Source organism: Mesorhizobium sp. Primo-A (assembly GCF_003997175.1).
GTDB classification, from domain to species: Bacteria; Pseudomonadota; Alphaproteobacteria; order Rhizobiales; family Rhizobiaceae; genus Mesorhizobium; species Mesorhizobium ciceri.
Genome location: NZ_RZTG01000009.1, coordinates 66,135 through 123,805, shown reverse-complemented (window position 1 = coordinate 123,805; position 57,671 = coordinate 66,135). Strand labels below are relative to the sequence as shown.

Sequence of the window (57,671 nt, the reverse complement as noted above, 5' to 3'; positions counted from 1 at the left end):
CCATATGCAGGCGCGGGTCGAGGATGGTGCGGTTGGCACCAAAACCTTCCATGGTCAGAGCCCCGGCATGCTGTTGCTGGGCCAGGGCAGTGAGGGCATCCGTCACCGCAAGTGCGCCGCTGCCGGCGGAAACCGCCGATGCGTTGATCAGCGATAGCCCGTCCTTGGGCGCCAGGCTGATCGGGGCGAGGCGCGCCATCATCAGCGCCTTGGCCGCCGGTATGCGACGGCCCTGATAGTCGGCTTCGCCTTCGCCGGTGAGCATGCGGGCGAGTGCCGTCATCAGCACCAGGTCGCCGGCTCCGATCGAACCGAGCGAGGGCATGACGGGATGGACGCCGGCATTGAGCGCGTCGAGCAAAGCAACGAAGACGGAAGACGAAAGGCCGGATCCGCCAACCGACAGCATCGCTGCACGCGCGGCCATGCTTGCCCGCACGGCATCGACCGGCAATCCTTCGCCGACGGCGCCGCTGCGTCCCTCCAGCAACTGGCGCTGGAAGGCTCCGGCATCGCCCTCTACAGCAGTGCCGAGATTGGCGCCGAGCCCGGTGTTCAAGCCATAGATCTGCTGGCTGGACGCTGCAGCCTGGTCGAGCACTTTTCGTGCCTTCTCCAGCCTGCCGATGACATCGGGTCCGATCTCCACCTTGCGCCCATCGCGGGCGACCGCAGCGACATCGCCAACGCCGACGCCGGTTCCGGTGAGGACGAGCGCGCTCATGCGAAGCGCAGTCTCTGGCCGATGCCTTGCGCCTGCGCCTTGGCCAGCATCGCCTTGCCCAATGCGATATCAGACAGCGACAGGCCACGATGCCAGAACAGGATCGTTTCGTCGTCGCTTTCGCGCCCAACTTTCAGGCCGGCGGCGATCTGGCCGAGCTCGGCATGCAGCGTCTGCTCGCTCAGCCGCCCGGTCTCGACATGGGCGCGTAGCGAGCCGAACTTGCCGCCCTTGCACTGGCCCCAATCGTCGACGACCATTTTCTGCATGATGTCGGTCAACGACAGTTCGACCGCGCTCATCGTGCCATAGGGCACGACCAGTGCGCCCCGTTTGATCCATTCGGTCCTCAGCAGCGGCTGCGGCTCCGGCAGCCGCGAGGCCTCGACGACGATGTCGGCGCCCTCGATGCAGCTTTTCCAGTCGGCCACCGCTGTGACCGTCTTGCCGAGATCGGCGGAGAGTTCGGCGGCAAAACCGTCGCGGCTTTCCGGGCGGCGCGAATGGACGCGAATCTCGTCGAAGTCGAAGAGATGGTCGAGCAGGCGCACATTCCAGTAGGCGGTGCCGCGCGCGCCGATATGGGCCAGCACCTTGGAATTCTTGCGCGCCAGATGCCTGGCGCCGATGGCGGTGACGGCGCCGGTTCGCATGTCGGTGATGACGGTGGCGTCGAGGATGGCGCGCGGCGCGCCGGTGCGCGGGTCGAACAGGTTGAGGATGCCGAATTCGGAAGGCAGGCCATGCAGGTAATTGTCGACATAGTCGCCGACGATCTTGACGCCGGCCGTGTCGAGCGGCGCGACGTAGCCGCGCAACACATTGAAATGGCCGTGGAAGGACGGGTCCGGCTCGAGATGGACGCGCGGTTCGATCACCGTCTGGCCCTTGCCTTGCGCCACCAGGCCAGCCTCGACGGCGGCGATGATTTCGCCATCGGTCATGGCAAGGGCATCGATGTCGAGGGCATTGAGGTAGTCGATGTAGATGGGCTTCATGTTACGCGTATACTCTCCTCGACGGCCCCATCCATTCCATAGCAGGCCATGGCGGCACACGAAAGTTTGTTGCGACGTCTCTGGACGCCGCCGGGGAGATGCTGTTCAAACCGGTTCCGTCATGACTGCCATTCCCGAGACCGCAACCTTGTCCGAAACGGCCATCCATGCGCGGCGCGTGGCGCTGATCGTCGCCATCGCCTTCTTCATGCAGTTGCTGGATTCGACGATCATCTCGACATCGCTGCCGCAGATGGGCGCCTCCTTCGGCGTGTCGCCGGTGGCGATGAGCATCGGCATCACCGTCTACATGCTGACCATGGCGGTGTTCGTGCCGCTGTCGGGCTGGCTCGCCGACCGGTTCGGGGCGCGCAACATCTTCCTGCTGGCGATCGTCCTGTTCACCCTGGCTTCGCTCGCCTGCGGCCTCTCGCAAACCCTGACCCAGTTCGTCGCCGCACGTGTCGTGCAAGGGCTCGGCAGCGCGCTGATGACGCCGGTTGGGCGCATTCTCGTCCTGCGCAATGCGCCGAAATCCGAACTGCTCAACGCCACGGCGCTGATCACCTGGCCAGCACTGTTTGCGCCGGTGGTCGGGCCGGTGCTCGGCGGCTTCATCACCACCTATCTGTCCTGGCACTGGAATTTCTTCATCAACATCCCGCTCGGCGTGATCGGGCTGGCGCTGGTCGCCCGTTTCATCCCAGGCGACCGCGAGGCCGACCCCAAGCCGCTCGACTGGCCCGGTTTTTTCCTGACATCGGCGGGACTTGCCTTGCTGCTCTACGGTCTCGAGCGTATCGCGCATCCCGAGGACGGCGTGCTGCCGACAGCGCTGCTGATCGTAGCCGGCATCGTCCTCGGCTGGCTGGCGGTGCGCCATCTCAGGCGCGCGCCGCATCCGCTGCTCGATCTCTCCTCGTTCAAGGTGCTGACCTTCGCCATCTCGACGCTTGCCGCCGGCACCATTTTCCGGGTGGCGATCAACGCCACGCCGTTCCTGCTGCCGCTGCTGTTCCAGGTTGGCTTCGGCCTTTCGCCTGTCGATGCCGGCTTGATGATCCTGGCCTATTTCCTTGGCAATCTCGGCATGAAGACGGTGACCACGCCGACGCTGCGCCGTTTCGGTTTCCGCTCAGTGATGGTCGTCAACGGCATCATCGCCTCGGCCTCGATCATGGCTTGCGGAGCGATCTCGCCGCAGACGCCGCAAGCGCTGGTGGTGGCGCTGATGCTGATTGCCGGCCTGTCGCGCTCGATGCAGTTCACCGCCCTTAACACGCTGGCCTTCGCCGACATCGATGCGTCGCAACGAAGCTCGGCGGCGACGCTGTCCTCGATGCTGCAGCAGGTGGCGATGCTGTTTGGCGTCGCGGTGGCGGCGGCGATCCTTAATCTGTCGCAGATCGTCAGGGATCGCCCCGCTCTCGATCTTGTGGATTTTCGAGTAGCCTTTCTGGTGATCGGCGCCATCGGGCTGGTGGCGGCGCTGCGTTTTCTCGTGCTCCCGCCAGGTGCGGGCGCGGAGGTTTCCGGGCACTCGCCGGGAAATTCAGATCGATTTTTCCGCCTGATGCGGAGATAAATTCCGTCCTGTCCCTTTGCCTTGGTGCAGCGCTTTCGCGTGCGGCCGCAATGGCGCAACCAATTGCCAAAAGCGCAGAGTTTTCCGCGCATTGCGCCAGCTTCGGCAATCGATCGTCCACTCGATAAATATCGCAGCCGGCCTGGGTTCCGGGCGCGGATTCATTTGACGAACCGGCGTTGGGCCGATTAGCGTTCTTTCCCAGGGATGGCAGCGCTGCCATCGGGGCAAACGCAGACATGAACACCATCGGCTGGCCAAATTTCAGGAGCCTGAACCAGGAAGGCATTGTCTTTGCCATCGCCGTGGTGCTGTTCGTTGCAGCGGCTATAGGCCTGCCAGGTTTCATCGACCCCAACAATCTCGTCGCCATCGTCCGCTCCGTGTCGGTGCTGGGCATCCTTGCGCTCGGCATGGCCGTGGTCATCATCGGCCGCGGCATCGACCTCTCTGCCGTCGCGATCATGGCGATGTCGGTCGCCTGGTACCTGCAACTGCTGAATTCGGGGACGCCGGACGGGCTTGCCTTCGCCTATGTGCTGGCCGGTGTGCTGGCCATCGGCCTGCTCAATGGTTTTCTCGTCGCCTATGCCGACGTGCCGGCGATCTTCGTGACGCTGGCGACAGGCTCCTTCGTCTTCGGCTATGTACGCTCGCAACTGATCACGCAGGATGCCGTGCCGGTGCCGCAGGGCCATTGGGTCGAGTTGCTCGGCGGCCTGCGCTTCCTCGACATTCCCATCGAGGTTTTCGTCTTCGCAGGGCTGGCCTTCCTGTTCTTCCTGTTCCTTCGCTACACCAAATGGGGCCGCTATATCTATTTCGCCGGCGATAATCCGGTGGCCGCCCGCAACATCGGCATGCCGGTGCGGCCGATGCTGGTGCTGCGCTATGTGCTTTCCGCCTTCGTCGCACTGGTCGCCGGCCTGCTGACGGCGGCCAGCCTGCATTCGATCAATACCCGCGTCGTCAATTCGACGCTGCTCTACGATATCGTGCTGGTGGCGGTTATCGGCGGCATCGGCCTGTCCGGCGGGCGCGGCGGGGTGCGCAACGTGCTGGTCGGTGCGGCACTGATCGGCATCCTGCTCAACGCCATGACCATCATCGACATTCCGCTGCTCTACCAGAACCTGATCAAGGCAGCGATCCTGCTCGGCGCCATCATCGTCGACGGCATCATCAATCCACGTGACGAGCAGACCGCCCAGCAGGGCGACATTTAGACCTGAACTGCGGCGGACGGTTGGGGCCGGCCGCTGATAACAACGACCAAAGCAAAAGGATCCGACATGAAACTGATCAAGACACTCATGGCCGCCGCCACGGCGCTCGCCGTCACCGCCTTCGTGGCGCCAACCTTCGCCGCCGACGATCCGGGGCCGACTGCGTACGCGCAGGCGCTCAAGGGCAAGCGCGTCATGCTGGTGCCGCTGGCAATGGGCTTCGACCTGGCGCAGGGCTGGGCGCACTATCTGAAGACCGAAGTCGAGGCCTGGGGCGGCGTGTTCGAGACGCGCGACCCGAACTGGGTCGTCGATGCCGGCGCGCAGGCGATCACGGACGCCATCTCCTCGGACACCAGGCCGGATGTGCTGATCATCCACGCGCCGGACCTCAACTCCTATTCCAAGCTGATGAAGAAGGCACAGGCCGCCGGCACCTATGTCATCCTGGTCGACAATCCCGCCAACTTCCCGGCCGACGCCTTTATCGGCAGTGACTGGGACCGGCTTGGCCAGCTCGAGGCCGAAGCGGCGATCAAGGGCTGCGGCCCGAACTCGTCGAAGAAGATCGGCCTTGTGCAGGGTGACCAGGCGAACTCCTCCAGCCTCTATCAGTATGCCGGCATCATGAAGGTGCTGGACAAGAATCCCGACTTCAAGGTGGTGGCCAAGCCCGATTCCAACTGGGATGCGACGACCTCGCGCAACGTGACGACGACGATGCTGCAGCAGAACCCGGATATCTGCTCGATCATCGATTTCTGGGATGGCGACGCCACCGGCGCGTCCGCCGCGATCCGCGATGCCAAACTCGACGGCAAGGTGTTCCTGGTCACCACCGGCGGCGGCGAAAAGGCGGCCGATTGCGACAAGCTGGTCGACGGCACCTATGGCGCTGTGGTGATGACCGATCTTGCTCGCCAGTCGGGCGACATGAACGCCATCATCAAGTTCCTGCTGCAGAGCGGCCAGCCGGCCGGCACCTCGCACACCTACATCTACACGCTGGAGAAGGCGACGACCAAGGCCGACCTCAAGCCCGACAGCTGCTGGGACCTGAAGGCGCTGCAGGCACAAGCGGCGGCGGCAAAGTAAGCCGCACCTTTTCGACTGAAGTACAAGCGAGGTGACCGGAAGGATCCGGTCACCTCGTCCCCTCATGGAATAGCAGCAGCCGATGTCCTTTCGCGAACGCCTCCAGTCCTGGCGCTACAATCTCGTGCCCGACCATGTCGTCGGCGAGATACTGACCAAACGCTGGACCGACAACGCCATTCCGTTCCTGGCGCTGGTGGCGACATTGGCGACCTTCGGCTCGGTCATTCCCGGCTTCTTCAAGCTGACCGCTTTGCAGGAATCGACCCGCCAGCTCGGCGAGTTCTCGATGGTCGTCACCGGCATGACGGTGGTGATGCTGGGTGGCGGCATCGATCTGTCGGTCGGCTCGATCTTCGCGCTGTCGTGCTTTTCCGCCGTCTATGTCTTCTTCATCCTCGAACAGTCGATCTGGCTGGCGCTGGCCGCATCGCTCGCCACCGGCCTCATCTTCGGCGCCATCAACGGCTACCTTGTCGGCTATCTCAGGCTGCGCGCCTTTCTCACCACGCTGGTGACCTTCATCTTCGGCCGGGCGCTGTTCGACATCCTGGTCACCACCTATGCCGCCGATGTGCAGCTCTCGACCGCGACATCGGATGTGCTCGACTTCATCGGCGACAGCACCTTCTGGGGGCTGTCCGTCTCGGTGTGGCTGGCGATCATCCTGGCCATCGTCACCCATATCGCGCTGACGCGTTCGCGGCCGGGCTGGCACGTGCTGGCGGTCGGCGGCTCCAGGCGCTCGGCGCACAATGCCGGCATCCGCGTGCGCCGCACCGTGTTCATGACCTATGTCTTTTCCGGCTTCTGCGCCTCGATCGGCGGCTTCCTCATTGCTTGCCGGCTGAGCGGGGCAGGGCCGGGAACCGGCCTCAACCTCGAGATCATGGCGCTGACGGCGGCGGTGGTCGGCGGCGTCAGCCTCGGCGGCGGGCGCGGCTCGGTGATCAAGGGGCTGATGGGCGCAATCATCGTGCTGACCATGACCAACGGTCTGATCCGCTTGGGCTACGGCACCGGCACCAACCAGATGGTGCTCGGCATCATGTTGGCGGTGGCGGTGACCATCGACATCCGCTGGCTGAAGAACCGGCACAAGGTGCTGAATGAGGTCTATGTCGCGCCGGTCTATCTCAAGATGGGCGAGACACAGTCGGCCGCACCCGGCTCGGGCACGCCATACGAACTCGACAACAGGCTGTCGGCCGCAGAGCATATCGGGCTTGGCGAGCTGGAGGGGCCGGAAGACGTCATCCTCGACCGCGACGACAATCTCTATTGCGGCACGCGTCATGGCGAGATCGTCCGCTTCTTCGCGCCGGACTATGTCAGGTCGGAGGTGTTTGCCCACATCGGCGGTTTCCCGCTGGGGCTGGCCTTCGACAAATCAGGCAATCTGATCAGCTGCGTCGGCGCGATGGGTCTCTATTCGGTCTCGCCGGATCGGGAGGTCAAACGCCTCTCGGCGGAGACGTCGCGCTCGTGGACCTCGATCGTCGACGATGCACGGCTGCGTGACCCCAACGACTGCGATATCGCACCGGACGGCCGCATCTATTTCACAGATTCAACTAAGCGATATGACGCCCACGATTGGGCGCTGGATTCGATCGAGAACCGTGCCACCGGCCGGCTGCTGGTCTACGACCCGAAGGACGGCTCGACGAAGACGCTGCTCGACGGCTATCGCTACACCAACGGTGTGTGCATGGCGCATGACGGCAAGTCGCTGTTCTTCGCCGAAAGCTGGGCCTGCCGCGTGCACCGCTACTGGCTGGAAGGGCCGAAGGCCGGCACCGCCGAATGCGTCATCCGCGACATGCCGGGCTATCCCGACAACATCAACCGCGCCTCCGACGGCAATTACTGGATGGCGTGGCTCGGCATGCGCACGCCGAGCTTCGACCTGTCGCTGCGCCATCCCGACATGCGCAAGCGCATGACGCGCCGGCTGCCGCAGGACGAATGGCTGTTCCCCAACATCAACACCGGCGGTGTGGTGAAATTCACAGAGAAGGGCGGCATCGTCGAGGCGATGGGCGACCTCACCGGCGGCGCGCACCCGATGGTCACCTCGATGCGCGAGCACAAGGGGTATCTGTTCGTCGGCGGCATCCTCAACAACCGTATCGGCCGCTACAAGATTGCAGGCGCCGACCCGAACTGGACCAGCCCCGCTTCCTATTGGGGAGCAAAGCCATGATCCTCGACCCGGTGCTCGACCTGTTCCGCGGTAAGGCGGTGACCATCCCGCCGCTCGACGGCGCTTTTCGCCCCAATACGCGGCTGGATGATGCGCCGGCTTTTGCCGAGCTGACGGAACCGGATAATCTGCTGGTTACCGGTGACAGGCTGCTGGTCTCCAGCGGCAACGCCATCCATTCGATTGCTGCTGGAGCGCAACCTGTCGTGGTCGAGACCTTTCCGTCTGCCGTCACCGCGCTGGCGCTGTCGCCATTGGGCGAACTGACGGTCGGGCTGGAAAGCGGCAAGTTGCTGATTGGCGGCAGCGACGTTTCACTGCCGGCCGGGATCAGCTGCATCACCGCACTAGCCTATGCGGATGACGGCACGCTGTGGCTGGCCAACGGCTCGACCGAGCATGCGCCATCGCAATGGGCCGCCGATCTGATGAAGAAGGGCGTGTCCGGTTCGCTCTGGAAGCGAGGCGCCGCAGGCGGTGATTTCCGCAAACTCGCCGGCGACATTGCCTTTCCCTACGGGCTGCATCCTGTCGGCGAGGATCTGCTGGTTAGCGAAAGCTGGCGTCACCAGCTTGTTCGCTTCGATGGCGCTACCGGCAACCGCTCGACGGTGCTTGCACATCTGCCGGGATATCCCGCGCGGCTGTCGCCGTCCGCCGATGGTGGGGCCTGGCTGACCTTGTTTGCGCCGCGCAACCGGCTGATCGAATTCGTGCTGCAGGAAACGCATTACCGGCAGGACATGCTGAGCCAAGTGCCGCCGGCCTACTGGATCGCGCCGGCACTGGCGTCCAGCCGCAGCTTCCTCGAGCCGCTGCAATGCGGCGGCATCCGCACCATGGGCATCCACAAGCCGTGGTCGCCGAGCCGCTCCTATGGGCTGGTGGTCAGGCTCGACCAGAAGATGCAGCCGCTGTTCAGCCTGCACAGCCGCGCCAATGGAACGCGTCATGGCATCTGCAGCGTTGCGGAAAAGGATGGCCGGCTGTTTGTCGCCTCCAGAGGCGGCGACTGCGTGCTGGCGATCGATGCGGGAGGTTTTTGATGGAACCGATCGTTCGGCTGGAAAACGTCACCAAGAATTATCGTGGCGTGCCTGCGGTGAAGAACGTCAGCTTCGAATTGCGCAAGGGCGAGATCCATGCGCTGCTCGGCGAGAACGGCGCGGGCAAATCGACGCTGACCAAGATCATCGCCGGTGTGGTCGATGCCACTTCGGGCAAGATGTTCCACAATGGGCAAGAGATCGCCTACGCCTCGCCGCACGCAGCGCTTGAAGCCGGCATCGCCATGGTGTTCCAGGAGACCAGCCTGGTGCCGTCGATGACGGTGGCGCAGAACCTTTATCTCGGCACCGAAAAGTTCCTCAACCGGCTGCGCGGCACCTACATTTCAGCGCAGCAGTTCCTGCAGTCGCTGAATTTTCCGGTCGACCCCAACGCCATGGTGGCAACGTTGGGCGCCGCCAAGCGGCAGATGGTCGAGATCGCGCGCGCCGTCCACCACAATGCCGAGATCATCATCTTCGACGAGCCGACGGCGACGCTGACGCCGGAGGAGAAGCGGCACTTCTTCGCGCTGATCCGCCGGCTGAAGGCGGGCGGCGTCTCGATCGTCTTCATCAGCCATGCGCTGGAAGAGGCGCTCGATATCGCCGACCGCATCACCATCCTGCGCGACGGCGAGCTGGTCATTACCGACGACACATCCGCCTTCGACCGCGACAGGATCGTTTCCGCCATGGTCGGGCGCACGCTATCGGGACAGATCTACCGCCAGCGCGACGAAGCGAAGCTGCGCAAGGCGGGCAAGAAAGTGCTGTCGGTGCAGGACATTTCGATGAGCAATGTCGTGCGCAACACCTCTTTTTCGATCTTCGAGGGCCAGATCACCGGCGTGTTTGGGCTGATCGGCTCCGGCCGCACCGAGACATTCAAGATCGTCTCAGGCATCTACAAACGGGATTTCCTGCGCGGGGGCGCGATTGAACTCGATGACAGACCGGTGCGCTATCTCGTGCCGAGCGAAGCGGTGGCCGACGGCATCGTCTATGTCACCGAGGACCGCAAGAGCGAAGGCATCTTCGAGACGATGGGCATTGCCGAAAACCTGTTCGGCGGACTGCTGGCGGCGGGCCGCGAAAAGGCCTGGGTGATCAACACGCAGGAGATGCGCGCGCTCTCGGCCGAATGGACGAAGACGCTGAACATCAAGGCAATCAACGACAATGCGCGCGTCGTCGAGCTGTCAGGCGGCAACCAGCAGAAGGTGGTGATCGGCAAGGGGCTGGTGCAGAAGCCGCGCATCGTCATCTTCGACGAGCCGACACGTGGCGTCGATGTCGGCGCGATCGCCGAGATCCACCAGATCATCAACCGGCTGGCCGATGAGGGGCTGGCCGTCGTCGTCATCTCGTCCTACCTGCCGGAGATCATGAACCTGTCCGACCGCATCCTGGTCTGCCGCCAGGGCCGCATCGTCGAGGAGTTTTCGCCGGCGGAGGCCACGGAGGAGAAGATCATGTACGCGGCCGTGCATTAGATTCAGGTGAGGCCGGCCTGCAAATGGCGGTTTCCTGCGCTTCCGGTTCTCACGTACGAAAAGTACGCTCCGCTCCGGTTCTCGGAACCCACCATTTTCGACTCGGCCTGACCTGAATCTAGACGCCGGCGCTGGAAAAGTGAATCGGACGAGTGGATTGGCCGCAATTGCTCAAGACCTGATTCAATTCACGCAACGATCCAACGAAGGAAAAACCCCATGGCCACCACAAAACTCCTCAGCGATGCCGAGGTCGAAAAGATTCCCGCCGTGAAAGCCGTGTTCGAAGACATCCGCGCGACGCGCAAATCTGATTTCGTCAACAATTTCTGGCGCGGGCTGGCCAATGATCCTCCGGCGCTGAAGCGGATCTGGGAACAGTTGAAGGTGGTGATGGTCGCCGACAGCGCCATCGATCCGCTGACCAAGGAGATGATCTACATCGCGGTGTCGACCGCCAATGGCTGCTCCTACTGCGTCCACTCGCACACGGCGGCAGCCCGCGCCAAGGGCATGACCGATGCGCAGCATGGCGAACTGGTGTCGATCATCGGGCTCGCCGGCCAGACCAACCATCTGGTGACGGCGATGCAGATTCCAGTCGATCCGCAGTTCGAGGTGAAGTGAGGCGTCACACCGGCCGGTAAACCTTCTCCGCCGTGTTCCAGAAGATATCCGCCTCGGCCACCGCACCATGCTTGGCCACCGCGTCGCGGTGCGCCTTGATCAGCTCAGCGTGGCTGGTCCACAGCTTCTCGATCGGGAAGTTCGAGCCGAACATCAGATGGTCGGCGCCCAGGATATCGATCGCGTTGTCTACGACATAGGCGATCAGCAGGGGATCGTTGCGGTGGACGAAGGTGCCGAGGCCCGACAGCTTGGCGTAAAGATTGGGCGCCGCCGACAGCGTTTGCAGGCCTGCCTTCCAGGCCTCGGTGGTTTCCGGTTCCATGCCGGTCAGCATGCCTGCATGGGTGAGGATGAAATTCGTTTCGGGGTTCTCGCCGACCAGCGTCAGGCCGTCCTTCATCTGGGCGGGGAAGAGCTGCAGGTCGAAGGACAGGCCATAATCCTTGAGCCGCGCCACATTGGCGCGCACTTTCGGGTCGATCACCTGATCGGCGGAGGCGGCGAAGCGGAAGGCCGGGGTCTCGTGCCAGTGCAACTGCATGCGCAGGCCGCGCAGCAGCTTGTATTTCATCAAGCGATCGATCTGAGGCCTGATATCGTCGACGGTCATGTCGGTGTAGCCGACGATGGCATGCGGCCAGCCGGTTTCGTCGGACGTCTTCTGCAGGAAAGCGACTTCCTTCTCGAAATCCTCCTTGGCCCAGTTGGTCTGGACGTAGACGGCCTTCTCGACGCCTGAATCCCTCTGGTCTTCGAGAAATTCCTCGATCGGATAGTCGCGCCGGATCGGTTCGTAGGGGCCGAAGATGCGCGGCACCATCGGTCCGACCAGCCATGGCTGATCCTGTTGGCGCCAGATGTGAAAATGTGCGTCGATGGTTTTCTGCATCATGAAACCCTCTTCCAGATTGTCGCCGCCGCCGGAGCAGGGCGGGCGAGCGACAGGATGAAATCGGTGAGACCGGCAAGCGACGAGCCGTCGACGAGATCGTCGAGGTCAGGCAGGATGGCGCGAAGTGCCGCCGTTGCCGGCCGGAAGCGCGGGTCGCCGGCCAAAGGTGTGGCCAGCGACAGCCGGAAGGCGCGGGCGCTCAGCCGCCGCATGGCTGTCTCCAACTCGGCATGATCGCCGCGTTCCAGCGCGTCGGATAGGATGACGATAGCGGCACCGCGTGCAAAGGCTGAAAAGCGCGGCACCGAGAGGAAGGCGAGCAGCGTCGGCCCCATGCGGGTGCCGCCGTCCCAATCGTCGACCTGGACAGCGGCGCGGGCCAATGCCTGGTCGCCGTCGCGGATGCGCAATGCCGTGGTGATGCGGGTCAGCCGCGTGCCGAAGGTGAAAATCTCGGCACGGTCCGCGCCTTGCACGGCGGCATGCGCCAGCTTGAGATAGTCTGCGGTGTGCAGCTTCATCGAGCCGGAAACGTCGATCAGCAGCAGCAGCTTGCGCGGCACGGTCTGGCGGCGGCGCAGCAGCGGCGAGGGCACGTCGCCATCGGCGCTGACGATTTCCCGCAGCGACCGGCGCAGATCGAGCTTGCCGCGCGAATGCGTGCGCACGGTGCGGAACGAGCGGCGGGCGGGCAAGGCTGAAGCGAGCCTGCGGCGGAAAGCGGCAAGGTTGTCGTCGTCGCGCTTGAAATCGCGGGTACTCAGTTGTTCGGCGCCGGAAGAGAGTTCGCCACCTTCCTGATGGCTGATGACCTCGATCTCTTCCTGGCTCGCACCGCCATCATCCTTGATGCGGGTTTCCTCGTCGGCGTCGCCTTCGACCACGGCGGACCTGTTGCCATAGAAATGGCTCTGGAAATGCGCTTCGAATTCGTCGCGGCGGTCGGGCGGCGGCGCCAGGGTGGCGAGGGCCGCCTCGCGGATGTCGGCCATCGAGCGTGGACCGAGCAACGTCACCGCCTGCATGAAGCCGGAGACTTGCTCGGGGGCTATGGCAAAGCCGTAGCGGCGCAAGAGCCTGGCAAAACCCAGGAATGGCGAGGCGGCGCGGGGGAAGCTTGTTTCCCGCATCATTCTGTGTCGCCCCCCTCTGTCCTGCCGGACATCTCCCCCTCAAGGGGGGAGATTGGCAGCTTCGGCGCTTCGCTCTGTTCGGCGACGTCAGCGATTAGCGAAAGCGGGGATGACATCCGATCTCCCCCCTTGAGGGGGAGATGTCCGGCAGGACAGAGGGGGGCGCTGTCCCGCCAGCCTTGCGAAATGACCTCCCGCGTCACGCCAGCGCCTCCTCGACGATCCGGCCAAGCTCCGGTGCGATGTAGGAAAGGTCTTCCTCGTCCTTGATCAGCACGCCGATGGCGCGGCGGAAGGCTTCCGGCCACGGGCTGCCGCCCTTCTCCAGGATGGTGGCGGCATTGGCCCATTCGACGGCCTCGGCGATACCCGGCGGCTTGGCCAGCGGCCGGGCGCGGATGGTCTGCACGGCCGCCGCCACCGCGCGCGCCGTTACCTCGGCCACATCGCCGGCGCGCAGCATGATGATGGCGGCCTCGCGCTCGGCGTCGGGATAGCCGATCCAGTGGTAGACGCAGCGGCGGCGCAGTGCCTCGGCAAGCTCGCGGGTGCGGTTCGAGGTCAGGATGACGATCGGCTGTGCCGTGGCGCGGACGGTACCGCGTTCGGGAATGCTGATCTGGAAATCGGAGAGGAATTCCAGAAGCAGCGCCTCGAATTCATGATCCGAGCGGTCGATCTCGTCGACCAGCAGCACGCGCTGTTCCGGCGCCTTCAGCACCTGCAGCAGCGGCCGGGCGATCAGGAAACGGTCTTCGTAGATGTCGATCTCGTGCTCGCCGGCGTGGCGAATGGCGAGCAGCTGGCGTTGATAATTCCATTCGTAGAGCGCGTGCGCAGCGTCGATGCCTTCATAGCATTGCAGCCGCACCAGATCGCGGCCGAGCAGCGCGGCGATCGCCTTGGCCGCTTCCGTCTTGCCGACGCCTGGTGCGCCTTCGAGCAGCAGCGGCTTCCCCAGCCGGATCGCCAGGAAGATCGCGGTCGCAAGACTGTCGTCGGCCAGATAGCGCGAGGCGGCAAGATGCTGCGCCACCGCCTCCGGCGAGGTCGCTGATGTCTCGGCGCTTGTCCCGGTCATTTCGGCCCTCAGTTCGCCGCTTGCGCCTTCAGCGCGCGCAGGATGCGCTCCGGCGTGATCGGCAGCGTGTCGATGCGCACGCCGACGGCGTCGAAGACGGCATTGGCGACCGCCGGGATCTGCGGGTTGGCGCACATTTCGCCCGGCCCCTTGGCACCGTATGGCCCGTCCGCCGATGGACGCTCCAGCACGATGATCTCGGTCTCGGCGAGGTCGCCGGGGCCGGGCATCAGATACTGGTTGAAGTCCGTGCCGCCATGGTCGCGGTTGGGATAATAGGGCTCGGTCGTCTCGTAGAGCGCATGGCTGATGCCCATCCACGAACCGCCGACCAGTTGCTGTTCGACCATTTTCGGGTTCAGCGCGCGGCCGATCTCGAAGACGTTCTTCACAGTCAGCACGGTGACCGCGCCGGTCTCGTCGTCGACCTCGACCTCGGCCACGGTGCAGGCATGCGCGTAGCAGGTCGATGGCTTCATCGCGCCAGTCTCTTTCTCCGGATAAGAGCGCGGAATCAGGAACATGCCGCGGCCCGAGATCGAGCGACCGCGCTTGAAATGCGCCGACAGCGCGACATCGAAGATCGAGATCGATTTTTGCGGCGCGCCTTTGACCAGTATGTTGCCCTGGCCGTCGGTCTCGAGGTCGGAGGCGTTCACCTCCAGTTCCTCGGCGGCCACTTCCAGCATCACCTGCCGCGCTTCCCTTGCCGCCTGGATGACGGCGTTGCCGGCGCGGTGCGTACCGCGCGAGGCGAAGGTGCCCATGCAGTGCGGGCCGGTGTCGGTGTCGGCGGTGTCGACGACGACGCGGTCTGTCGGCACGCCGATGGTCTCGGCGCAGATCTGCGCCATGATCTGCTTCATGCCCTGGCCGAGATCGACGGAGGACAATGTCACCATGAAATTGCCTGTTGGCGTCGAGTGCACCAGTGCCTGCGTCGGGTCACCGCCGAGGTTCATACCGGTGGGATAGTTGATCGCGGCAACGCCGCGCCCACGCCTGATCGCCATCTCAAGCTCCCTTCGTATAGGAGGACATCGCCAGGTACTTTTCCGCCACCGGCCAGTTGGCGGCGCGCGAGGCTTCCTGCATGCATTCGATCAGCGCGGCGCCCTCTGTCGGCTGGCGGTGCGCTTTCATATCACCGTCGCGATAGGCGTTGATGAAGCGGAATTCGAGCGGGTCCATGCCGATCAGGCGCGCCAGCTTGTCCATCTGCACCTCCAGCGCGAAATCGCCGATGGTGACGCCGAAGCCGCGCATGGCCGACGACGGCGTGCGGTTGGTGTAGACGCAATAGGTGTCGATCCAGACGTTCGGAATAGTGTAGGGGCCGGGATAATGCCCCGCGCCCTTCTGCGCGCCGTAGGGCGAGTGGCGCGAATAGGCGCCGGCATCGGTGTATCCGGTGACCTTGCGCGCGACGATGCGGCCATCTTTCATGACGCCGTCCTTGATGACGACCTTTTCAGCGGCGCGCGGCGACGAGATCTGCATCTCCTCCTCGCGGCTGTAGATAAAACAGACTGGTCGTCCTGTTAGTTTTGCGCCGAGGATGGCGATCGGCTCGACGATGACGTCGACCTTGCCGCCAAAACCGCCACCGACTGTGCCGCCGACGAAATGCAATTTGCTGCCCGGCATCTGCAGGATGATCGAGGTGTTGTCGAGCGTGAAGAACATCGCCTGCGTGTTGGTATAGCAGGTGAAGCGGTCATTGCCCTCGGGCGCCACCACGCAGCCGGTGGTCTCGGTCGGCGCGTGCTCGATCGGCGAAGACTGGTAGCTCTGCTCCAGTATGTGGTCGGCGCCGGCGAAGCCCGCCTCGACATCGCCGAAGCGCACCTTGCGGCACTCGCCGCTATCATAGAGGTAATAATTCTGGCCGTGATATTCGTTGACCAGCGGCGCGTCGGGTTTCAGCGCCTCTTCCATGTCGAAGACGGCCGGCAGCACCTCATAGTCGACCTTGACCTTGGCTGCGGCCTCTTGTGCCGCGCGCTCGGTTTCGGCCAGCACCGCCACCACGGCCTCGCCCTTCCAGCGCACCTTGCCGTCGGCAAGCACCGTCTCGTCCTCCGGCCCGATCTGGATCAGGATCAGGATGGTGTAGACATTGTGCGGTACGTCCTTGGCGGTCAGAATTTTCACCACGCCCGGATGTTTTTCCGCCTCTGAGGTGTCGATCGAACCGATGCGGGCATGGTGATGCGGGCTGCGCACCATCTTCAGGTGCAGCATGCCGGGAAAGTTGCGGTCGGCGAAAAAGGCGGTCTTGCCGGTGACATGGCCGGGCGAATCCGAGCGCGGCCGGGGCTGGCCGATCTCGTGCAGATCGTCCTTGCGGACATCGGCGAAGTAGTTCTTGCGCAGTTCCATTGTTTTGGACCCTTCAGGCCGCGTTCTGCGAATTGGCGCGGGCGGCGGTCAGCACCGCCTGGATGATCGGCTCGTAACCGGTGCAGCGGCAGATGTTGCCCGACAGCGCCTCGACCACCTCGTCGCGGCTGGGATTGGGCGTGTGGTCGAGCAGCACCTTGGCCGCCATGATCATGCCCGGCGTGCAGAAGCCGCATTGCGTGGCGAACGTGTCGAGAAAGGCGCGCTGCAGCGGGTGCAGCACGCCGCTTTCCGAAAGCCCTGATGTCGTGCTGATGACGGCGCCATTGCAGGTCTCGGCCAACGTCAGGCAGGAGAGCCGGAGTTCGCCGTCTATGATGACAGAACAGGCGCCGCAGGTGCCCTGATGACAGCCGCCCTTCGGCGAGGTGTCGCCGATCTTGTCGCGCAGCGCCTGAAGCAGCGTCGTGCCGCTGTCGATGAATTCGGCCTTTTCCGAGCCGTTGAGCGTGAATTGAACCGGAACCTTTGCCATGTTTTCCTCCCAGCGCGCCTGCCCGAACCAGCGGACAGACGCGCGCCCCCGAACAAATATTATGCGAGCAGCAACCGCCCGAGATGAACCGGCAGGACTTCGGCGCGATACCAGGCGCTGGCGATCGGGTCGGTGATGGGCGAGGTGCCATCACCGGCCGCGGCCAAGGCCGGCGCGATGCCGTCAGCGGTTAGCGTTCGGCCGATCAGCGCTTTTTCCGCCGCCCTGGCGCGCATGGGCCGATCCGCCATGCAGCCGAGTGCGATCCGCGCCGAGGTCACCGAGCCATCCGACGACAGTTCCAGAGCACCGGCTATGCTGAGCACGGAGACGCCCTTGGGCTTGACCCTCGACACTTTCAGGAAGCGGAAACTGTCGGCCTTCGGAAGCGTGAAGCTCACGGAAGTGACGACGACGCGGCTGCCGCCCCGATTGGCCAGAAAAGTCTCGATCGGCGTTTCACCGTCATCGGTGCTGACCGTCGCATCGAGCGCCAGCAGGGCAACAGCGAAATCGCCATACGGGCTCGGGGCAAAAAGATTGCCGCCGACGGTCGCCATGTTGCGGATGGCCGGGCCTCCGACGGCACGGGCGGCCTTGGCGAGCGTGCCGAGCCCCGGATGGCCGGCGATCGCCGCCATGGTCACCGAAGCGCCGATGCAGACTTTATCGCCGGCAACGGCGATGGTGGACAGGGACGGCTCGGTCGACCTGATAAGGCCGGAAACCGAAACGTCGCCTTCATTGGCCGCGCGGACGACCAGCGTGCCGCCACCGAGATAGCGGGTGCCGGCCGCCTTCAGTGCCGCGTTCGCGTCTTTCACCGTTGCAAAAGTCTGCAGTGCCAGCGCCATGGTCTGGCTCCTGTCAGCTCTGGCCGGCGAAATGGCTTTTCAGGGCGTCGAAGCCGCCCTGAAAGACATTGGCGCCCATGCCCTCGGCCAGCTTGTCTGCCTCCTCAGGCGCGGCGTCGAAGCTAGCGGTCCATTCGGCGTAGGTGCGGTCGCCATCGGTGACGCGCCGCAGCTGCAGGGTCGCCTTGTGGTTGGTCAGCGGCTGCGGCGTCTCGAGGATGGAGTAGCTGACCAGGAAATTCTGATCGGAGAAGTCGAGCAGCTTTTCGCGTAGGCGGGCGCCGCTGGCGAGCTGGAAATTGCGCACGCAGCCGATTGTGGTGGCATCCTTGCCGTCTTCAATGTGGCTTTCCACCATGCGCGGATGCCAGCCCGGCAGCCCGTTGAAGTCGCGTATGCGCGCCCAGACCTTTTCGACCGGCGCGTCGATGACGCTGGAGATGGTGACTTTGGCCATTCAAAATGTTCCCTTGCAAAAGCGATCCGGTGCAAGGGTAGGGCGGCCATTTCAGCGACGCTTATCAATGCGTCTTGAGCGCCTATCAAGGAGTCTGAAAAAGGGCGGGGAGTCTGAAAAAGGGCGGCTGGTTCAGGCGATCGCCCGCGCGGCCTCGCGGTAGAGCGTCGGCGGCACGCCGACATGGTCGCGGAAAAAGCGCGAGAAATTGCCCTGCGTGGTGAAGCCGAGATTGCAGGCGACGGAGATCAGCGGTTCCTGCGACCATTGCAGCTGCCGCACCGCTTCCTCCATGCGCAGCGTGTTCCAGTAGACATTGGGCGTCAGATTGGTCTGTTCCTTGAACAAAGCGAAGAAATGCGGTCGCGACAGGCCGACGCTGCGCGCCACGTCGTCGAAGCAGATGCGCTCGCAGACATTGGCTCTCATCAACTGGATTGCCTTGCGGACACGAAAATCCTGCATGGTGTTGATGCGGACACGGGCCTCCTGCGGCGCCGAGGCGTCGGCGGCGTCGAGCACGCTATCGATGAAACGCTCGATCTCGTAGTTGGCGATATCGTCGACGCTCTCATTGTCGCTGAGGTGGTCGAGCAGATTGGCGGCGGCCTGATGCAGCCACGGTTCCAGCGTGATCGCGGCTTGTGAAAACAGCGGCGCCGACGAAGGCAGGTCGCGGCGGCGCCGCGCCCAGTCGGGATCGATGTAGAAGGCGAGAAACAGACCGGGCGTCCCGTTTTGCGACAGAACATGGCTGTGCGGCTGGAAGGAGTTGATGCCGGCGGCCGTTCCAGGCCCAAGCCGGACGGTCTCGCGGCCGATGGTCATTTCGCCGGCCGTACCTTCCAGCCAGATGATGAGATGGGCCTCGACATGGGCATGGGTGACGAAGTCGCTTGCGACATTCAGGATAGAAACATGTCCGAACCGGCCCCAGTAGAGCCTGATCGCTTCCGTCATGGGTATATCCTCCCGCAGGCGACTGGCCTCCCTTCGCCTGCAGTGGGGATTGTGCGGCCGAGTTCGGGGCCGCGTCAAGACGCGCGCGGGCGGCGAGGGCGAATGACGGCCAGTGAGGCCGGATTTTCAGACTGAGCGATACGCACTGGAACGAATGGCGGTCGGGAGAATTGCCAACCTCAAACCGAAGCCGTCATGCCGCCATCGACATACAGCGTATGGCCGTTGACGAAGGACGAGGCATCTGACGCCAGAAACACGGCGGCGCCGATCAACTCGTCGACATTGCCCCAGCGCCCGGCCGGCGTGCGCTTTTCCAGCCAGGCGGAAAATTCGGGATTGTCGACCAGCGCCTGGTTCATCTCGGTGCGGAAATAGCCGGGCGCGATCGCATTGATCTGCAGGCCGTGTTTGGCCCAATCGGCGCACATGCCCCTTGTCAGGTTGCGGATCGCGCCCTTGGTGGCGGTGTAGGGCGCGATGTTCGGCCTTGCCAGTTCGCTCTGCACCGAACCGACGTTGATGATCTTGCCCTTGCCGCGCGGGATCATGTGGCGGGCGACCGCCTTGGCTGCATGGAAGGCGCCCGACACATTGGTCTTGAACAGGCGCTCCCATTGCTCCTCGGGAAAGTCCTCGAGCGGGGCGCGGAATTGTATGCCGGCATTGTTGATGAGGATGTCGATGGCGCCGATCTCGGCCTCGATGCGGGCAATGTCCTCATTGACCGCCTGAAAATCGGTGACGTCGAATACCGAGGCGTGCGCCTTGAAGCCGGCGTTGCGCAGCTTTTCGACGGCGCTGTCGATCCTGGCGGCGTCGCGGCCGTTCAGCACCACGCTTGCCCCATGTTCGGCCAGGCCCCGAGCCAGCGCGAAGCCGATGCCCTGGCCGGAGCCGGTCACCAGCGCCAGCCGGCCCTCGAGGCTGAACAGGGAGTTGGCCATCAAACCGTCTTTTGTTTGACCATGATCTCCGGACAAACGGTTCCGTTTGTCCGAGAAAACCGGTTTCCACTTTTCGGGATCATGGTTCTAGTCGCTGCGGCGGAAATTGCGGATGCGGTCGAACAGCACCGCCAGCAGGATGGCGCCGCCGATGAAGACGCCTTGCCAGAAGGCATTGATGCCGAGCAGGCCGAGACTGTTGCGGATCACCTCGATCAGGGCCGCGCCGACGATGGCGCCGAAGGCGGTGCCGACGCCGCCGGCCAGATTGGCGCCGCCGATGACGGTGGCGGCGATTACCTGCAGCTCCATGCCGGTGCCGAGATTGGTGGTGACGGCACCCAGCCAGCCGGTCTGGATGATGCCCGCAATGCCCGCCGACAGCGCCGAGATCATGTAGACGGCAACCTTGATCTGGCGCACCGGAACGCCGGTCAGCGTTGCCGCGTGCTCATTGCCGCCGATGGCGAAGATATGGCGGCCGAACTTGGTCCAGCGCAGGATGAAGCCGGTGATCAGCGCCAGAAGGATCATGTAAAGCACCGGGTTGGCGATGCCGAACACCCAGGCGCCGCCGCCCAATGACAGAAGCTTGGCATGGTCCGGCCCGAACTGGAAGACCACCGTGTTGTTGGAGGCGACCATGGCGAGGCTTCGGGCGATCGACAGCATGCCGAGCGTCACCACGAAGGGTGGAAAGCCGAGATAGGCGATCAGCACGCCGTTGAAGGCGCCAATGGCGAGCGCGGTGGCAATCGAGGCCAGGATGCCGACCTCGATCGAGTAGCCGGCATGCATGGTGACGGCCAGCACCATCGACGACAGGCATAGCACCGAGCCGACCGACAGGTCGATGCCGCCGGTGATGATGACGAAGGTCATGCCGAGCGCGATGATGGCGACGAAGGTGATGTTGCGGGTGATGTTGTAGAGGTTCTTCGAGGTGGCGAAAGCGTCGGTGGCAAACGACAGGAACACGCAGGCAAGGATGACCGCGATCACCACCCAGAAAGTCTGGCTGGCAAACAGTCTCGCGGCCAAGGATTGCTGCTTATGCTCGATCGGCTGGTCAATTGTCAGTGCCATCGTCGACCTTCATCTGCTGTGCGTGGTGGAATTCGCTTGAAATCAAACCTGTTCGATAGCGCCGGTGATCAGCCCGGTGACTTCCTCGGGCGAGCTCGACGCAATCGTCTTGTCGGCGACCTTGCGCCCGCGCCGCATGACGATGACGCGGTCGGCGACGGTGAACACGTCAGGCATGCGGTGGCTGATCAGAACGACGGCGATGCCCTGATCGCGCAAATGGCGGATAAGGTTCAGCACTTCGGCGACCTGGCGCACCGAGATCGCCGCCGTCGGTTCGTCCATCAGCACGATCTTGGCCTGCGACAGCATGGTGCGGGCAATCGCCACCGCCTGGCGCTGGCCGCCCGACATCTGCTTGACGAGGTCGCGCGGACGGGTCTCGGACTTCAATTCGGCGAAGAGCTGGCCGGCACGCTTGTACATCGAGGCATAGTCGAGGATCCGGAACGGCCCGACGCCGCGCCGCAACTCACGGCCGAGATAGACATTGGCGGCGGCAGTCAGATTGTTGCAGAGCGCAAGGTCCTGGTGGACGATCTCGATGCCGTGCTGGCGGGCTTCCGCCGGCTTGTGCAGGATCAATTCCTTGCCGTCCATGTGCATGGTGCCATGGCTCGGGCGGAAATTGCCAGCGATCATCTTGACCAGCGTCGACTTGCCGGCGCCGTTGTCGCCCATCAGGCCGACCACCTGTCCGGGCTCGATCGACAGCGAAACGTCGTTGACGGCCTGGATGGCGCCGAAATGCCTTGAGATGTTGGTGAGTTCGAGAACCGCCACCAGCCTTTGCCTCCCCGTGCTTTGCGACCTGCAGCTGTTACCGGCGTGGATGCCGACGCTGCTTTGGCCTCGCTCTCCCCGGCTCCTCCCGAAGACGGCGTTAGCGTTCTTTTACGCAAAAGCCGGCGCACGTCAATCAATTGTCGGACGAATTGGGCCAGGACTATTTTAAAAATCCGTTTTGTAGGACAAATAGCATTGACGTTGGCGCCAAGCCGATATTAGCTAAGCGTCGGAGGAGATTATGCCGATCCCCGCTGGCGGTCGCCGGCCGGAATTGGCGGAGGTTTGACGGTCCAGGATCCGGCGGCACCTGTGTGTGAGCTGATCTGAAGCCGAATCTGGAAATGCTTATCGATCTGTCCTGGCGACACGAGCGCTCGCGAAACGACCCTCGGTCATCACGCATCCGGTCGATCTGTATGGCGGGCACGCCGTGTCCGTTTGTTTCAAGGGAGGACTGACATGAGGAAAACACTTTTGCTCGCCGCCGTCGCCGCCATGGCGTTGGGTGCCGGGCCGGCTTTGGCCAAGAAACAGCTCGTCATTGTCGTGAAAGGTCTCGACAATCCGTTCTTCGAGGCCATCCACCAGGGCTGCGAGAAATGGAACAAGGAAAACGCCAGCTCGGAATATGAATGCTTCTACACCGGTCCGGCGTCGACTTCGGACGAGGCCGGCGAGGCGCAGATCGTCCAGGACATGCTGAGCAAGGCCGACACGGTGGCGATGGCGATCTCGCCGTCCAACGCGCCGCTGATCGCGCAGACGATCAAGAGTGCCAATCCGTCGATCCCGATCATGACGGTCGATGCCGATCTCAGCAAGGAAGACGCAGGTCTTCGCAAGACCTATCTCGGTACCGACAATTACCTGATGGGCAAGAAGATCGGCGAGTACATCAAGAAGGGCAAGCCGAATGGTGGCACGATCTGCACCATCGAAGGCAACCCGGCAGCCGACAACATCCTGCGCCGTGCGCAAGGCATGCGTGACGCACTGTCGGGCAAGGAGGGCCTCGCCGCACTTGCCGGTGAAGGTGGCTGGACCGAAGTCGCCGGCTGCCCGGTGTTCACCAACGACGATGGCGCCAAGGGCGTGCAGGCGATGACCGACATCCTCGCCGCCAACCCCAAGCTGGACGCCTTCGGCATCATGGGCGGTTGGCCGCTGTTCGGCGCGCCGCAGCCCTATCGCGATCTGTTCGGACCGCTCAAGGACCGGATCGCCAGCAACGACTTCGTCATCGGCGCTGCCGACACGATCGGCGACGAGATTGCGATCGCTCGTGACGGCCTTGTAACGGCTCTGGTCGGCCAGCGGCCGTTCGAAATGGGCTACAAGGCACCGTCGGTGATGATCGACCTGATCGAAGGCAAGGCGGTCGCCGATCCGGTGTTCACCGGCCTCGACGAGTGCACCAAGGATACGGTCGACACCTGCATCCAGAAGTAGGTTCTCGATTTCGGGGCGCCCGGCTGCGGGCGCCCCGTCATTCCTGGACGGAAGCGATAATTCCCGAACGGACGCAATGGTTGGGGCAACCGGCTCCGGCTTTGCTGCGCCCGTGATCTGGATTTTTCGGCAACGAGATCGGCGCCCGTGCGGTTCGGACCAGTCCGGACGACAGACGGTCGACGCATTGGAACGTGGATGCCGGACGAGAAGTCAAGCAAGCGAACCGACCGGGCCAAGGCACAAGCCAGCCACGGCCCGGCTGTCATGCGCAAGGCCGGTGCCGCGCATTTTGCGGGAGCGAGCGTCCATGTCTCGCTGGCCGGCGAGATCGGCCTGCGGATCGTGCGTGGCGACTATCCGCCCGGCACCATCCTGCCCAACGAGTCCAGATGGGCCGAGATCTTCAATGTCAGCCGTTCGGCGGTGCGCGAAGCCATCAAGATGCTGATGGCGAAAAGCCTGTTGGCCTCACGCCCCAAGATCGGCAGCTGGGTCGAGCCGAAGGAGCGCTGGAACCTGCTCGACCGCGACGTGCTGGCCTGGTACGCGACGGCGCCCGACCGCGAGGCGTTCCTGCGAACCGTGCAGGAGTTTCGTCATATCATCGAGCCGGAAGCATCGGCCTTTGCAGCCATACGGCGCAGTGACGAGCAAATGGCGGAAATCAGCCAGGCCTGCCGCGAGATGGGCGAAGCCTTGAGCCTGCAGGAGCGTATCCGCGCCGATACGCGCTTTCATCTGGCCATCCTGCGCGCCTCCGGCAACGACCTTCTGGTGCCGCTCGGCGTGCTGATCGAGTCGGCGCTCGACCATCTTTTCGCATTCACGACACAGCAGGTCGCCGATCAGCGCCAGGCGCAGAAGCTGCATGAGGCGATCGAAAAGAACATCCGCCTGCAGCGCCCGGCCGCCGCGCGCAACGCCGTGCACAAGCTGCTTGCGGATACCGATGAAGGGATCGGGCGCTGGAGGCGGTGATCGGCGCCTGCGTTGGGCAATCGGTTAAATGGTCTGCTTCTTGCCATCCTTCATCGGCATCAGGTCGACGCCGTTCACCTTCCCGATATGCGTTGCCAGCATCGGTACGAATTGCTCGGCCGGGCCGGTTGCGTGGGCACCGGCGAAGGCGTTCTTGGTGGCGTTGCCGAGCGGGTTGGCAATGCCGGCCGCACCCGCCATCGATTCCAGATAGGTCAGGTCCTTGAAGGCGTTGGCGATGGTGAATTTGTGCGCGTCGCGGTCACCTTCCAGCGTCCAGCGCATGAAGGTCTGGTAGAAGCCGCAATCCATGCGGCCATTGCGGATGACGCTGTCGAAGCGCGGCGGCGAGATGCCGACCTTCTCAGCCAGTGCCAGTGCCTCGGAATAGATCGCGGCGTAGCCGAGCGAGATGAAATTGTTGAGCAGCTTCATGCGATGGCCATCGCCGGTGTCGCCGATATGGACGATGCGGCCGGCCCAGGTTTCGATTACCGGTTTCACCCTGGCAAAGAGGGTGTCCGGCGCGCCGACCATGGCGTCGAGTGTGCCTTCCCAGGCTTCCTTCGGCGTGCGGCTGAGCGGTGCGTCGACAAAATCGATGCCGAGCGCCTTGAGTTCAGCGGCAAGCGCAATGGTCGAGACGGGGTCGGAGGTCGAGCAGTCGACGACGACGGAACCTTTCTTCAAACCCTCCTTGAGGCCGCCCGGGCCGCGAATGATGGCTTCGACCTCGCGCGAACCGGTGACGCAGATGAAGACGATTGTCGATGCCGCCGCCACATCGCGCGAGGTCGATGCTTCGGTGGCGCCGCGGCCAAGCAGGTCTTCCGCCGGCTTGCGGTTCTTGCGGCCGAGAAAGGTCAGGCTGTAGCCCTTGTCGACGATGTTCTTGGCGATCCCGTGGCCCATCAGGCCAAGCCCGATGAAGCCGATCTTTTCGCTCGCGGCAGTCGTGTTCATGTCTTCAAGTCCTGTTGCAATGATTGATGTCAGGCGCTGCCGTTTTGCAGGCGAGGGTGGTTGCGGATGGCGATATTGTCTGACAATACACATAAATTCCTGAGGATGTGGAGAGCAAAATGACGAAGCGGATCATGTTCACCGGCGGCAGCGGCAAGGCCGGACGCCATGTCGTCCAGTATCTGGTCGAGCAAGGCTGCCAGGTGCTCAACATCGACACCAGGCCGCTCGACAACCCCAAGGTGCGCACGCTGATCACCGACATCACCGACAGCGGGCAGGTGTTCAACGCACTGTCGAGCTATATGGGCCTGCATGAATTCGACCCCTCGCTGCGTCCGCAGCCGGTCGATGCGGTGGTGCATTTCGCCGCCATCCCGCGCATCATGATCACCACCGACAACGAGGTGTTCCGCATCAATGCGCTCGGCACCTACAATGTCATCGAGGCGGCAGTTAAGCTCGGTATCCGAAAGGTAATCATCGCCTCCAGCGAGACCACCTATGGGCTGGTCTTCGCCAACGAGCCGCGCGATCCAAAATATTTCCCGCTCGACGAGGAGTATGACGTCGATCCGATGGACAGCTATGCCTTGTCCAAGGTCGTCAACGAGAAGACGGCGCGGGCCTTCGCGCAGCGCAACGGCACCGACATTTATGCCCTGCGCATCGGCAACGTCATCGAGCCGCACGAACATTCGCTGTTTCCGAAATGGTTCGCCGATCCGGGTTTCCGCAAGCGCATCGCCTGGAGCTATGTCGACGCGCGCGACCTTGGCCAGATCACGCTGCGCGCCATAGAGAAGGACGGGCTCGGCTATCAGGTGTTCAACGCGGCCAATGACGACACCTCGTCCGACCTGCCGACAGCCGAACTCTTGAAGCGGTTCTACCCCGGCGTGCCGGTCAAGGCCGAACTCGGCGAATACGAGACGCTGCTCTCCAACCGCAAGGCGCGTGACGTGCTGGGCTTCCGCCCGGAGCATAGCTGGCGCAAATACGTCAAGCAGGCCTAGGCATGTCGACACTCAGGTGATGCCGGCCTGCGAATGACGGCTTTCTGCGCTTCCGCCTTCGCCGGCCGAAGCACTTATGAGTGGTCGTGGCAGTCAAGGCTACGGCCGGCGTAGGCCGATGCTCACGTACCCAAAAGTACGCTGCGCTCCGGTTCTCGAAATCCGTCATTCTCGGCTCGGCCTGACCTGAATATCGACATGCCAATCAAGCGGCGGATCGGGGCTGATCTGTGCACAGCGGGCAGCTTTGCGATGCAAGCCGCTTGCTGCGCTTGACAGCCTGCTTAATACGGACTTTCTGGACCCCATGCGGGACGCGAAGCCGAACAAGGAAAAATCGTTGGGGAAAGCGGCCTCCGGGGACCGTCCGGGCGGCGTTCGCCGGGCGGACGCCGCGCGTATTCCCGGCTCCAGCGTCCACGCCTCGCTGGCCAGTGAAATCGGCCTCAGGATCGTGCGCGGCGATTATCCGCCTGGCACCATCCTGCCCAATGAAGCGAAATGGTCGGAGACCTTCAGCGTCAGCCGCTCGGCGGTGCGCGAAGCGATCAAGATGCTGATGGCCAAGAGCCTTTTGGCCTCACGTCCCAAGATCGGCAGCTGGGTCGAGCCGAAGGAACGCTGGAACCTGCTCGATCGCGATGTGCTGGCCTGGTACGCGACGTCGCCGGACCGCGAAGTGTTCCTCAAGACGGTGCAGGAATTCCGCCATATCATCGAGCCGGAAGCGACCGCGTTCGCCGCGATGCGAAGAACCGACGAGCAGATGGCCGAGATCAGCCTGGCCTGCCGTGAGATGGGCGCGGCGACGAGCCTGCAGGAGCGGACCCGCGCCGACACGCGCTTCCATCTCGCCATCCTGCGGGCTTCGGGCAACGACCTGCTGGTGCCGCTCGGCGTACTGATCGAATCCGCCTTCGATCATCTCTTTGCCTATACGACACGGGAGATCGACGATCTCAACCACGCGCAGAAGCTGCACGAGGCGATCGAGAAGAACATCCGCCTGCAGCGCCCCGACGCGGCGCGCAATGCTGTGCGCAAATTGCTCGCCAACACAGACGGCGTCATCCGCGCCCGGTAAGGCCGGACCGGCCGCTAATCATCCTTGTCCCGTCCGAAGGCGCTGCGCAGTTCGTCCTTGGCGTCCTCAAGCACTTTTTTGCGCGCGGCAGGCAAGTTCTTGCCGGCGCGGTTGATGTAAAAATTCAGCATCGACATGGCGGATTGGAAAGGCTCGGCCTTGCGCCTGTGGCTGTGTTCGGCGGATCGTTTCAGCGAGGCGGCGATCTTCCTGGCGTCGTCGGATTCGAAGACGTGATCCTCAAGATCCATTGCGTTGCTGTGCTCGGTCACCTCGGCCGACCATTTTTTCCTGGTGGCGGTCATCGCAGGACTCCTTTGCGGGGTGGGTTGCCGGGAAACTCCGCACATCGGTATCGGTTCCGCCCTGGCTCTGGAGCCACGGATTTGCCCGCTGTGGCGCTGCTGCGGCCTGAGAATGCGCCGATAGTGGCGCAAACGGCAGCCGATCTCCGAGACCGCCGACAGGAAACGCCTTGACCCGAACCGACAGCCTCCAGCCCGGCCCCGGCATCGACAGCTCCTATGCCTGGATGCGGCTTGCCATCTCGATGCTGCTGGCGACGATCGGCGCCGTGGGCATGTGGGCTGTCGTCGTCGTGCTGCCCGCCGTGCAGGCCGAGTTCGGCGTCGACCGCGCCGCGGCGTCCATGCCTTACACGGCGACCATGGTCGGTTTCGCCGCCGGCAACGTGCTGGTCGGCCGCGCCATCGACCGGATGGGTTACTGGATCCCGGCGCTGATCTCTTCGATTGCGCTTTCCGCGGGCCTGCTGCTCGCGGCGCTGTCGACCTCGATCCTGCAATTCACGCTTGCCCAGGGGGTGCTGATCGGTATCGGCACGTCGGTGATCTTCGGGCCGCTGATCGCCGATATCTCGCACTGGTTCAACCGCCGTCGCGGTGTTGCGGTCACGGCGGCGGCGGCCGGCAATTACCTTGCCGGGGCGTTGTGGCCGACCATCATGCCGACGCTGATGAAGGCGGAGGGCTGGCGCTTCACCTATGCGGCAATCGGCATCTTCTGCCTGGTGACAATGGTGCCGCTGGTGCTGATGCTGCGGCGCGGTGCCCCGGCGGCGGCCGTCGCGGGTTCGCCCGGAAGCCGGTCGGTGCAGCCGATCTCGCTGTCGCCGGCGGCCTTGCAGGTGCTGCTGGTCGTCGCCGGGCTCGGCTGCTGCGTGGCGATGTCGATGCCGCAAGTGCATATCGTCGCCTATTGCATGGACCTTGGCTACGGCGTCGCACATGGCGCCGACATGCTGTCGATCATGATGGCGGGCGGCGTCGTCAGCCGGCTGGCGTCCGGCTTCCTCGCCGACCGTATCGGCGCCGTGTGGACATTGATGATCGGCTCGGTCCTGCAGTGCCTGTCGCTGCTGTTCTACATCCCGTTCGACGGGCTTGCCTCGCTCTATGTGGTGTCACTGGTGTTCGGCTTGTCGCAGGGCGGCATCGTGCCTTGCTACGCGATCATCGTGCGCGATTATATGCCGGCCAGAGAGGCCGGCCAGCGTATCGGCATCGTCATGATGGCGACCATCTTCGGCATGGCGATCGGCGGCTGGATGTCGGGCTGGATCTACGATTTGACCGGCTCTTATGCGGCTGCGTTCCTGAACGGCATTGCCTGGAATATTTTGAATATACTGGCGATCGTTCTGTTATTGTGGCGGTCGCGGCGATCATTGACGGTTGCAGCTTAAGCCTTATTCCGGGCGCACAAAATGCATCTCGATCTTCACGGTAAGCCCATTCTTCTAACAATAGCGGTGTGGGCCTGCGCCGCGGGATGCCTCGCAGGCGCCGCCGCAATTTTCTATTCGATTATCCTGGTGCTCGGCAGAACCGGGGCGCTTGTAGACACTACTGAGGAAAGATCACTTGGTTGGAGCGAGCGAGCCGGCCGCAGGAATAGCCGTTTCAACAGATTTCTTGTTGCTGACGAATTCCGATCGCTTCGCAAGCTCCTGTTTGGAGCATGGGCCGGATTTTTAGTCTCGTTTGGTCTTCTTTCTCTGCTGATTTTTCTCTTTGGGGAGCGGACATTGACCTAGCGTCGAGAAGGAAGCGCGCGGATAAATATCCCACTTTGACCAACATATGACGGCTGCGGGCGCGATGGCTTCCGATCTGTATCTTGCGAGGACTCGATTTTGACCAAGCCGCGCACGCGCCGGGGCGGCGGCCGCCCGACCATCGCGGATGTCGCGCGCAAGGCCGGTGTCGGCGCCATCACCGTGTCGCGCGCCCTGCGTGAGCCGGAGCGTGTCTCCGAAGAGTTGCGCCGCCAGATCCAGGCCGCTGTCGACGAACTGGGCTACGTGCCGGACCCGAATGCCCGGGCGCTGGCCTCGGCGCGCGCCGAGGTGTTCGGCGTGCTGGTGCCGTCGCTTACCAACAACGTCTTCGCCGAGGTGGTGCGCGGCATCTATGACAGCCTGTCGGCCAGCCCGTTCCGCATCCAGCTTGGCAACACCCACTATTCCGGCCTCGAGGAAGAGCGGCTGCTGCAGCTGTTCGGTTCGCAACGGCCAGCGGCGCTGATCGTCGCCGGCATCGATCAGACGCCGGCTTCGCGAAAGCTGCTGGAAAGTGCCGGCTGCCCTGTGGTGCAGGTGATGGAAACCGGTCCCGATCCGGTCGACATGATGGTCGGCTTCTCGCATCTCGATGGCGGGAGGGCGGCGACCGAGCATCTGATCGAGGCCGGCTATCGCCGCATCGGCTTCATCGGCGCGCGCATGGATCCGCGTTCGCAGCGGCGCCTTGCCGGCTATCGCGCGGCGATGGAGGCCGCGGGCCTGTTCGACCCGCGCCTCGTCACCACCACGCCGGTGCTGTCCAGCGTGTCGCTCGGCCGCGAGATGTTCCGCGACGCGCTGGCCAAGGTGCCGACACTCGACGGGGTGTTCTGCAACAATGACGACATCGCGCTCGGCGTCTTGTTCGAATGCCATCGCGCCTCGATCGCGGTGCCGAAGACGATCGGCATCGTCGGTTTCAACGATCTCGACATGATGCAGGTGGCGTTTCCTTCGGTCACCAGCATCCGCACCCATCGTTATGAGATCGGCCGGCGTGCCGTCGCCATGGCGCTTGCTGCGATCGCCGGCAAAAGACCGGAGCAACGGATCGTAGATCTCGGTTTCGAGCTCAAGCGCCGCGAGAGCACGGCGCGTTGAAACGCACAGAAGCGACTGTGCGAATGCCGGTTTACACGCCGATTTGGTAGCGCTACCATCTCCTACAGGCAGTTGCATGAACGATAGGTCGCACCTGTTTATTATACATAAGCGACAACTAATACTTGTTTATTATGGATAATATGATAGTTTTCGCCCCGCTGGCGGCGACAAGGGAGGTACCGGGTCGGCCATCACGGGCGGCCGAGGAAGCGCATGGCAAGGCGGGAGGTGCCGGTCCATCGCGCGAAAAATTCGCATTGCGAAACGAACAATCAGAACTGCAATCGGGAGGATTATCGATGATCAAGTCACTCGTTGGTGGCGTCGTTGCCGCCACTGCATTCGTCATGCTCAATTCGGCCGCCATGGCCGCCGGACCCGAAATCGTGTCGGGTCCCGCCGCTCAGGCGGACTGTTTCGCGCCGTGGAGCGCAGAGACCAAATTCTTCAAATATCCCAAGAAGGAAGGGCCGTTCCGCATCGCCTTCGCCAATGGCTATATCGCCAACACCTGGCGCATCCAGATGGTGCAGACGGCCAAGGCCTACGCCGCGCAACCTGAAGTCAAAGCCAAGATCAAGGAATTCAAGGTCGTCTCGACGGGCGAGGACGTGCCGGCACAGATCTCGGCGATCAACAATTTCATCGATTCCGGCTATGACGCCATCGTCACCGACGCCCAGAACCCGACGGCCTTCGGTCCGGTCATCAAGCGTGCCAAGGAAGCGGGCATCGTGCTGGTCGCCTTCGACAACATTCTCGATACCAAGGACGCCATCAACGTCAATGTCGATCAGAAGGGTCTTGGCGAATTGTGGGCCAAGTGGCTGGTCGGCAAGATACCGAACGGCGGCAAGATCCTGGAAGTGCGCGGCGTCGCCGGCACCTCCGTCGACACCGATCGTCACAACGGCATCCACGAGGTGTTCGATGCGTCCGGCAAGAAGTGGGACGTGACCGAAGTCGCCGGCAAATGGGATGACGGCGTGGCACAGAAGGTGACCGCGGATGCGATCGCCACCAACGGTCCGTTCGACGGCATCACCGGGCAGGGCGGCGACACGGGCATCGTGCAGGCGATGATCGACGCCAAGCATCCGTTCGTGCCGTTTGGCGGCGAGACCGAGAACGGCTTCCGCAAGTTCTGCGCCGCGCATTCAGCCGACGGGCTGAAGTGCTCGTCCGCGGGCTCGGGCCCGGCTCAGGTCGCCGTCGCCATCAAGACCGCGATCGCCGCACTCGAAGGCGAAGTCGTGCCACAAGAGGTGAAGCTGCCGCTGGCGATCGCCGAAGACCCGAACATGAAGGAAGGCACGGATTACTTCCCCAAGGAATCCGACAATTTCTTCGTCGGCAATTCCTTCCCGACCTGCGGCATCAATTTCAGCGCCCAGGAAATCATGGGTCAGACCAAGGAAAACCAGTAAATCATCGCTGGCTGTCACCTGGCGCCGCGGCTTGAGCCGCGGCGTTTGTCTCAATTCCACAATCGCCCTGGGAGGGCCGATGGACGGTGCGGCTCCGCTCTTTCGTATGGAAGGCATATCCAAGCGCTATGGCGGTGTACGCGCGCTGGAGAAGGCCGAGCTTGTTGTCGAAGCCGGCAGCATTCACGCCATTCTCGGTGAAAACGGCGCCGGCAAATCGACGCTGATCAAGGTCATGGCAGGTGTCGTGGCGCCCGATGAGGGGCGCATGACTCTGGATGGGCGCGAGGCGACCTTCGCCTCTCCGGGTGCCGCCAATAAGGCCGGCATCGTCTGCATCTTCCAGGAACTGTCGCTGGTCCCCGAGCTAAGCGTTGCCGACAACATAGTCATTTCCGACCCGCCCAAACGCTTCGGCATGATCGACCGCAAGGCGCAACGCCGCATCGCCGAAGAAGCACTTGCTCGTGCCGGCGCCGCCGACATCCACCCGCTGGCGCTGGTCAAGGACCTGCCATTGTCGCGCCGGCAGATGGTCGAGATCGCCAAGGCATTGGCACGCAAGCCGCGCATCCTCATCCTCGACGAGGCGACCTCCGCGCTGACTGCCGCGGATGTCTCGAAGATCTTCGCGGTGCTGAAGCGGCTGCGCGCGGAAGGGCTGGCGCTGCTTTACATCTCGCACCGCATGAACGAGATCGCCGAACTGGCGGACCAGTGCACGGTGTTCCGCAACGGCCGCAATGTCGCCAGCTATCCAGCCGGCTCGAAGAGTGACAATGAGGTGGTCGAACTGATGATCGGCCGCGAATACAGCCATATCTTTCCGCCCAAGCCGACGGCCGTGCCTGCCGCCGCGGCCCCCAGGCTCGAGGCCCGCAAGCTCTCATGGGCCGACCGGCTGCACGACATCTCGCTGACCGTCAGGGCAGGTGAGGTGGTCGGCCTTGGCGGCCTCGACGGCCAGGGCCAGCGCGAATTGCTGCTCTCCTTCTTCGGCGTGCTGCGCGGCCTCAGCGGCCAGATCCTGATCGACGGCAAGCCTGTGTCGATCACCAGTCCATCCGTTGCGCGCGACGACGGCATCGGCATGGCGCTCATTCCCGAGGACCGCAAGACCGAAGGGCTGATGCTGCCGATGACGGTGCGCGAGAACCTGTCCTTCGCCGCGCTCGACCGGTTGTCGAAAGCCGGCATCATCGACCGTGCCGCCGAGCAGCGGCTGATCGACGACATGGTCGGTCTTTTGGCGATCAAGACGGCGGGCCTCGACATTCCGGTCGGCGCGCTTTCGGGCGGCAACCAGCAGAAGGTGGTCATCGCCAAATGGCTGATGCGCCAGCCGCGCATCATCCTGCTCAACGATCCGACGCGCGGCATCGACGTCGGCACCAAGCAGGAGCTGTACCAGCTGATGCGCAAACTGGCCGACGCGGGTGCTGCGATCCTGTTCTACTCGACCGACTATGACGAGCTGATCGGCTGCTGCGACCGTGTGCTTGTGCTCTATGACGGGGCGGTCAAGCGCGAGCTGGTCGGCGCCGAGATCACCGAGCGGGCGCTGATATCAAGCGCGCTCAACATCCATGGCGAGGAGAGCCGGGTGGGCCTGGGAGTGGGCGCATGAAGGATTGGCGCTACTGGCTGGCCGAGCAGCGCGGAACGCTGCTGGCGTTCGGCATCTTCATCGTCATGTTCGTCATCTACACCTCGAACCATCCGGCCGGCTTCACCGCCAATGTGGTGCAGACGGCGGCCAACAAGGGCGTGCTGCTCGCCTTCGTCGCCATGGCGCAGACGCTGGTGGTGATCACCGCCGGCATCGACCTGTCCGTCGGCATGATTTTTCTCCTCACCAACTGCCTGGCTTCGTGGCTGGTGGTGGGAACGCCGATGCAGACGACGCTCGGCGTCATCGCCGTGCTGGCGGTGGGACTGCTGTGCGGCGCCATCAACGGCGCCATCGTCATCTATGGCCGGCTGCAGCCGATTGTCGCCACCATTGCCACAGGCGCCGTCTATTACGGCATCGGCCTGTTGCTGCGGCCATTTCCGGGCGGCTCGGTCAATGAGGACCTGGCCGATGCGCTGACCGGTCGTGTGTTCGGCGTGGTGCCGGCAAGTCTCGTCGTGCTGCTGGCCATCGTGCTGGTGATCTGGGTGCCGTTCAGCCGCTCGGTGCTTGGCCGCGCCGCCTACGCGGCAGGCTCATCGGAGACGGCGGCCTACATGTCGGGTGTGCCGATCCGGCGCGGCAAGTTCGCCGCCTACACGCTGGCCGGCCTGCTGGCGGCGATCGGCGGATTGTTCCTGACCTTCTTCACCTATACGGGTGAGGCGGCCTATGCCAGCGGCAACTCCTACACGCTGTTTTCGATCGCCGCCGTGGTGCTCGGCGGGGTTTCGCTGTTCGGCGGCAAGGGCAGCGCCATCGGCGCCATCTTCGGCGCACTGGCTTTCCGCACGATCGGCGACCTGTTGTTCGTCTTCGATTTCGATCCGCTCTGGCAGCCGCTGTTCCAGGGCGTTATCCTGCTGGTCGCCGTCAGCCTCGGCGCCTTCGCCCTGTTTCGGGTCCGCAACCGGCTGGAGTGGTTCCTGTGAGCGAAACGACGCTTGGCGGCATTGCCGGCCGCATGCCAAGATTCATCCGCCGCGCCGATCCGGCGGTGCTGACGGCCTTTGCCTGCATCGTGCTTTTGCTGTTCTTCGGCAGCCTCTATTCCAGAAGCTTCCTGTCGCCTGAATATCTCCTGCAGCAGCTCAAGGTGGCTTCATTCCTCGGCGTTATCGCGACAGGCATGATGCTGGTCATCCTGCTCGGCCAGATCGACCTGTCGGTGCCGTGGGCGGTGGCGGCGGGCGCCATGATGGCCTGCGCCGCGGCGGCGTACGGCCCGGTCGGCGTGGCGTTGGCCATCCCGTTCGGCATCATCTGCGGCATGCTGATCGGCGTCGTCAACGGCATCGGCGTCGCCTATCTGCGCATCCCCTCGATGATCATCACATTGGCCACCAACGCTGTCGCGCAAGGGCTGATGGTGGTCTACACCGGCGGCTTCTCGCCGCAGGATTCGGCGACGGGCGCGATGCGCTACCTGGCGACCGGTTTCGCCATTCCGGGCGTGCCCAACGCCGTCATCATCTGGGCGCTGATCGGGGCCGCGATGGTGTTCGTGCTGACGCGGACCGGCTTCGGCCGCACCGTCTACGGCATCGGCAACCGCGAGCGCGCGGCCTATCTCTCCGGCATCGACACAAGGCGCGTGGTGATGATCGCCTTCGCCGTCTCCGGTGGGCTCTCGGCTTTCGGCGGCGTGCTTCTGGCCGGCTATGCCTCCAAGGCGGCGCAGTCGATGGGCGACGCTTATCTGCTGCCGTCGATCGCCGCGGTGGTGCTTGGCGGCACCTCGATCTTGGGTGGGCGCGGCTCCTATCTCGGCACTGTCGCCGGTGTCATCCTCATCACTTTGCTGCAATCCATCTTGTCGGTCATGCAGATGCCGGAGGCGGGGCGGCAGATCATCTACGGTGTCGTCATCGTCGCCATGCTGCTGCTCTACGGCCGCGCGCCGGCAAGCCGCTGACAGTGGACGAAGCGGCAGCACAGGCGCCGACGAGCGCCCCCGGCTCGGTGCCGGCCATCGTGGTTATGGGCGTCGCCGGCTGCGGCAAGTCGGCGGTGGGCGTTGGGCTTGCCGCCGCTCTGGGCGTTACCTTTATCGAGGGCGACAGGCTGCATCCTCCGGAAAACGTCGCACGCATGGCAAGCGGCGAGCCGCTTACCGATCAGCTGCGCGAAGGCTGGCTCAACGCGATCGGCGAGCGCATCGCCGCGTCGGTGGGGCAGGGCAACGGCGTGGTCGCCGCCTGCTCGGCGCTGAAGCGCAGCTACCGCGACCGGCTGAGCGGCTTCTGCCCGGAAATCGTCTTCCTCTATCTGGAGATCGACCCTGGTACGGCCAGGCAGCGCGTCGGCAGCCGCAAGGGCCACTTCATGCCGGCGAGCCTGGTCGACAGCCAGTTCGCCATCCTCGAGCCGCCGGCTGCGGATGAGCGCGCCTCGAAACTCAATGCCACACGCCCGGTCGGTGAGCTCGTCGCCGCCGCGGTCCGTCTGATACGCCGGTCATGAGCCTTCATCCATTCCGATGCCGATGCTGTCCGAGGCCTCGGTCAGCCGCTGCCGGCGGGACCACGTCAGCATCTGCTCGGGGTAGAGCTTCAGCGCTTCCAGCAGGCGGTCGCGCTTGAGCAGGATGTAGTGCGCCTGCACAGTCATGTTCTTGGCGCCATCCCTGGCCATGTCCGTTGCCGGGCTGACAGATGCCTCCGGCGTCAGCTCGGGGCTGAGCACGGCCCGGTATTCGATGAAGGGAACCACTTCGAAGGTCGACATGGCAAACAGGGCGGTCCTGCCCCTGGCGGCGAAATTCGCCGGTGCCGAGGCGAGATGCGTCCAGCCGCTTTCGCCCATGGCTGCCTCGGTGAAGCTCGTGCCGGCATGGACGGTGTTGGTCATCGTCACCACGCCATTCTGCTTCAGGATCTTCTGGATGCGGATGGTGACTTGATAGGTGTCGTCGCGGCCAAAGACGACCCGGCTTTTCAGGAACCGGTTTTCGACATCGATCAGCGGCGGATTGAGGAAACGCAAGCCGAACGCCGATTCGGAAATACCGTGGGTGTTGACGCTCACCTGATGCGCTTCGATACCGGCCTCGTACAGCGCGCGCTTGCCGATGATGGTCTGGGCGGTGAACTGATCGCACCAGAGGATGGCGCCGTGGCCGCGCTGCAAGGCCGACCGCAGCCCCGCCAACCCCTCCAGCCGGATCGTCGGCGACCAGCGGCCGGCCACCAGATGTGCGGCGAGCTGCAAGCGGCGGCGGTGGCGCGCTGCCAGCAATCCCTCGAACAGCTTGCGTGCATCGATACCATCGCCCAGCACCGCGAGCGTGGCGGCAGCGTAGGCCGGGAATTCCTTGCGCATATGGCGCTTGAGGCGAAACCTCGATACGCGGCCGCAGATCGGCGCCCACCACCGCACCGGCAGTGCCGCCGCCACCACGAGATAGAAGATAGACAGCAGGCCTTCGCGAAGATCCTTGTTGGAAAAGCGGCGAAGCCGGCCAGGGCGAACCAGCTTGCGGCTGAAGAAGCGTACATCCTCCGCCCGTTCCGGGACGAAGACGTCTGCGATGATTTCAGTGCGGAAACTGGCTGCCGACGGCAGCTTGCGGGCGGCCTTGCGGGATTTTTCTAACCACCACAGCCTCATCGGTCCAGCCCGTTCTTCGAACCCCGCTTTACTGCGTCGGCTTGGGCCGTGCAAGGTCATGTCCGCGCTCAAGACTTCTGCAAATTTCGCTTGCCCTAGACTTGAGACAAGCGCGCCGCTTACGAAGTGTTGATTTCGAGGGCCGGACGAAGATAGTCGTATCGCTATTCCATATATGGCGTCAGCACATCTTCGATCCATTTCATGAACGCGCGGACCCGGCGCGATAGATTGCTCCGATGTGCGACGACGAGGGACACGGCGAGCGGCCGGCGACGAAAATCGGGTAGGATCTCGACAAGCGCTCCACTCCCCAAGTATCGGCCAATGCCCAAGAGTGGCGCCTGGATCAGGCCGAGGCCGGCGAGGGCCGCTGCTTCGTAGGTCTGTGCGCTGTTGACGTGTAGCGCACCTGGCAACTGAAGCGTCGCGTAGCTGTCGCCGTCCGGATATTCCCATCCATAGGGTCGCGCGCCCAGCAGCGTCGAAAAATGAATTGCCCTATGTTCCTGACGCTGGAGATCTTCCAGCGATCGAGGCACGCCATGGCGCGCCAGATAGGCGGGACTGGCTGCGTTGGCCATGCGCAACAGGCCCAACGGGCGGGCAATCAGGGTCTCGTCGCGAATGGGTCCAAGCCGCAATACACAATCGAACCCCTCTTGAACCAGATCGACTTGCCGATCCGTACTCGACACCTCCAGCTCCAACTCGGGGTGAGCCGCCATGAAATCCGGCAAAGCCGGTACGATCGTTGTGCGCGCCACTTCGGTCGGAAGGTCGACCCGCAAACGGCCGCGAAGTGCCACGCGGTCGCCTGCGAACATCGAGTGCAGATCATCGACTTCAGCAAGCAGATCGCGGGCGCGGGCATGAAATGCGCGTCCGTCCTCCGTCAACCGCACGCTGCGCGTCGTCCGGTGCAGAAGCCTGACACCCACATCTTCTTCCAGCTTGCGGACCGCCGTTGAGGCTCTCCCCTTTTGGATGCCCAGGCTATCGGCCGCGCGGGTGAAGCTCCCCATTTCCGCGACCGTTGTGAAAATGAGGATGGGTTCGAGATTCTGCATTTTCGTGCCTCGGATTGTTTCCCAAAAAGAGAACAGTTGGTTCATTTTCTCGGCATTTATCACATTTGAGAGGCACAGTAAGCTTCGAATATGGGATCTCCCCATCGGAGAATGACAAGTGTCCGAAACTGTGAACCTGCATCAGACACCGGAAATTATGACCTTGCATCGCGCCCTGTGGGCCGGCCGGATCATGAGCGCGTTTGTCGTCATCGCCCTGACGGCAGATGGCACTGTTCAGCTTTTCGCGCCGGCACAGATCGCCAGCATGTTGCAGGAAACCGGGTTTGCGATGGACCTGACCCGTGTCGTGGGTCCGATCATCCTCGCCTGCGCCATCCTCTACGCCATCCCGGTCACCGCCGTCCTCGGCGCGATCCTGGTGACGGGCTTTTTGGGAGGTGCCATCTGCGCCCATCTCCGCATCGGTGAGTTGGGGTCGCCGCCGGAAATCATCTCCCTGTTTCTGGGCGCGATGACCTGGGGCGGCCTCTATCTCCGCGATCCCCGTATCCGGGCCATTCTGCCGCTCATCCATTGAACCAACAGGGGCAGCTCTGTCCCCCGACATCAGGAGAAAACACATGTTCCTAGTAATGGGAATCACGGGAAAAGTTGGCGGCGCAACGGCAGAGCATCTGCTGGCGCACGGCAAGGAGGTACGCGCACTCGTCCGCAACCGCGACAAGGCGGCCAATTGGGCGAACCAGGGCGTGGAACTGGTAGACGGCGACTGGAATGATTCGGCAGCCATCGAGCGAGCCCTCAAAGGCGTCGAAGGCGCGTTCGTCATGTTGCCCCCTGTCTGGGCGCCGTCGCCCGATTACAAAGAAGCGAGGAGCGTGATTGCTAGCTATGTCGAGGCTCTGACCAAGGCAGCGCCGCCGCGAGTGGTCGCGCTTTCGTCGATGGGTGCGAACAGAACAAGCGGGCACGGGGTGATCGCGGCCTTGTCGCTTCTGGAGCAAGGGTTTCGCGGCCTGACATCACCAACCGCATTTGTGCGCGCGGGGGGATTCTTCGAAAATTTCCTCTACGGCTTGCAGGTCGCGCAGGGCGGAATGCTACCGGTCTACTACAATCCGACAAACCGGAAATCGACCATGGTTGCGACGAACGACATCGGCGCAGAGGTCGCAACCCTTTTGACCGGGTCGACGTGGTCAGGGCAGCGCATCGTCGAGATCGGTTCGATGGTCACCGCGGATGAAGTCGCCGAGCAGTTGGGTGAAGTCCTGAATCTCGCCGTGAAAGCCTTTGCAATTCCGCGTGCGGGGTGGGCGGAAGCGTTCGAGCAATTCGGCATCCCGAAGGGTCACTCCGGACCCGCCGAAGAAATGTTCGAGGCCGTGAATGCGGGATGGATGGACCTCGGTGTGGCGGGTACGGAGCACGTAGCGGGTACGACGTCCGCACGCGCTGTATTCGAGGCTGCGTCTAACGTGAACGGATAGGCCAAAACTGCATGAGGTTCTCCGTGATTTCGAGCTTCGCAACCCGAGATTTGGAGAACCTCTCCTTCAATGCAGGAATCTCTATCTGAACGCGATCAGCTTGAAGTCGGTGGTTTAGATCTGCGACGTCAGCTCGACCGGAAAATCGTCATTGTCGGCATCGCGCATGGCGGCGAGGCTGCGATTATCCAGCACTTCGGCGATTGCCTGCCGCACCTCCAGCATCATGTGGCGGACCTGGCAGGTCGCCTCGTCGCAATCCTCGCAGCGTTGATACTGCGTGCGGCTGGCGCAAGGGATTGGCGCCAGCGGCCCGTCAAGCACGCGCACGACATGGCCGATCTTGATTTCGGAGGCCGGCCGGGCAAGGCGGTAGCCGCCTTCCTTGCCTTTGCGGCTCTGGACGAAGCCGGCATTGCGCAATTCGCCCAGGATGGCATCGAGGAATTTCTTCGGGATGTTGTTGGCCACAGCGATGTCATTGACGAAGGCCAATTGGCCGGCCGGCAGGCCAGACAGATGCACGAGGGCCTTGAGGCCGTATTTGCCTTTTTTTGTCAGCATGCCCAGATCAACCCATAAAAGCCCCAACCACTCGCATCTGGCGACTGTTTGTGTGCAAATAATGACGTCTTCGCCGCGCGATGATGTTTCGCGAAACAGCCACCAAATTGCACGTTAGGCATAAACGCGTTGATTCTTTGTAACGTTTTGCACTGAGAACGCGGATATTCCGCTGATAACCAGGTTATCGGCGTTCAAAAACGAAAAAAGCCGGCAGCGCGCCGGCTTTTTCGTCTGCTGTGCAGGTATCGCTGCCTCAGCGGCTGCCGTAGGTCTGGTCGAGCAGGCCGCCGGCGGCGAAATGCTCTTTCTGCACCTTGTCCCAGCCGCCGAAAACGTCTTCCACCGTCAGCAGCCGGACATCGGGGAAATCAGCCTTGTATTTCGCCGCCACAGCGGCGTCGCGGGCTCTGAGGCCGTTGCGGGCGGCGATGTCCTGGCCCTCCGGTGTGTAGAGGAAGTCGAGATAGGTCTTGGCCAGATCGCGCGTGCCGTGATCGTCGGCAACCTTGTCGACGATGGCGACCGGGAATTCGGCCAGCAGGCTGACCGAAGGCGTAACCTGCTCGAACTTGTCGTCGCCATACTCCTTGCGGATGCCGCGCGTCTCCGACTCGAAGGTGATCAGCACATCACCGATCTCGCGCTGCACGAAGGTGGTGGTCGCGGCGCGGCCGCCGGTGTCGAAGATCGGCACGTTGTTGAACAGCTTGGTGATGAACTCTTTCACCTTGGCGTCATCGCCCTTGAAGGCTTCCTTGGCGTAGGCGGTGGCCGCCAGATAGGTGTAGCGCGCATTGCCGGATGTTTTCGGGTTTGGGAAGATCACCTGCACGTCGTCGCGCACGAGATCGTTCCAGTCCTTGATGTGCTTGGGGTTGCCCGCGCGGACAAGGAACGAAGGCAGAGAATAGAAGGGCGAGGCATTGTCAGGGAAATCCTTCTGCCAGTCGGCCGAGACGAGGCCCTTCTTGACCAGGAAGTCGATGTCGATGACCTGGTTGAAGGTAACAACGTCGGCGCCAAGACCCTCGGCGATGGCGCGTGCCTGCGCCGAAGTGCCGGCATGCGACTGGTCGACGGTGACGCCCGGATGCTGGGCGATGAAAGCCTTGTTGACCTGCACGAACAGTTCGCGGCCGACATCATAGGATGCGTTGAGCAGTTTGTCGGCCGACCAGGCTTGGGAGGATGCAAGGAACAGGCCGGCGACGGTGGCAAGCCCGAGGAAAAATCGTTTCATGAAAACAGGCTCCGATGCAATGCGTTGATGGTCGGACCATAGCCGTGACGTATCATGCGCGACGAGGCATGCGCTCTCGGTTCGCGGCCTCGTCGTGGGAAAATATATCGCCTAAGTTGGCACCTGTTGGAATTCTGTTCCAGGAGATGGCTACCTTCGTCGGAGTTTTTCTGCGCCTTGTTTGCGGTGCTGCATGGCATATACAAAAGGCATATACAAAGAGCTGCCGCCATGCCCCAGAACCGTCATTCAACGCCGCCCAAGGAGGCGAAGCTGTTTCGCAACAACCGCAGCCCAACACGGGAGAGTTCACCCGGATCAGGAATCTGAAGGTCGAAAACCGGTTGGCGTAGCGCTTGAGCCGAGAATCAAGCCGCCGGAAAAAGCTTCCAGCGGCCGGGGCGGAACGCCACCCGGCTTTTTTGCGCCGCGGGATGATCGACCGGCAACTCGATTTCGACCCGCTGACGCTCACCACCGATTTCAAGCTCGACCCGGCGCGTGCCGGCGACGCGCCGGCTGGCGGCGACCGTGCCGGCGATGCAGCCGCTGCAGCCGTCCAGCAATTCGACATCGTGCGGGCGGAAGTAGAGCGTCGCATCGCCCGAGGGCTCGTTGGGCGCGGCAAGCCCGATCGGACGGTCGGCGAGCCAGATCTCGCCATTCTCGACTTTGACGGGAAGCGAGCTCGATTCACCGATGAAGCCGTAGACGAAGGGCGAGTTCGGCGTGTCGTAGATGTCGTCGGCGGTGCCGACCTGCTCGATGCGACCCTGGCTCATCACCACGACGCGGTCGGCAAGCTCCAGCGCCTCTTCCTGGTCGTGGGTGACGAAGACGGTGGTGTGGCCGGTGGCGTCATGGATTTCGCGCAGCCAGCGGCGCAATTCCCGGCGCACCTGCGCGTCAAGCGCGCCGAACGGTTCGTCGAGCAGCAGCACCTTGGGTTCGATGGCCATGGCGCGCGCCAGCGCCACGCGCTGCCGCTGGCCGCCGGAAAGCTGCGCCGGATAGCGCTTTTCCAGCCCCGACAGCTGGACAAGGTCTAGAAGCTCGGAGGCGCGGCGGCGGATCTCCTGCGCCGGCGGGCGCGACGGCCCGTGCCGGACCTTCAGGCCGAAGCCGATATTGTCGGCCACCGTCATGTGCCGGAACAGCGCATAGTGCTGGAAGACAAAGCCGACATTGCGATCCTGGATCGACTTGTGCGAGGCGTCCTCGTCGCCGAAGAAGATGTTTCCGCGCGTCGGCCGCTCCAGTCCGGCGATCAGCCTGAGCAGCGTCGTCTTGCCGGAGCCGGACGGCCCCAGCAACGCGATCAGTTCGCCCGACTTGATATCGAGCGACACGTCGTGGAGGGCCGGAAACCGGTCAAACTCCTTGCGCACGTTGGCAACGCGAACTTCCATGCAAATCCCTCTGTCAGTGTCCGCGCGTCGCGGCGATCTCGGCGCCGTAGCGCATCTCGAGAAGTGTTTTCAAGACCAGCGTGACGAGCGCCAGGCCCGCAAGCAATGAAGCGACGGCGAAGGCGCCGACGGCGTTGTACTCGTTATAGAGGATTTCGACATGCAGCGGCATGGTGTTGGTCAGGCCGCGTATATGGCCCGACACCACCGAGACTGCGCCGAACTCGCCCATGGCGCGCGCATTGCACAGGAGCACGCCGTAGAGCAGCCCCCATTTGACGTTGGGCAAGGTCACGTACCAGAAGGTCTGCCAACCATTGGCGCCAAGCGAAAGCGCTGCCTCCTCGTCGCCATTGCCTTGCTCCTGCATCAGCGGGATCAACTCGCGGGCGACGAAGGGGAAGGTGACGAAGATTGTGGCCAGCACGATGCCCGGCACGGCAAACAGGATGACGATGCCGTGCGCTTTCAGCCAGGTGCCGAGCAGCCCCTGGGCGCCGAATAGAAGCACATAGACGAGGCCCGATATGACCGGGGAGACCGAGAAGGGAAGGTCGATCAGCGTGGTCAGGAAGGCCTTGCCCTTGAACTCGAACTTGGCGATCGCCCAGGCGGCGGAGATGCCGAACACAATGTTGAGCGGTACCGAGATCGCGGCGACCAGCAGCGTCAGCCGGATCGCCGAGCGTGTGTCGGGATTGCCGAGCGCTTCGGTGTAGGCACCGATGCCCTTGGCGAAGGCTTCGTTGAAGACGATGATCAGCGGCAAGAGCAGGAAAATGCCGAGGAAGGCAAAGGCGACGGCCATCAGGGCCAGACGCGCCGGGCGGCTTTCCGTGACCGCCGCCGACTGGCTTTCATGGTGCGGTTCGTAAGATTTGATCTCCGGATCAGCCATAGCGCTTGCGGCTCCACGACTGTGCGAGATTGACGACCAAAAGCATGATGAATGACAGGGCGAGCATGATCGCCGCAATCGCGGTTGCCGCCGGGTAATTATATTCCTCCAGCCGGATGACGATCAGCAGCGGCGCGATCTCTGATTTGTAGGGCAAGTTGCCGGCGATGAAGATGACCGAGCCGTATTCGCCGACGCCGCGCGCGAAGGCGAGCGCGAAGCCGGTGACGATGGCCGGCGCCAGGCCCGGAAACAGGATGCGGGTGATGATCTGGAAACGATTGGCGCCAAGGGTGGCCGCGGCTTCCTCCACTTCCTTGTCGATCTCCTCCATGATCGGCTGCACGGTGCGCACGACGAAGGGCAGGCCGATGAAGATCAGCGCGATGACGATACCGAGCGGGGTATAGGCGACCTTGATGCCGAGCGGCATCAGCAATTTGCCGATCCAGCCGTTCGGCGCGTAGAGCGTGGTCAGCGCGATGCCGGCCACAGCCGTCGGCAAGGCGAAGGGCAGATCGACCATGGCATCGACGATGCGGCGGCCGGGGAAGCGGTAACGCACCAGCACCCATGCGACCAGCGTGCCGAAGACGACGTTGACAGCAGCCGCGACGAAGGCAGTGCCGAAGCTGATTCTCAGCGCATTGATGGTGCGGCGATCGGTGGCGATCGCCCAGAATTCAGGCCAGCCAAGGGCGGCCGAGCGCCAGAGCAGCCCGGATAGCGGGATGAGGATGATGAGGGTGAGGTAGGCAAGCGAGAAGCCGAGCGTCAATCCGAAACCCGGAATGACGCTCGGCTGCCTGAATCGCCACCCCGCCTGGGCGGGTGCTGTGGTCATGTCGTCCTGAATATCGACTGCTTACTGGGGCTTGTAGATCTGGTCGAATATACCACCATCGCCGAAATGATAAGGCTGTGCTTTTTTCCAGCCACCAAACTGTGGATCGTCGATGGTTACAAGTTTGATCGGCGGCAGCTTGGCGAGGTCCTCGGCCGGCACCAGATCGGGCTTGGCAGGACGATAATGGTTCTTGGCGATGATCGTCTGCGCTTCCTTGGAATAGAGCCAGCTCAGATAGGCTTCGGCGATCTTGCGCGTGCCCTTGGCATCGACATTGGCGTCGACCACCGCCACCGGCGGTTCTGCCAGGATGGAGGTCGGCGGGTAGACGATGTCGAAATTGTCGGCGCCGAACTCGTCGAGCGCCAGATAGGCCTCGTTTTCCCAGGCGATAAGCACATCGCCGAGACCCTTTTGCGCGAAGGTCACGGTCGAGCCGCGCGCGCCGGTGTCGAGCACCGGGGCATTGGCGTAGAGCTTGCCGACGAACTCCTTGGTCTTGGTCTCGTCGCCGCCGTCATTGGCGTTGGCGTAGGCCCATGCGGCGAGATAGTTCCAGCGCGCGCCGCCGGACGTCTTGGGATTGGGCGTGATCACCTGGACACCGTCCTTGACGAGGTCGCTCCAGTCGTGAATGCCCTTGGGATTGCCCTTGCGCACGAGGAAGATGATGGTCGAGGTGTAGGGCGCCGAATTGTTTTCGAATTTGGTGCGCCAGTCCGGATTGATCTTCTTCGACTTCGAGACGATGGCATTGATGTCGCCTTCGAGTGCCAGCGTCACCACATCGGCGTCGAGGCCGTCGATCACGGCGCGGGCCTGGGCGCCCGATCCGCCATGCGACTGCTGGACGGTGACCGTCTCTCCGGTCTCGGCCTTCCAATGGGCGACGAAAGCTTCGTCATAGGCCTTGTAGAGCTCGCGTGTCGGATCGTAGGAGACGTTGAGAATGGTGGTATCGGCAAACGCGAAACCGAGCGTGCCGAACTGGACAGATGTGGCGACCAGTGCGCCGAGCAGTTTCCTGAAATGAGGTTTGGTCATTTCTGCCTCCGTTGAACCTGCGCCAAATCTACCGAATTGGTAGAAATTAGGTGCATTCAATGTTGCCTTTTTTGCCCCTCTTGAGAAAATGTTCGGCGCCATTTCGTCCTTTGGAGAAATATTTTCCTCTTGCGGCCAAAGGAAGAATCCATGGCCCTGCCACTCAGCCTATCTAGCAATGGGTAGTGCCGAGGCAAGGTGTGGAATTTGATCCGGTGCCTCAATCGGCGGTGATGGGAAAGTCGAAACGCTGTTTGGCGAACGGTTCGCTTTTCAGCGTGAAGTGCCACCATTCCCTTGCATAGTTCTTGAAGCCGCCCGCGCGCATGGCTTCGACAAGCATCTTGCGATTTGCCGCCGCTTCACTGGCAGGGCCGCGGTATGCGGTTTCGCTCATTGAATCAAAGCAGTCGAAACCGGTACCGAAATCGAGCGTGTCGGCATCCCCGGTGCCGCAGGCCGGGTTCGGGCTGGACCTGCGGTCCATCTGGGCGACGGCGACGTCGACGGTCGAGCCACGTGAATGAGTCGACAACTCTCCGACATAGCCCTTGGCGATCAGGTCGCTGCGCCTGACCTCCGGATACCATTGCGGATCGGGCGGCCCGCCCTGTTTTGTCCATTCGCCCATGTCGGCGACGGCGCGGGCAGGGCGGTAGCAATCGAACACCACCAGGGTCAGGCGTTTGGCCGCGATCGCTTTCTGGACAGCGGAGAGTGCCTTCGCCGCATCCTCGGTGAGGATGCAGACCGGGGCGCCATAGCCGTTCACCTTGCGGTGCAGAAAATTATCCGATCCGGCGTAGCGGATGTCCTGGCGGATCGAGGGGTCGACATCGGCGAGCCGGACAAAGCCGGCGGGGAGTGGGTCAGCGAGAGCAGGGAGGGTGATTGCCGTGACAAGGATTGTTGCTGCCAGTGCTGAGGCTGCCGACAGGAAAGGATCGCGCGAGGCACCCCCCTCTGCCTTGCCAGGCATCTCCCCCGCAAGGGGGGAGATTGTCAGCTTTGGCGTCCTGCTCCACCATTGATAACTGGCGAAAGCGGCAAGGACATCCGATCGCCCTCCTTGCGGGGGAGATCGCCGGCAGGCCAGAGGGGGGTGCCTCGGAACAGGCATGGGTGAAGTATCCCGCTATCCGCTGAGCCTGTGGAAAGCCAATTCCACGAATCGCTTGCAGCCGTCTATTCGACAAACACCTTCACGCTCGCCGCGCGTCCCGCGGCGTCGATGACGGTCAGCGTCGAATAGCCGGCGCCGTCGGGCTGCCAGGTCGCGGTGCGGCGACGGTCGATGCCCACCAGCGGCTTGCCGTTGGCGAGCCAGCGGAACGGCGCACGGCCGCCTTGCAGCTTCAGCACCAGCGGCGAGGCGTCGACCGAATTGGTGCCGAGATCGACGCGGGCGCCGTCGGGCGGGAAGATGATGGTCGGTGCGGGTTCGGTCACTGTCGCCTGCACCAGGCCGTCCGCCCCGGCGCCGAAGCGGGCGAGCGTCACCGGCAGGTCCTCGCGCCTGGGGCTGAACAGTCCGGGCGGCTTGCCCGGCAAGGGGACGGTGGCCAGGCCCGAGCGGACAAAACCCTCGAACAGGATGGGAGCGGCCGAGACATAACCGGACAGTCCGGGCACCGCGCCGGCGTCGGGACGGCCGACCCAGACACCGAGCACATAGCGGCCGTCGAAGCCGACCGACCACGCGTCGCGGTAGCCGTAGGACGTGCCGGTCTTGTAGGCAATGCCGCGCTGCAGGGCACCCTCGGGCGGCTTGACGCCCGACAGTATGTCGATGATCTGCCAGTTGGCCTGACCGTCGAGGATGGTGGCGCTGGTGCGCTCGGCATTGGCCGGCTCGGTGCCGTCATGCAGCGTGTGCGTCTTGCCGCCATTGGCGAGCCCTGTGTAGAGCTGGGCGAGGTCGCGCAGCGTGACGCCTACGCCGCCAAGGCCGATGGCCAGGCCCGGCGCCTCGTTGACCGGCAGTATGGGGCTGACGCCGGCCTGGCGGAAGCGCGCCATCAGCCGCGTTGGCCCGACCGCGTCGAGCACGCGGATCGCCGGCACGTTGAGCGACAGTTGCAGGGCTTGCCGGATGCTGACATCGCCCTGGTAGCCCATGTCGAAATTCTTCGGCCGGTAGCCGGAGAAATCGACAGGGCTGTCATCGATCAGCGTCTCCTGCGCCACCAGGCCCTGTTCGAAGGCAAGACCGTAGATGAACGGCTTCAGCGTCGAGCCGGGCGAGCGGACGATCTTTGTCATGTCGATCCAGCCGGAGCGGCTGGCGTCGAAGAAATTGGCCGAGCCGACTTCGCCAAGGATGTCGCCGGTGCGGGAGTCGGCCAGCACCATGGCGACCGACAGGCGAGGGCCGAGCTTGGTGGCCGCGTCCCTCGCCACCTGTTCCAGCCCCTCCTGGACGCTCTTGCGGATCGTCAGTTGCAAGGGCTGGCCGGGGACGGCCTTGGGCAACATCGCATAGGCGGCGTGCGCGGCGAGCGCCGGCAGCGTGCGGCGCAGGTCCGAGACATCGTCGAGGGCGGCCCGTGCGGCCTCGCGCTCGCCGAGCAGGCGGGAGGAGACCATTCGGGTCAGCACCCGGTCGCGGGCGGCGTGGGCGATCTTCAAATTGCGGTCGGGCCGACGCTTTTCCGGCAGCTGCGGCAGAGCGACGAGCAGGGCGGATTCGGAAACGGTGAGCCGTTTCGGCTCCTTGCCGAAATAGGCCAGCGAGGCGGCGCGCACGCCTTCCAGATTGCCGCCATAAGGCGCCAGCGTGAGGTAGCGTTCGAGGATTTCGCGTTTCGACAGCCGCCGTTCGATCTGGATGGCGCGCAGCATCTGCTTGATCTTGGAGCCGAGGCTGCGGCTTTCGCGCGGCTCGATCAGCCGGGCAAGCTGCATCGAAAGCGTCGAGCCGCCGGAAACGATGTGGCCGCTGGTGGCGAACTGGCCGGCGGCGCGCGCCAGCGCCAGCACGTCGACGCCCTCATGATCCCAGAAACGTTTGTCTTCATAGGTGACCAGCATGTCGACGAATTGCTTGTCGACCTGGTCGAGCCGGGTTTCGAGCCGCCAGTAGCCGTCCGGCGTGGCGAAGGCGCGCAACAACTGGCCATCGCGGTCCTGGACTTCGGTGGAGACCGTGAGTTCGGCTGGAAGCGGGGGCGGGAAGGCGCGGTCGAGTTCCCAGAGGGACGCGGCGGAAAGGGCGAGGATGCCGGCGCACCCTGCCGCTCCAACAGCGAATTTGCGAAGCATCTTCATGGCAGTAAAGATGCCCCCTCATCCGGCCGCTTCGCGGCCGCCTTCCCTCCGGTGGGGAGAAGAGACTGGCGCCAGCGCTGGCCGTCTCCTCTCCCCTCGGGGAGAGGTCGACCGAGCGAAGCGGAGGGCGGGTGAGGGGGCACTTTGCTCATCGCGTCCATCACCATCAGCGCCTTACGGCGCCTTGATCTCCATCATGCCGGTGGCGGTGCGGGCCGAGTATTGCGGCCGATACATGTCTTCCACCGTTGCCGCGGGGTGCGCATAGGTACCCGGCGTCACGGCGCGCACGACATAGGCGAGGGTCAGATTGTGGTCGTGGTCGCCGTCGGCCGGGTTGAATGCCGCGACGAAACGGTCGTCGCGGAATTCGAGATGGGCCGCATCGGTCTGCGCCAGCCACGAGAAGTTCGTCAACTGGGCGCTGGAGACCAGGCCGGGATTGTCGATCTCGAAGCCGGCCGGCAACAGGTCGGTGACCAGCAGGCGCGATGGCCATGTGTTCTGCTCGTTGACTTTGAGCACGACGACATAGCGTTCGTTCTGCGTCGCTTCGGTGACATTGGCCTCGGTGCCGTCGAGCTTGTAGTAGGTGCGGCTGATGGTGAAGCCATCGCCGCCGGCCGGCAGGGGCTGGACCGGCGACGCCACCGTGGTGACGACGGCCTGCAGCGGGGTCTTGCCGGTGTTGGCGATGGTCAGCGGGCTTTCGACAAGGTCAGAGCCTTCGACCTGGTCGGAGTAGCCGCCGGAATGTGCCGCGCCATTGACGGTCAGCGTGATCGTATCATTGCCTTCTTTCAGCGCGCGGGCCGCCAGCAGCATCCAGGATTCGTCCTGGGTGCTGGTCCAGCGGGCTTCGGCGCGTTCCCTGGTCACCAGCCTGATCAGCTCCGGCACGATTGTCGGTACCGGCTTGGATTCCGCCGCCAACGCCAGCATCGCCGCGCCATCACGCAGCCGCGAACCGTAGTCGGAGCGGTAGTAGTCGTAGTCGGTGGTCGACTTGGCCAACTGCAGGGCAGTCTTGAACGTCGATTCCGCACGCGGTGTATCGCCGTAGAGCGCCAGGCTTGCCGCCAGCTGGGCAACGGCCATCGGGCTGGAAAAAGCTTCGAGTTGCGTGTCCGCATAGTAGCGCAGGTCGCCGATCGAGGCCTTCTTGTTGCGGGCCAGAACGTAGAGGGCGTAGGCGATCTCGCTGCCCCGGTCCTGGACGCTCTGGTCGTAGCCGAGTGAGTTCTGCAGGTTGCTGAGCGCCTGGTTCATGGCCAGGCTCGGCACGTCGTATTTCTGCTCGCGCGCCCTGGTCAGGAAGTCGGTGACATAGGCATCGAGCCACAGATCGCCGGAGCCCGGCCCCCACAGGCCGAAGCTGCCGCCCGAGGCCTGATAGCTCAGAACCTTGTAGATGGCGTCCTGAATGCGGCCATGGATATCTGGATCGCTGGCCATGCCGATGCCTGACGCCAATTCATTGACGTAGAGAAGCGGCATGGCGCGGCTGGTGGTCTGCTCGGCGCACCCATAGGGGTAGCGGTCGAGCGTCATCAGCAGCGAAGGCACGTCGAAGGCGGCAGCCTGCGAAACGCCGACGCTGACAGAGGCGCCGTCGAGCAGGCTTGCCGCGAGCAGCTCCTTGTCGACGCGAAGCGCGCCGCCATCGCCCTTGAGGTCGACCACCAGGCGGGTGGTGACCGGTAATTGCGCCGGGCGCACCGGCACATAGAGCGTCTGCTCGACCTTGGTGCCGTCGGCATGGGCAAGCTTGATGGTGAGCGAGGCATTGCCGGCCGTCTGAGCGATCAGCGGCACGGTTAGCGTCTGGCGCTTGCCCTGGGCGAGCGTCAGCTTCTGGGGCAGGGGCTTGTCGCCCGTCGACAGGTCGCCCGTCGTTTCGATCGAGAACGCATAGTCGCCGGCCGGACCATCGGTGTCGGCGACGTCGAGGCGCATAACGGCGGCGTCACCAGGCGCCAGGAAGCGCGGCAGGCCGGCGGTGATGACCACGGGATCGCGCACGATCACGTCGGACTGGGCGTGGCCGACCGCGTCCTTGGTCCAGGCGACGGCCATGACGCGCACGGTGCCGTTGAACTGCGGGATGTCGAAGTCGACCCGCGCCTTGCCGTCGGCGTCAAGCTCGACGACGCCGGAAAAGAAGGCGACAAGCTTTTCGGTCGGCGGGCTGCCTTGCGCCTGCATGTTGGCGCCGTCGCCGCCGGTCCTGAGCTTGCCGGCGTTGCCCAGAGAACCGTCGATCAGGCGACCGTAGATGTCGCGGATTTCCATGCCCAGCATGCGCTGGCCGAAGAACCAGTTCTCCGGATCCGGCGCCTTGTAGCTGGTCAGATTGAGGATGCCGACATCGACGGCGGCAACCATGACATAGGCATTGCTGCCCGGCTGCACGCCGGCGACCGAAACCGGGATCGACAGCTGCTGGCGCGGCATGGTCTTGTCCGGTGGCGTCAAGGTGATGGCGAGCTTCTTCGAACCCGGATCGACCTTCAGCCATTTCACGCCGATGGCGCGGGCCGGCATGCGCGTCTCCTGCGCATCGCCCGGCCGGAACAGGGTTGCGGTGACATAGGCGCCGGCGCCCCAGTCGTCGCCGACCGGAATGTCGACGGTGCTGCCGCCGGCCGGCACTGACGCCGTGATGGTCTTCAACAGCTTGTCGGAGCCGATGTTGATCAAGAGTTCGCCGGCAAAATGCGGCGAGATTTTCAGCTTGGCCACTTCGCCGGCGGCATAATTGTCCTTGTCGAGGGCGATTTCGAGGCCGTCAGGCGTTTCGGTGGTGGTCGAGGAGACATACCAGCCGGCGTCGAACTCGTAGCTGGTCGCCGGTCCTTCCGGATCGGCGGTTTCAACCTCGAGCCTGTACTGACCCCAATCGACCGGCACGGAGACCGTTGCGTCGCCGTCGGCGTTGAGGTCGACCTGGCCGTTGGCGATCGACTTGGTGAAGGTCACCGGCTCGTAATTCCACGAATTGTTGGAGCGGTACCACTGGTAATTGCGTTCGACCTTGACCAGCGTCCATTGCGCGCCTTTCAGCGCCTCACGCTTGCCGTCGGGATCGACGGCGATCAGGCTGAACTTGGCCGTGCCGCCCTGCGGCACTTCATTGTCGGCGAAATCCGGACGAATGCCGATCATATGGCCCTGCGGGCGGATGCCGATGTTGAGCGAGCGCTCGATGGCGCGGCCGCCGGTTTCACGCATCCTGACCGTCACCTTGGCGTCGACCAGCTTGGTGGTCGAGGGCAGTTGGTCGACGGAGACCGGGAAGGTCGCCTTGCCGTCATCGCCAACCACCGGCAGATCGGCGAGGGGGGTGACCGTGGGTTCGGCCGACTGCTCGTCGGCGAGACCGAAGGAAAAGCCCTGGAAACGGTCCCAGTCGCGCGAAGTCGACAGCGTCAGCTCGCCTTCCAGCGCCAAGCCTGCTGCCGGCGCGCCATAGAGGAAGCGGCCGTCAATGTCGATGTTGGCGGTTTCGCCCTGGGCGATTTCCTGCTTGTCGGCCTTCATGTCGAATTCGATGCGATCCGGCACGAAATCCTCGACCAGGAACATCTGGCTGGCCACCGCGGGCTGCTTGGGATCGGTGTAGATCGACACCGACCAGGTGCCTCGCATGGCGTTGGGGGCGAGCGGCAGGTCGACGGCATGGCCGCCGGCCGATGCGCCGTCGCTGACGATACGGCGGTCCTCGACGCCGTCGGGGCGCGAGAAGATGAAGGTCAACGGCAGGTTTTCGACCGCCTTGGCGGCACCGTCGCGAGCAAGTGCGGCGACATGAACATCCTCGCCGGCGCGGTAGATACCGCGTTCGGTCCAGGCATAGACGTCGAGCGCACCTGGCGCCGCGCGCCCGGTGACGCCGCGGTCGGACAGGTCGAAGCCGGCCCGGCCCATGTCGAGGAAGACGAAGTCATTGTCGCCCTGCTTGGCCATCAGCACGGCCGGCACCATGCCGCCGTCGCCGCGCGTCAGGCCGGGGTTGAAGACGGCATGGCCGTCGGCATCCGACGTCGCCGTGCCCAGAACCTCATTGTTCCTGGCGACCAGCGTCAGTTCGGCGCCGGCGATCGGCTTGGCGCTGCCCAGCGAACGGGCAAAGACATTGAGCCCGTCCTGACCGGTATAGGTCGACAGGCCGATGTCGGAGACGACGAACCATTGCGTGGCCATCGAGTTGTAGTCGTCGCTCTTGTTGTTGACGGCCTGGGCGGTCAGCACGTAGACGCCGGGCTTGCGCTGCGGCACCGCCTCGTCGACCGGGAAGGAGGTGGTGACCTCCTTGTTGAGGTCATTGGCGATGTCGAGCTGGCCTTGCCAGACCGGCGCGCCCATCTGCTCGGAAATGTTGGAGATGTCATAGCCGTCCAGCTGGTGCAGGAACTGGTAGCCCGACAGAAGCTGTGCCAGCGAACGATCGCCGATGCGATAGAGCTTCATCTCGGCGGCGTTCATGTTGACGGTAACGATCGGAATACCGCGGCGCGCGCCGGCCGGCAGCACGAAGCTATCACCGGTGAAGCGGGCGGACGGTGCGCGGTCCTGGACATAGATCGACAGCACCACGGGTGCCGCGGTCACTTCGCCGATTGCCGCCGGCAGGCCGGCGCGGAAGGTGACGTCGTAGTGCTGGCCATGCTCCAGCCCTTCGACGCAGATCTGCTTGTCCTTGGCCTCGACGCCCTTGGGCGGTGCATTGTCGACGGTGACGAATTGCGCGTAATCGACGCCGGTCTTGACCAGATCTTCGGAGAATTGCGCGCAGATGCGCGGCGCGCTGGTGTCGGCGTCGATGGTGTGGTCGATAACGCGGAAACCCTTGCGCGCCTTCAGATCGGCATAGTCGGCCTGGACCGCCGGCGACGGGTTCAGGGCAAGGCTCGCCTCATAGGCCTGTAGCGCCGGCCGGTAGAGATCGCGCTTGTCGAGGCCGTTGCCGAGCAGCGCCAGCACTTCGGCGCGCGTCTTGGTGGTGCGCAGTAGTTTATAGGCATTGAATGCGGCCGAAGTGCCGTTCGTCGGCAAAGTGGAAGCTTCGGATGTGCTGGCGGCGGGCTGCACGGCCAGCGTTTCACGCGCCAGGTTGAGCCAGAGCTGGCCATCATCGGGCAGTACCGAGACAGCGGCCTCGTATTTCAGCATGGCGGAGCGGTGGTCGCCGGTCAGCACGGCCTGTTCGGCGGCACTCAGCAAGGCAGCCATGCCTTCTGTCGGCTTGTCATAGGCCGGGCCGAGCAGCTTGTTGCGGTATTGCTGGGCCTGGTCGGCCATCCAGTTGGGGAAAAAGGCGAGTTCCGGCGGCGCGCCGATATCAGGATCGCCATCGATGTTGACGACCTTGCCGGCGACCGCGCCGTTGAAGGTTTTCAACTGGTTGTAGTCGGATTTGAGGAAGCACCATTTGGCTTTTTTATTGTAGGTGAAGGCGCGGCAGGCCGGGTCTCCCAGGCATGTCGTCTTGCACTGGTCGATTGTCACATTCTGGTCGGACCTGAGATCAAAACCGAAATAATCGGAATTGTCCGTTGTCGCGATACGCCGGGCCTCGGCCGCCTGCGAGACGCTGCTCCAGGCCAGGACATTGGCCCAGGCAAAAAACAGGAGAATCAGAATCGAAAGACCACGAGCCGCGCGCATTGCCATAACACCCCTCCAGACACAGCTGACGTCCGGGCATGATCAAGCTTCAGTCAGGCTTGTCAACACAAGGACGCGGCAGGGTTCCGCCTGCCAACGGTTTCCTTTCCGGTCGATGACCGGTAGTACCTCCATAGGACAGGGGATCACGCTTTCTTGCGGCGACGCAAAAGGTGTGAATTCCAAGCCCGTCCTATTTCAGACAATTGGATTGTGGCCCCTTTACGAGCGCTTCAGAACTTCATTCCAATTTTAGTTTTGTAACCTAGGTTGTCTTAATGCCGGCGCATGAAGAGCAGATGTCAGGAGGTCGCGCGCCAGGGCGTGCGCTTCCGCGCGCCCTGCTGCTGGCCATGATGTGCTCGACCGTGCTCGTCGCCGAATCGTCCCCGGCGGCCGCTTTCGAGCTTTTCGGCATCAAGCTGTGGGGATCGTCCAGCGACGAGGATGCCGACATCGTCGATCCGCTGCGCTACGCCGTGACCATCAATGCCCCCGATGCCGACAAGAACCTGGTCAAGAAGCTCGAAAATGCCTCGGCGCTGAAGAGCGACGAGGAGCGTCCGGTTTCAGGCTCGCTCGGGCTGATGGCCAAGGCGCGCAGCGACCGCGAACAGCTTGTCGCCGCGCTCTATGCCGATGCCCGCTACGAAGGCGTCGTCACCGTCACCATCGACGGCAAGCCGCTCGACGATTTGCCGCCGGATGCCGAATTCAAGGGTCCGCAGCCGGTTCCCGTGGCGATCGACATTGCTACCGGGCCGAAATTCACCTTGGGCAATATCAGGCTGCAAGGCGACGCGGCAGGACTGATGAGCGCCGATTATGGCCTGATATCAGGCGGCGACGCCGGATCCGGCGCAGTGCTCAAGGCCGAGGCGCTGATCGTGCGGACGCTGAAGGAGCAAGGCAGGCCGCTGGCAGAGGTGACGGACCGCCAGATCGTCGCCGACCATGCCACCTCGACGCTCGACGTGACGCTGACGGTCGCCGCCGGACCGGTCGCCGGCTATGGCCCGACCACCGTGGAAGGCACCGAGAAGGTCGACCGCGACTTCACCGAATACATGACCGGCCTCAAGCGCGGCCGGCAATACTCGCCGCAAGAGATCGACGATGCGCGCGACCGGTTGCTGGCGCTCGAGGTCTTCAACAGCGTGACGTTCAAGGAAGCCGACACGCTCGATGCCGACGGCAACATTCCGATCGGCGTCCAGGTCAGCGAGCGCAAGCCACGCTATTTCGGCGTCGGCGGCACTTTTTCCAACACCGAGGGGCTGGGCCTTGAGGGCTATTGGGGCCACCGCAATTTGTTCGGCCGGGCCGAGAAGCTGCGCATCGATGGCAAGATCAGCGGCATCGGCAGCAACGATCTCGGCGAACTCAACTACAATGCCGGCATCATGTTCGAGAAACCCGGTGTGATCGGACCGGCATCGAAGTTCTTCGCCAGCGTCAAGACGGTGCTCGAACATCCTGATGCCTATGACCATTTCTCGATCAAGGGCAGCACCGGACTGTCCTACGAACTGACCAAGAAGCAGACGGTTTCCGCCGAGGTGGCGCTCGACTATTCCCGCATCCACGACGCTTTCGGCAAGCACAAATACCTGATCGCCAGCATTCCGCTGCAATATGTCTACGACAACAGGGACAACCGCCTGAACCCGACCAGCGGCTTTCGGGTGCTGGCCTATGCCGAGCCGAGCTACGACATTTTGAATGGTGCGGCCTTCCTGAAGCTGAGGGGCGAAGGGTCGGCCTATCAGTCGCTGGATTCGGCTTCCAAGTTCGTGCTGGCCGAACGTGTCGCCATCGGTTCGATCGTGGGCACCGGGCTTCAGAATGTGCCGGCCGACCGGCGCTTCTATTCCGGCGGCGGCGGTTCGGTGCGCGGCTACGCCTATCAGGGCATCGGTCCGAAGGATTTCACCGGCCAGCCGATCGGCGGCCTGTCCTTCTTCGAAACCTCGGTCGAGATGCGCATCGCCATCACCGACACGATCGGCATCGTGCCGTTCGTCGATGCCGGCACCGTGTCGACCAAATCGGTTCCCGATTTCTCCGATGTCAAGGTCGGCGCCGGCGTCGGCCTGCGCTATGTCACGCCGTTCGGGCCGCTGCGCATCGACGCGGCCGTGCCGCTCAACCGCGATCCGGGCGATCCGCATTTCGGCATCTATGCCGGCATCGGACAGGCATTCTGAGCGATGAAAACAGTCTGGCGCATCCTCCGCATTGTTCTCTACACCCTGCTGATCGTGATTGCGGGAGCGATCGGCGCGCTGGTGGTGCTAACCAAGACCGAGCGCGGCCGCGACAATCTCGCCGGCATCATTTCGCGGCTGGCATCGACCGACGACCGCAAGATCACGGTCAGCGGCATAGACGGCATCTGGTCGGGAGCCCTCAGCGTCGACCATGTCGTGCTGGAGGATCGCGAGGGTGCCTGGCTGGTGGCGCGCAAGGTGGCCGTCGACTGGTCGCCGCTGGCGCTGCTGTCGAAAAACTTCAGCGCCGACCGCATCGCTGCCGAGCGCATAGAACTCGCCCGGTTGCCGGTGGCCAGCACGCAGCCGGCGCCGAGCGGCGGCACGACGACGCTGCCGGTTTCCATCGACATCAAGCAGATCGACCTGCCCGAGATCGCGCTTGGCCAGCAACTGGCCGGCAGCGGCATCGCCGAACTTGCCGCCAGGGGCATGCTCAAGGCCGACGCCGCGCCGCTGGCGGTCGA

The 57,671-nt window shown here is 63.6% G+C and carries 49 protein-coding genes and 1 pseudogene (1 of these 50 only partly in view); 23 read left to right on the top strand and 27 right to left on the bottom strand.

Annotated elements, in window-relative coordinates:
• Positions 1-724, bottom strand: partial view of a histidine ammonia-lyase gene (hutH, locus tag EOC83_RS17885; protein WP_063168534.1) — the 5' end (the start) only. It extends 758 nt beyond the left edge of the window; only the first 724 of its 1,482 coding nucleotides appear in the window; it begins with the start codon at positions 722-724; its stop codon lies off the left edge, out of view.
• Positions 721-1,722 carry an ornithine cyclodeaminase family protein gene (locus tag EOC83_RS17880; RefSeq protein ID WP_063168533.1) on the bottom strand — a complete coding sequence of 334 codons (1,002 nt, stop codon included), beginning with the start codon at positions 1,720-1,722 and terminating at the stop codon, positions 721-723. The genes hutH and EOC83_RS17880 overlap by 4 nt, the downstream gene beginning before the upstream one ends.
• A gap of 121 nt (positions 1,723-1,843) precedes the next feature.
• Between EOC83_RS17880 and EOC83_RS17875 the strand changes: the two genes are divergently transcribed.
• The 7 genes from EOC83_RS17875 (at position 1,844) to EOC83_RS17845 (ending at position 11,003) form a co-directional block, all read left to right on the top strand.
• Positions 1,844-3,307, top strand: coding sequence for a DHA2 family efflux MFS transporter permease subunit (locus tag EOC83_RS17875; RefSeq protein WP_063168532.1), 1,464 nt, complete (start codon positions 1,844-1,846; stop codon positions 3,305-3,307).
• Positions 3,308-3,546: 239 nt separating this feature from the next.
• Positions 3,547-4,533: an ABC transporter permease gene (locus EOC83_RS17870; protein ID WP_013530837.1), complete on the top strand. Its 987-nt coding sequence runs from the start codon at positions 3,547-3,549 to the stop codon at positions 4,531-4,533.
• A 66-nt stretch (positions 4,534-4,599) separates the two neighbouring features.
• The gene (locus EOC83_RS17865; RefSeq protein WP_063168531.1) at positions 4,600-5,628 is read left to right on the top strand and encodes a sugar ABC transporter substrate-binding protein; all 1,029 of its coding nucleotides are present in this window, start codon (positions 4,600-4,602) and stop codon (positions 5,626-5,628) included.
• An 82-nt stretch (positions 5,629-5,710) separates the two neighbouring features.
• On the top strand, positions 5,711-7,834 hold the full coding sequence (locus EOC83_RS17860) for an SMP-30/gluconolactonase/LRE family protein (protein ID WP_013530839.1): 2,124 nt from the start codon (positions 5,711-5,713) through the stop codon (positions 7,832-7,834).
• A complete protein-coding gene (locus EOC83_RS17855) occupies positions 7,831-8,880 on the top strand; it encodes a hypothetical protein (RefSeq protein ID WP_063168530.1) in 1,050 nt (349 codons plus the stop codon). Before EOC83_RS17860 ends, EOC83_RS17855 begins: the two co-directional genes overlap by 4 nt.
• Positions 8,880-10,376 carry a sugar ABC transporter ATP-binding protein gene (locus tag EOC83_RS17850; protein ID WP_063168529.1) on the top strand — a complete coding sequence of 499 codons (1,497 nt, stop codon included), beginning with the start codon at positions 8,880-8,882 and terminating at the stop codon, positions 10,374-10,376. Before EOC83_RS17855 ends, EOC83_RS17850 begins: the two co-directional genes overlap by 1 nt.
• Positions 10,377-10,595: 219 nt before the next feature.
• Complete coding sequence (locus EOC83_RS17845; protein ID WP_063168528.1) at positions 10,596-11,003, top strand: carboxymuconolactone decarboxylase family protein; 408 nt, start codon at positions 10,596-10,598, stop codon at positions 11,001-11,003.
• A gap of 4 nt (positions 11,004-11,007) precedes the next feature.
• On the opposite strand, the gene EOC83_RS17840 is transcribed toward EOC83_RS17845, so the two are convergent.
• The 12 genes from EOC83_RS17840 to EOC83_RS17780 form a co-directional block, all read right to left on the bottom strand.
• The gene (locus EOC83_RS17840; protein WP_063170273.1) at positions 11,008-11,895 is read right to left on the bottom strand and encodes an amidohydrolase; all 888 of its coding nucleotides are present in this window, start codon (positions 11,893-11,895) and stop codon (positions 11,008-11,010) included.
• Complete coding sequence (locus EOC83_RS17835; protein WP_063168527.1) at positions 11,895-13,031, bottom strand: VWA domain-containing protein; 1,137 nt, start codon at positions 13,029-13,031, stop codon at positions 11,895-11,897. Before EOC83_RS17835 ends, EOC83_RS17840 begins: the two co-directional genes overlap by 1 nt.
• 199 nt (positions 13,032-13,230) lie before the next feature.
• Complete coding sequence (locus EOC83_RS17825; RefSeq protein ID WP_063168526.1) at positions 13,231-14,112, bottom strand: MoxR family ATPase; 882 nt, start codon at positions 14,110-14,112, stop codon at positions 13,231-13,233.
• Positions 14,113-14,120: 8 nt separating this feature from the next.
• Positions 14,121-15,125, bottom strand: coding sequence for a molybdopterin cofactor-binding domain-containing protein (locus EOC83_RS33585; protein WP_063168525.1), 1,005 nt, complete (start codon positions 15,123-15,125; stop codon positions 14,121-14,123).
• Between the two features lies 1 nt (position 15,126).
• Complete coding sequence (locus tag EOC83_RS33580; RefSeq protein ID WP_063168524.1) at positions 15,127-16,494, bottom strand: xanthine dehydrogenase family protein molybdopterin-binding subunit; 1,368 nt, start codon at positions 16,492-16,494, stop codon at positions 15,127-15,129.
• A gap of 13 nt (positions 16,495-16,507) precedes the next feature.
• Complete coding sequence (locus EOC83_RS17810) at positions 16,508-16,990, bottom strand: (2Fe-2S)-binding protein (RefSeq protein ID WP_063168523.1); 483 nt, start codon at positions 16,988-16,990, stop codon at positions 16,508-16,510.
• A gap of 59 nt (positions 16,991-17,049) precedes the next feature.
• Positions 17,050-17,844, bottom strand: coding sequence for an FAD binding domain-containing protein (locus tag EOC83_RS17805; protein WP_063168522.1), 795 nt, complete (start codon positions 17,842-17,844; stop codon positions 17,050-17,052).
• Positions 17,845-17,857: 13 nt separating this feature from the next.
• Complete coding sequence (locus EOC83_RS17800) at positions 17,858-18,301, bottom strand: SRPBCC family protein (RefSeq protein ID WP_063168521.1); 444 nt, start codon at positions 18,299-18,301, stop codon at positions 17,858-17,860.
• 132 nt (positions 18,302-18,433) lie between these two features.
• On the bottom strand, positions 18,434-19,261 hold the full coding sequence (locus EOC83_RS17795; protein ID WP_024501541.1) for an AraC family transcriptional regulator: 828 nt from the start codon (positions 19,259-19,261) through the stop codon (positions 18,434-18,436).
• Positions 19,262-19,440: 179 nt separating this feature from the next.
• Positions 19,441-20,208 carry an SDR family oxidoreductase gene (locus EOC83_RS17790; RefSeq protein WP_063168520.1) on the bottom strand — a complete coding sequence of 256 codons (768 nt, stop codon included), beginning with the start codon at positions 20,206-20,208 and terminating at the stop codon, positions 19,441-19,443.
• A gap of 87 nt (positions 20,209-20,295) precedes the next feature.
• Entirely contained in the window at positions 20,296-21,294 is a 999-nt protein-coding gene (locus tag EOC83_RS17785; RefSeq protein WP_013530853.1) for an ABC transporter permease, read from the bottom strand.
• Between the two features lie 42 nt (positions 21,295-21,336).
• Entirely contained in the window at positions 21,337-22,077 is a 741-nt protein-coding gene (locus EOC83_RS17780; protein WP_013530854.1) for an ATP-binding cassette domain-containing protein, read from the bottom strand.
• 465 nt (positions 22,078-22,542) lie between these two features.
• Here EOC83_RS17780 and EOC83_RS17775 point away from each other — a divergent pair, with 465 nt between their 5' ends.
• Both EOC83_RS17775 and EOC83_RS17770 read left to right on the top strand, forming a co-directional pair.
• Positions 22,543-23,532: a sugar-binding protein gene (locus EOC83_RS17775; protein WP_013530855.1), complete on the top strand. Its 990-nt coding sequence runs from the start codon at positions 22,543-22,545 to the stop codon at positions 23,530-23,532.
• A gap of 198 nt (positions 23,533-23,730) precedes the next feature.
• On the top strand, positions 23,731-24,513 hold the full coding sequence (locus tag EOC83_RS17770) for a FadR/GntR family transcriptional regulator (RefSeq protein ID WP_013530856.1): 783 nt from the start codon (positions 23,731-23,733) through the stop codon (positions 24,511-24,513).
• A gap of 24 nt (positions 24,514-24,537) precedes the next feature.
• Here EOC83_RS17770 and EOC83_RS17765 read toward each other — a convergent pair whose 3' ends face one another.
• Positions 24,538-25,476, bottom strand: coding sequence for an NAD(P)-dependent oxidoreductase (locus tag EOC83_RS17765; protein ID WP_063168519.1), 939 nt, complete (start codon positions 25,474-25,476; stop codon positions 24,538-24,540).
• Between the two features lie 119 nt (positions 25,477-25,595).
• Between EOC83_RS17765 and EOC83_RS17760 the strand changes: the two genes are divergently transcribed.
• Positions 25,596-26,492 carry an NAD(P)-dependent oxidoreductase gene (locus EOC83_RS17760; RefSeq protein WP_063168518.1) on the top strand — a complete coding sequence of 299 codons (897 nt, stop codon included), beginning with the start codon at positions 25,596-25,598 and terminating at the stop codon, positions 26,490-26,492.
• Between the two features lie 307 nt (positions 26,493-26,799).
• Positions 26,800-27,576 (top strand): FadR/GntR family transcriptional regulator, encoded by a 777-nt coding sequence (locus EOC83_RS17755; RefSeq protein ID WP_024501538.1) that lies wholly within the window; start codon positions 26,800-26,802, stop codon positions 27,574-27,576.
• Positions 27,577-27,590: 14 nt separating this feature from the next.
• On the opposite strand, the gene EOC83_RS17750 is transcribed toward EOC83_RS17755, so the two are convergent.
• Entirely contained in the window at positions 27,591-27,881 is a 291-nt protein-coding gene (locus EOC83_RS17750) for a DUF3175 domain-containing protein (protein WP_024501537.1), read from the bottom strand.
• 170 nt (positions 27,882-28,051) lie between these two features.
• Here EOC83_RS17750 and EOC83_RS17745 point away from each other — a divergent pair, with 170 nt between their 5' ends.
• The 8 genes from EOC83_RS17745 to EOC83_RS17710 all read left to right on the top strand — a co-directional run bounded on the left by EOC83_RS17745 (position 28,052) and on the right by EOC83_RS17710 (position 36,325).
• Entirely contained in the window at positions 28,052-29,281 is a 1,230-nt protein-coding gene (locus EOC83_RS17745; RefSeq protein WP_013530861.1) for an MFS transporter, read from the top strand.
• Between the two features lie 21 nt (positions 29,282-29,302).
• Entirely contained in the window at positions 29,303-29,632 is a 330-nt protein-coding gene (locus EOC83_RS17740) for a hypothetical protein (protein WP_063168517.1), read from the top strand.
• A 99-nt stretch (positions 29,633-29,731) separates the two neighbouring features.
• Entirely contained in the window at positions 29,732-30,760 is a 1,029-nt protein-coding gene (locus tag EOC83_RS17735; protein WP_024501536.1) for a LacI family DNA-binding transcriptional regulator, read from the top strand.
• Between the two features lie 302 nt (positions 30,761-31,062).
• Positions 31,063-32,190: a sugar ABC transporter substrate-binding protein gene (locus EOC83_RS17730; protein WP_013530863.1), complete on the top strand. Its 1,128-nt coding sequence runs from the start codon at positions 31,063-31,065 to the stop codon at positions 32,188-32,190.
• 79 nt (positions 32,191-32,269) lie between these two features.
• On the top strand, positions 32,270-33,817 hold the full coding sequence (locus tag EOC83_RS17725; protein ID WP_063168516.1) for a sugar ABC transporter ATP-binding protein: 1,548 nt from the start codon (positions 32,270-32,272) through the stop codon (positions 33,815-33,817).
• Positions 33,814-34,794, top strand: a complete 981-nt coding sequence (locus EOC83_RS17720; RefSeq protein WP_013530865.1) for an ABC transporter permease — start codon at positions 33,814-33,816, stop codon at positions 34,792-34,794. Before EOC83_RS17725 ends, EOC83_RS17720 begins: the two co-directional genes overlap by 4 nt.
• Positions 34,791-35,777 carry an ABC transporter permease gene (locus tag EOC83_RS17715; protein WP_013530866.1) on the top strand — a complete coding sequence of 329 codons (987 nt, stop codon included), beginning with the start codon at positions 34,791-34,793 and terminating at the stop codon, positions 35,775-35,777. Before EOC83_RS17720 ends, EOC83_RS17715 begins: the two co-directional genes overlap by 4 nt.
• A gap of 2 nt (positions 35,778-35,779) precedes the next feature.
• Positions 35,780-36,325: a gluconokinase gene (locus tag EOC83_RS17710; protein WP_027160689.1), complete on the top strand. Its 546-nt coding sequence runs from the start codon at positions 35,780-35,782 to the stop codon at positions 36,323-36,325.
• Here the strand turns inward: EOC83_RS17710 and EOC83_RS17705 are convergent.
• Together EOC83_RS17705 and EOC83_RS17700 are read right to left on the bottom strand one after the other, a co-directional pair.
• Complete coding sequence (locus tag EOC83_RS17705; RefSeq protein WP_063168515.1) at positions 36,320-37,471, bottom strand: hypothetical protein; 1,152 nt, start codon at positions 37,469-37,471, stop codon at positions 36,320-36,322. The genes EOC83_RS17710 and EOC83_RS17705 overlap by 6 nt on opposite strands.
• A gap of 164 nt (positions 37,472-37,635) precedes the next feature.
• Positions 37,636-38,586: a LysR family transcriptional regulator gene (locus EOC83_RS17700; protein ID WP_244514315.1), complete on the bottom strand. Its 951-nt coding sequence runs from the start codon at positions 38,584-38,586 to the stop codon at positions 37,636-37,638.
• 73 nt (positions 38,587-38,659) lie between these two features.
• Here EOC83_RS17700 and EOC83_RS17695 point away from each other — a divergent pair, with 73 nt between their 5' ends.
• A complete protein-coding gene (locus EOC83_RS17695) occupies positions 38,660-39,082 on the top strand; it encodes a DoxX family protein (protein WP_024501529.1) in 423 nt (140 codons plus the stop codon).
• Between the two features lie 43 nt (positions 39,083-39,125).
• Positions 39,126-39,995 carry an NmrA family NAD(P)-binding protein gene (locus tag EOC83_RS17690; RefSeq protein WP_027160686.1) on the top strand — a complete coding sequence of 290 codons (870 nt, stop codon included), beginning with the start codon at positions 39,126-39,128 and terminating at the stop codon, positions 39,993-39,995.
• 114 nt (positions 39,996-40,109) lie between these two features.
• Here the strand turns inward: EOC83_RS17690 and EOC83_RS17685 are convergent, their stop codons facing one another.
• The 9 genes from EOC83_RS17685 to EOC83_RS17645 all read right to left on the bottom strand — a co-directional run bounded on the left by EOC83_RS17685 (position 40,110) and on the right by EOC83_RS17645 (position 54,940).
• Positions 40,110-40,559 (bottom strand): Rrf2 family transcriptional regulator, encoded by a 450-nt coding sequence (locus EOC83_RS17685; RefSeq protein WP_013530871.1) that lies wholly within the window; start codon positions 40,557-40,559, stop codon positions 40,110-40,112.
• Between the two features lie 256 nt (positions 40,560-40,815).
• Positions 40,816-41,802 (bottom strand): sulfate ABC transporter substrate-binding protein, encoded by a 987-nt coding sequence (locus EOC83_RS17680; protein ID WP_013530872.1) that lies wholly within the window; start codon positions 41,800-41,802, stop codon positions 40,816-40,818.
• 368 nt (positions 41,803-42,170) lie between these two features.
• Positions 42,171-43,211 (bottom strand): sulfate/molybdate ABC transporter ATP-binding protein, encoded by a 1,041-nt coding sequence (locus tag EOC83_RS17675; protein ID WP_013530873.1) that lies wholly within the window; start codon positions 43,209-43,211, stop codon positions 42,171-42,173.
• 13 nt (positions 43,212-43,224) lie between these two features.
• Positions 43,225-44,109, bottom strand: coding sequence for a sulfate ABC transporter permease subunit CysW (gene cysW, locus EOC83_RS17670; protein WP_013530874.1), 885 nt, complete (start codon positions 44,107-44,109; stop codon positions 43,225-43,227).
• Positions 44,102-44,953, bottom strand: a complete 852-nt coding sequence (gene cysT, locus EOC83_RS17665; protein WP_013530875.1) for a sulfate ABC transporter permease subunit CysT — start codon at positions 44,951-44,953, stop codon at positions 44,102-44,104. The genes cysW and cysT overlap by 8 nt, the downstream gene beginning before the upstream one ends.
• A 21-nt stretch (positions 44,954-44,974) precedes the next feature.
• Positions 44,975-46,000 carry a sulfate ABC transporter substrate-binding protein gene (locus tag EOC83_RS17660; protein WP_013530876.1) on the bottom strand — a complete coding sequence of 342 codons (1,026 nt, stop codon included), beginning with the start codon at positions 45,998-46,000 and terminating at the stop codon, positions 44,975-44,977.
• 220 nt (positions 46,001-46,220) lie between these two features.
• Positions 46,221-46,979 carry a M15 family metallopeptidase gene (locus EOC83_RS17655; protein ID WP_244514314.1) on the bottom strand — a complete coding sequence of 253 codons (759 nt, stop codon included), beginning with the start codon at positions 46,977-46,979 and terminating at the stop codon, positions 46,221-46,223.
• A 206-nt stretch (positions 46,980-47,185) separates the two neighbouring features.
• The gene (gene pbpC / locus EOC83_RS17650) at positions 47,186-49,267 is read right to left on the bottom strand and encodes a penicillin-binding protein 1C (RefSeq protein ID WP_063168514.1); all 2,082 of its coding nucleotides are present in this window, start codon (positions 49,265-49,267) and stop codon (positions 47,186-47,188) included.
• Positions 49,268-49,441: 174 nt separating this feature from the next.
• Positions 49,442-54,940, bottom strand: a complete 5,499-nt coding sequence (locus tag EOC83_RS17645) for an alpha-2-macroglobulin family protein (RefSeq protein WP_063168513.1) — start codon at positions 54,938-54,940, stop codon at positions 49,442-49,444.
• 272 nt (positions 54,941-55,212) lie between these two features.
• Between EOC83_RS17645 and EOC83_RS17640 the strand changes: the two genes are divergently transcribed.
• Positions 55,213-57,141: an autotransporter assembly complex family protein gene (locus tag EOC83_RS17640; RefSeq protein WP_063168512.1), complete on the top strand. Its 1,929-nt coding sequence runs from the start codon at positions 55,213-55,215 to the stop codon at positions 57,139-57,141.
• 3 nt (positions 57,142-57,144) lie between these two features.
• Positions 57,145-57,671, top strand: a pseudogene (locus EOC83_RS33245) (hypothetical protein); the annotation flags it as partial.

What these genes read in the sequence shown, in the direction of transcription:
- EOC83_RS33585 (WP_063168525.1), bottom strand. Translation starts at nt 15,125, where the DNA reads ATGGCGATCAGGCGTGGGCGCGGCGTTGCCGCGATCAACTATCCCACC.
- EOC83_RS17860 (WP_013530839.1), top strand. Translation starts at nt 5,711, where the DNA reads ATGTCCTTTCGCGAACGCCTCCAGTCCTGGCGCTACAATCTCGTGCCC.
- EOC83_RS17770 (WP_013530856.1), top strand. Translation starts at nt 23,731, where the DNA reads ATGCCGGACGAGAAGTCAAGCAAGCGAACCGACCGGGCCAAGGCACAA.
- EOC83_RS17700 (WP_244514315.1), bottom strand. Translation starts at nt 38,586, where the DNA reads ATGAACCAACTGTTCTCTTTTTGGGAAACAATCCGAGGCACGAAAATG.
- EOC83_RS17750 (WP_024501537.1), bottom strand. Translation starts at nt 27,881, where the DNA reads ATGACCGCCACCAGGAAAAAATGGTCGGCCGAGGTGACCGAGCACAGC.
- EOC83_RS33580 (WP_063168524.1), bottom strand. Translation starts at nt 16,494, where the DNA reads ATGGAACTGCGCAAGAACTACTTCGCCGATGTCCGCAAGGACGATCTG.
- EOC83_RS17655 (WP_244514314.1), bottom strand. Translation starts at nt 46,979, where the DNA reads ATGCCTGGCAAGGCAGAGGGGGGTGCCTCGCGCGATCCTTTCCTGTCG.
- EOC83_RS17855 (WP_063168530.1), top strand. Translation starts at nt 7,831, where the DNA reads ATGATCCTCGACCCGGTGCTCGACCTGTTCCGCGGTAAGGCGGTGACC.
- EOC83_RS17810 (WP_063168523.1), bottom strand. Translation starts at nt 16,990, where the DNA reads ATGGCAAAGGTTCCGGTTCAATTCACGCTCAACGGCTCGGAAAAGGCC.
- EOC83_RS17660 (WP_013530876.1), bottom strand. Translation starts at nt 46,000, where the DNA reads ATGACCAAACCTCATTTCAGGAAACTGCTCGGCGCACTGGTCGCCACA.
- EOC83_RS17740 (WP_063168517.1), top strand. Translation starts at nt 29,303, where the DNA reads ATGCATCTCGATCTTCACGGTAAGCCCATTCTTCTAACAATAGCGGTG.
- EOC83_RS17795 (WP_024501541.1), bottom strand. Translation starts at nt 19,261, where the DNA reads ATGACGGAAGCGATCAGGCTCTACTGGGGCCGGTTCGGACATGTTTCT.
- EOC83_RS17765 (WP_063168519.1), bottom strand. Translation starts at nt 25,476, where the DNA reads ATGAACACGACTGCCGCGAGCGAAAAGATCGGCTTCATCGGGCTTGGC.
- EOC83_RS17825 (WP_063168526.1), bottom strand. Translation starts at nt 14,112, where the DNA reads ATGACCGGGACAAGCGCCGAGACATCAGCGACCTCGCCGGAGGCGGTG.
- EOC83_RS17725 (WP_063168516.1), top strand. Translation starts at nt 32,270, where the DNA reads ATGGACGGTGCGGCTCCGCTCTTTCGTATGGAAGGCATATCCAAGCGC.
- EOC83_RS17805 (WP_063168522.1), bottom strand. Translation starts at nt 17,844, where the DNA reads ATGGCGCTGGCACTGCAGACTTTTGCAACGGTGAAAGACGCGAACGCG.
- EOC83_RS17875 (WP_063168532.1), top strand. Translation starts at nt 1,844, where the DNA reads ATGACTGCCATTCCCGAGACCGCAACCTTGTCCGAAACGGCCATCCAT.
- EOC83_RS17840 (WP_063170273.1), bottom strand. Translation starts at nt 11,895, where the DNA reads ATGCAGAAAACCATCGACGCACATTTTCACATCTGGCGCCAACAGGAT.
- EOC83_RS17845 (WP_063168528.1), top strand. Translation starts at nt 10,596, where the DNA reads ATGGCCACCACAAAACTCCTCAGCGATGCCGAGGTCGAAAAGATTCCC.
- EOC83_RS17685 (WP_013530871.1), bottom strand. Translation starts at nt 40,559, where the DNA reads ATGCTGACAAAAAAAGGCAAATACGGCCTCAAGGCCCTCGTGCATCTG.
- EOC83_RS17865 (WP_063168531.1), top strand. Translation starts at nt 4,600, where the DNA reads ATGAAACTGATCAAGACACTCATGGCCGCCGCCACGGCGCTCGCCGTC.
- EOC83_RS17760 (WP_063168518.1), top strand. Translation starts at nt 25,596, where the DNA reads ATGACGAAGCGGATCATGTTCACCGGCGGCAGCGGCAAGGCCGGACGC.
- EOC83_RS17720 (WP_013530865.1), top strand. Translation starts at nt 33,814, where the DNA reads ATGAAGGATTGGCGCTACTGGCTGGCCGAGCAGCGCGGAACGCTGCTG.
- EOC83_RS17790 (WP_063168520.1), bottom strand. Translation starts at nt 20,208, where the DNA reads ATGGCCAACTCCCTGTTCAGCCTCGAGGGCCGGCTGGCGCTGGTGACC.
- EOC83_RS17645 (WP_063168513.1), bottom strand. Translation starts at nt 54,940, where the DNA reads ATGGCAATGCGCGCGGCTCGTGGTCTTTCGATTCTGATTCTCCTGTTT.
- EOC83_RS17730 (WP_013530863.1), top strand. Translation starts at nt 31,063, where the DNA reads ATGATCAAGTCACTCGTTGGTGGCGTCGTTGCCGCCACTGCATTCGTC.
- pbpC (WP_063168514.1), bottom strand. Translation starts at nt 49,267, where the DNA reads ATGAAGATGCTTCGCAAATTCGCTGTTGGAGCGGCAGGGTGCGCCGGC.
- EOC83_RS17785 (WP_013530853.1), bottom strand. Translation starts at nt 21,294, where the DNA reads ATGGCACTGACAATTGACCAGCCGATCGAGCATAAGCAGCAATCCTTG.
- EOC83_RS17800 (WP_063168521.1), bottom strand. Translation starts at nt 18,301, where the DNA reads ATGGCCAAAGTCACCATCTCCAGCGTCATCGACGCGCCGGTCGAAAAG.
- EOC83_RS17640 (WP_063168512.1), top strand. Translation starts at nt 55,213, where the DNA reads ATGCCGGCGCATGAAGAGCAGATGTCAGGAGGTCGCGCGCCAGGGCGT.
- EOC83_RS17870 (WP_013530837.1), top strand. Translation starts at nt 3,547, where the DNA reads ATGAACACCATCGGCTGGCCAAATTTCAGGAGCCTGAACCAGGAAGGC.
- EOC83_RS17690 (WP_027160686.1), top strand. Translation starts at nt 39,126, where the DNA reads ATGTTCCTAGTAATGGGAATCACGGGAAAAGTTGGCGGCGCAACGGCA.
- EOC83_RS17850 (WP_063168529.1), top strand. Translation starts at nt 8,880, where the DNA reads ATGGAACCGATCGTTCGGCTGGAAAACGTCACCAAGAATTATCGTGGC.
- cysW (WP_013530874.1), bottom strand. Translation starts at nt 44,109, where the DNA reads ATGGCTGATCCGGAGATCAAATCTTACGAACCGCACCATGAAAGCCAG.
- EOC83_RS17705 (WP_063168515.1), bottom strand. Translation starts at nt 37,471, where the DNA reads ATGAGGCTGTGGTGGTTAGAAAAATCCCGCAAGGCCGCCCGCAAGCTG.
- EOC83_RS17755 (WP_024501538.1), top strand. Translation starts at nt 26,800, where the DNA reads ATGCGGGACGCGAAGCCGAACAAGGAAAAATCGTTGGGGAAAGCGGCC.
- EOC83_RS17775 (WP_013530855.1), top strand. Translation starts at nt 22,543, where the DNA reads ATGAGGAAAACACTTTTGCTCGCCGCCGTCGCCGCCATGGCGTTGGGT.
- cysT (WP_013530875.1), bottom strand. Translation starts at nt 44,953, where the DNA reads ATGACCACAGCACCCGCCCAGGCGGGGTGGCGATTCAGGCAGCCGAGC.
- EOC83_RS17835 (WP_063168527.1), bottom strand. Translation starts at nt 13,031, where the DNA reads ATGATGCGGGAAACAAGCTTCCCCCGCGCCGCCTCGCCATTCCTGGGT.
- EOC83_RS17680 (WP_013530872.1), bottom strand. Translation starts at nt 41,802, where the DNA reads ATGAAACGATTTTTCCTCGGGCTTGCCACCGTCGCCGGCCTGTTCCTT.
- EOC83_RS17675 (WP_013530873.1), bottom strand. Translation starts at nt 43,211, where the DNA reads ATGGAAGTTCGCGTTGCCAACGTGCGCAAGGAGTTTGACCGGTTTCCG.
- EOC83_RS17880 (WP_063168533.1), bottom strand. Translation starts at nt 1,722, where the DNA reads ATGAAGCCCATCTACATCGACTACCTCAATGCCCTCGACATCGATGCC.